The sequence below is a fragment of the Kitasatospora sp. NPDC085895 genome (assembly GCF_040702125.1).
Classification (GTDB): Bacteria; Actinomycetota; Actinomycetes; order Streptomycetales; family Streptomycetaceae; genus Kitasatospora; species Kitasatospora arboriphila.
The window spans coordinates 56,080-112,090 of record NZ_JBFBJY010000012.1 but is presented as its reverse complement, the minus strand read 5'-3'; the positions used below and the strand labels follow the sequence as shown (position 1 = coordinate 112,090).

Here is a 56,011-nt window from a genome sequence, read left to right as displayed (position 1 = left end):
CAGGAAGCCGATCGTCCACAGCATCGGGGTCTCGAAGCTGAGCGAGCCCTTCCACATGGTGCCGACCCAGTTGAAGAACTTCACCCCGGTAGGCACCGCGATCAGGAAGGTCATGAAGGAGAAGAACGGCAGCAGCACCTGGCCGGTGACGTACATGTGGTGCGCCCACACCGTCACGGACAGACCGGCGATCGCGATGGTGGCCGCGATCAGGCCGGAGTAGCCGAACATCGGCTTGCGGCTGAAGACCGGGACGATCTCCGACACGATGCCGAAGAACGGCAGCGCGATGATGTACACCTCGGGGTGGCCGAAGAACCAGAAGAGGTGCTGCCACAGCATGGCGCCGCCGTTGGCCGGGTCGAAGACGTGCGCCCCGAACTTGCGGTCCGCCTCCAGGGCGAACAGGGCGGCGGCCAGGACCGGGAAGGCCAGCAGGACCAGCACGGCGGTCAGCAGGACGTTCCAGACGAAGATCGACATCCGGAACATCGTCATGCCGGGGGCGCGCATGCAGATGATGGTGGTGATGAAGTTGACCGCACCGAGGATGGTGCCGAAGCCGGAGAAGGCCAGGCCCATGATCCACATGTCGGCGCCGACGCCCGGCGAACGGACGGCGTCGGACAGCGGCGAGTAGGCGAACCAGCCGAAGTCGGCCGCGCCCTGCGGGGTCAGGAAGCCCGCCACCGCGATGACGGAGCCGAACAGGTAGAGCCAGTAGGCGAACATGTTCAGACGCGGGAAGGCGACGTCGGGAGCGCCGATCTGCAGCGGCATGATCCAGTTCGCGAAGCCCGCGAAGAGCGGGGTGGCGAACATCAGCAGCATGATCGTGCCGTGCATGGTGAACGCCTGGTTGAACTGCTCGTTCGAGAGGATCTGGGTCCCCGGACGGGCGAGTTCGGCGCGCATGACCAGGGCGAGGACGCCACCGATCAGGAAGAAGGCGAACGAGGTCGCCAGGTACATCGTGCCGATCGTCTTGTGGTCGGTGGTGGTGAGCCACTTGATGATCGCGTTGCCCCGCTTGTTGACACGGGCGCTCTTGCCGGCCGTGACGCCCCCGGCGCCCCCGCCGGCCGCGGCGGGCTCGTTGAGGATGGTCACTTCTCTTCACTTCCCGTGGTCTTCTCACCGGCGGCGTGGCCGGCTCCGAGGATGCCCGCGGGCACCGCGCCGGACTGGCCCTTGGCCCGAAGCTCCTTCAGGTGCTGCTCGTACTGGTCGTGGGTGACGACCTTGACGTTGAACAGCATCCGGGAGTGGTCCTGGCCGCAGAGCTCGGCGCACTTGCCGGCAAAGGTGCCGAAGGAGGTCGGGGTCACCTGGAACTTGTTCACCACGCCCGGCACGACGTCCATCTTCATGAGGAAGTTGACGGGCCAGAAGTCGTGGATCACGTCGTTGGAGGTCAGGACGAACTCCACCGACTCGTTGATCGGCAGGTACAGGGTGGGCACCTCGGCCGGCGTGCCGACGTCGTACGCGGCGTTGGTGTTGGCCGGGTCCGGGATCTCGGTGTTCTCGTAGTTGAACGCCCAGTTCCACTGGAAGCCCACCACGTTCACCACGTGCTGCGGCTTCGCGCTGACCGCGGTCAGGCGCGTCTCGTCGCGGGCGACGAAGTAGAAGAGCACCGAGACGATGACGAGGGGGACCGCGGTGTACAGCGCCTCGATGGGCACGTTGTACCGGGTCTGAGCGGGGATCTCCACCTTGGTGCGGCTACGCCGGTGGAAGATCACGCTCCAGAGGATCAGACCCCACATCAGTGCGCCCACTGCCAGCGCCGCGATCCACGAGCCCTGCCACATGTGGAGGACCAGGGGGCCTTCCTCGGTGACGGGCGAGGGGAGGCCAAGCCTGGGGAGGTCGTTGGCCGAGCAGCCGGTGGCGGTCGCGATGACGAGGCCCAGTGCCAGCGCCTGAGGCAGCTTCCGCCGCATCGTGCGCCGCGGCGAGCGGTCGGAGCCGTTGGGACTCACGTAGCGCCTTCCCGAAGTCTCGCCCGCGATCGCGCCGCCTCCGGGAGTGCTGTTCGCCTCCCCGGCGACCCGGCCACGGGCACGGTTTGAATGCTTATGCGGGCCAAACGCTACTGCATCCTTATGCGGCACTCACGAGCAGCCCCCGCTAACGCGCCGCCCGCCTACCCGATCAGCCGCGGCAGGCGTTCCGGTGCAGGTCATGGCGGGCATTCGAGGGTCCCACACCCGATCGGGGGACTCGACTGCGACACACGGGTGACGGATCGTCGCACCGGACGAATGCGGCGAAATCGGGTGCCGACCCGGGCCGCGGGCCGGGCGGGGATAGCGTGGAAGGGTGTCGTACTTCGATGTGGCCTCCACCGCACCCCTGCACCCCGTCGCCCGGCAGGCGCTGAACGCGGCGATCGACGAGGGGTGGGCCGACCCGGCGCGGCTCTACCGCTCCGGGCGGCAGGCCCGCATGCTCCTGGACGCCGCCCGCGAGGGAGTCGCGGCGGACCTCGGCGCCCGGGCGGACGAGATCTCCTTCACCGCGAGCGGCACCCAGGCCGTCCAGCTCGGCATCCTCGGCGCACTGCGCGGCAACCGCCGCCGCGGCGCCCACCTGGTGCACTCCGCGGTCGAGCACTCCAGCGTGCTGCACACCGCCGAGCTGCACGAGGCCCAGGGCGGCGAGGTCGGCGTCGTCCCGGTCGACCGGCACGGCCGGGTGAAGGCCACCCAGTTCGCCGCCCGGCTGACCGACGCCACCGCGCTCGCCGTGCTGCAGAGCGCCAACCACGAGGTCGGCACCGTCCAGCCGGTGGAGGAGGTCGCCGACCTGTGCGGCAACGTCGGCATCCCGCTGCTGGTGGACGCCGCCCAGAGCGCGGGCCGGCTGCCCGTCCCGCACGGCTGGTCGCTGCTGACCGCCAGCGCCCACAAGTGGGGCGGGCCGGCCGGCGTCGGCGTGCTCGCCGTCCGCAAGGGCGTGCGCTACGCCTCGCCGCTGCCCTCCGACGAGCGCGAGCGCGGCCGGGTGCCCGGCTACGTCAACGTGCCGGCGATCGTCGCGGCCGCCGCCTCGCTGCGCGCCGTCCGCGCCGAGGCCGAGCAGGAGAACGCCCGGCTGCACGCGCTGGTGGAACGCATCCGCACCCGGGTGCCCGCACTGGTGCCGGAGGTCGAGGTGGTCGGCGACCCGGTGCGCCGACTCCCCCACGTCGTCACCTTCTCCTGCCTGTACGTGGACGGCGAGGTGCTGCTCGGCGAGCTGGACAAGGCCGGGTTCGCGGTCTCCTCGGGCTCCTCCTGCACCTCCTCCACGCTGACGCCGAGCCACGTGCTGGCGGCGATGGGGGTGCTGACCGAGGGCAACGTGCGGGTCTCGCTCCCGTACGGCACCGCGGAGGAGGACGTGGACCGCTTCCTCGCCGCGCTGCCCGAGCTGGTCGCGGCGGTCCGGGCCCCGCTCGGGCTCGACCTTCGGCTGCCCGCCGCGGAACCGGAACCGGAGCCGGTGGTGCGCGCGGCGGATCCGTCGGCCGATCCGTCGGCGGATCCGGAGCCCGCGGGAGAGGCGGAGGCGCTGGTGCTGGACGCCCTCGGCAAGCGCTGCCCGCTGCCGGTGATCGACCTCGCCCGGCGGATCGGCGAGGTGCCGCCGGGCGGCACCGTCGTGGTGCTCGCCGACGACGAGGCGGCCCGGCTGGACATCCCGGCCTGGTGCGACATGCGGGCCCAGGAGTACCTGGGCGAGGCCCCGGCCGCGCGGTACGGCGCCGACCGGGGCACGGCCTACCTGGTGCGCCGGACGGACTGACCGCCCGCCCGGCCGCGACCGGGCGGGGTCAGGCCAGCTTCGCGCGGACCTCGGCCGCCGCCTCGTCGCCGTACGCGGCGGCGAAGCGGTCGGTGAAGTGGGCGCGGCGCAGCTCGTACTCCTGGGTGCCGACGGTCTCGATCACCAGGGTGGCGAGCATGCAGCCGACCTGGGCGGCGCGCTCCAGGCCGAGGCCCCAGGAGACGCCCGCGAGGAAGCCGGCGCGGAAGCCGTCGCCGACGCCGGTCGGGTCGGCCTTGCGCTCCTCGGCGGGGCAGCCCACGGTGATCGCCGGCTCGCCCTTGCGCTCGATCCGGACGCCCTTGGGGCCGAGCGTGGTGACCCGGGTGCCGACGCGGTTCAGCAGCTCGTCGGCGGCCCAGCCGGTCTTGGACTCGATGAGCGCGGCCTCGTACTCGTTGGTGAAGAGGTACGCGGCGCCGTCGACGATCTCGCGGATGTCGTCGCCCTCCAGGCGGGCCAGCTGCTGGGAGGGGTCGGCGGCGAAGGCGTAGCCGCGGCTGCGGCACTCCTGGGTGTGGCGGACCATCGCCTGCGGGTCGTCGGCGCCGATCAGGACGAGGTCGAGGCCGCCGACGCGGTCGGCGATCGGCTTGAGCTCGATGTTGCGGGCCTCGGCCATCGCGCCGGTGTAGAAGGAGGCGATCTGGTTGTGGTCCAGGTCGGTGGTGCACATGAAGCGCGCGGTGTGGCGGGTCTCGGAGATGTGCACGGAGGCGGTGTCCACGCCGTTGCGCTCCAGCCAGCTCCGGTACTCGTCGAAGTCCGCGCCGGCCGCGCCGACCAGGACCGGGCGCAGGCCCAGGACGCCCATGCCGAACGCGATGTTGGGGCCGACGCCGCCGCGCCGGATGTCGAGGGTGTCGACCAGGAAGGAGAGCGAGACGGTGTGCAGCTGCTCCGCGACGAGCTGGTCGGCGAAGCGGCCGGGGAAGGTCGTCAGGTGGTCGGTGGCGATCGAGCCGGCGACGGCGATACGCACGGGAGTCTCCTCGGGAGGCCTGGTGGCGGCGGTGGCCTGGTGCGGCCGGAAGCAGTGGTGGACCCACCTACGGTACAGCCACCCCGGCCGGAAACCCGGACGACCCGAACCGGTACTACCCCGCAGTAGCCCTGGTGGGGCGCCCGGCGGCGGCCTAGGGTCGCAGCACGGGGGCCGGTCGGCCGGTCCCGGCCATGCGTGCCGTGGCGACGAGGCCGCGGCCCGGCGATCGGAGCGATGACAGCGATGATGCCCACCCAGCCCCCCGCAGCCCGCCCGGGTGCCCTCGGCGGCGAGGCCGACTTCGAGAGCCTCGACGCCCTGGTCAGCTCCTCGCGCCGGCTCGGCCGGTTCTGGCCGCCGCTCGCGGCCGGCCCGCAGCCCGCCGCCGCCCGCCCGGCGGGGGTGTCGGTGCCGTCCGGTGCGCAGCGGCTGGTGGCGGCGATGGCCGACTACGGGAGCTGACCGCTCCCCCGGGTCCCGCCCCGGCACGGGGTGGAACCGGATTCCTCCGGGGCACGTCAAACCGGCGCAGCACCGCTTCGGTGGCGGTTCGCTGGACCCTCGGGAGGAAGTCGCACCATGGACGCAAGGACCGCAGTCGTACCGTTCGGGGCCGCTCGTCGGCGGCGGGCCGCCGTGCTGGCGGCAGGGGTGGCGCTCGTCGTCGGCGGGGTGTCCGCCTGCGGGTCGCAGACGTCGACCGGAGCGGGCGGTGCGCCGTCGGCCGCGCCCACGGCGAGCGCCTCGGCCTCCGGTGCCCCGGCCTCGCCGAGCCCCTCCCCCAGCCCGTCCGGCGCGGGCAGTTCGGCCCCGCAGCCCGGGCAGCCCACCCAGCCCGGCATAGCCGTCGGCGAGCCGACGCCGACCGCGGCGGTCCTGCCAGCGATCTCCTACACCCTGGAGGGCGGGACGCACCTGACCGTCTACTTCTACGGCGGCGTCTGCGAGCAGTACGGGCTGAAGGCGGACGAGCAGGCGCCGGGCCTGGTGCGGGTCCGGGTCATGGTGGAGAAGCCGGCGCCGCGCGGCAAGGAGTGTCCGGCCCTGGCGAAGAAGGAGTCGGTCTCGGCGGAGTTGGCGCAGCCGCTCGGCGACCGCAAGGTGATCGACATGACCTCCGGCAGCGGGCTCACCATGACGGGTGACGTACCGGGCGGGCCGCGCTAGGTCTGTGGGCCACCGCGCGGACCAGGGGTGAGCCGGATCGGCCAGGAGCACCGATCCCGGACTGCGCAGTTCCCGCGCCCCTGAGGAGTCGTAGGCAGAACCGCCGGAGGGCGGCCCCGGGTGTCGGGGCCGCCCTCCGGCGGTTCGCCGCTGCTGTCGCTGCTGCGGGTGCGGCTGGGCCGCGGGGCTCAGCTGAAGGAGTCGCCGCAGGCGCAGGAGCCGGTGGCGTTCGGGTTGTCGATCGTGAAGCCCTGCTTCTCGATGGTGTCGACGAAGTCCACGGTGGCGCCGCCCAGGTACGGGGCGCTCATGCGGTCGGTGACGACCTTCACGCCGCCGAAGTCCTTGACGACGTCGCCGTCCAGCGAACGCTCGTCGAAGAACAGCTGGTAGCGCAGGCCGGAGCAGCCGCCCGGCTGCACGGCGACGCGCAGCGCGAGGTCGTCGCGGCCCTCCTGCTCGAGCAGGCCCTTGACCTTGGCCGCGGCGGCGTCGGTGAGGAGGATGCCACTCTCGACGGTGGTCTCGTCCTGGACGGTCATGCTTACTCCCGGTCTGTGACGACAGTGTGCCGCCAGTGCCAACCGGCGGCCGCCCGGATTCATTTCCGGTCGGTGGTGATTCCGGGAGACGTTTTCGCCGCCCGCACCTCTACGTCTCCCATGCTCGCACATCGGCGGTGCGTGCTCGGCGTCCGATCTCGGCAAACCGCCCTCGGCGGGTCCGGCGGCGGGCCAGGATGAGATGCGTGATCATTCGGCCGGTCAGGGACAGTGCCGCGGACGCCGTCGCCGTGCGGGAGGTGGCCGCGGCGGCCTTCGGACAGCCGGACACCGCGCGGCGGGACGGGACGGCGGTGCCGGACGCCCGCGCCGTCCGGCACGAGGCGCGGACCCGGCACCTGGTGCGGACCGACCCGCAGGGGTGCTGGGTCGCCGAGGACGGCGGACGGGCGGTGGGGGCCGCGCTGTCGCTGCGGCGCGAAGGGCTGTGGCTGCTCGCCCTGCTGGTGGTCGACCCGGCGCTGCAGGGCAAGGGCGTCGGACGGCTGCTGCTGCAGCGGGCGGCCGCGCACGGGCGGGGCTGCCTGCGGGGCATGCTGTGCGCCTCGCCGTCGCCGGCCGCGGCACGGCGGTACCGGCTGAGCGGGTTCACCCTGCACCCGGCGATGCAACTGCGGGGGCCGGTCGACCGGGCCGGACTGCAGGACCCGGGCGACATCCCGGTGCACCCCGGAGGACCGGGGCAACTGCACCTGCTGGACTCGGTGGACCGGCGGCTGCGGGGCGCCGCGCACGGGCCCGACCACGGCTTCATGCTGGCCCACTTCGAGGAACTGCTGGTGGCGGACTCGCTGGCGGGCAGCGGGTACTGCTACCGGGACGGCGGCGAGGTGAAGCTGCTGGCGGCGACGTCGAAGCGGATCGCGGTACGGCTGCTGCGGGAGGCGCTGGCGCGGGTCCCGGAGGGGACGGACGCGCTGGTGGAACACCTCACCGCCGACCAGGAGTGGGCGGTCGACGTCGGCCTGGAGGTGGGGCTCACGGTCGGCACCCGCGGCTACGTGGCCCTCCGCGGCATGCGCCCCCCGGTGCCGTACCTCCCCGACGGGGCCTTCCTGTAAGGAAGGCGCGCGACACAGGGGCGCGGGGAACTGCGCAGTCCGGGCGTGGGCGTCTGTACAGACCGGGATCGCCCAGATCCGTACAGTGGACCGCTTCCGAATTGCGCAGTTCCCCGCGCCCCTGTTGTGGCTTGCCCTGATGCACGCAGTTCTCCGTGTCCCTTGGGTCACTCCATGGTGGCGAGGATCTCCTTGACCATGTCGAGGGTGGTGCCGGGGTGGAGGAAGGCGAAGCGGGCGACGGTCTCGCCGTCCCAGCCGGTGGGGGTGACGAAGCCGATCTGGTCGGCGAGGAGCTGCTGGGACCAGCGGTAGTAGTCCTCGTGGGTCCAGCCGGTGCGGCGGAAGCAGACGGCGGAGAGCTGCGGGTCGTGCAGCAGTTCCAGGTGGTCGGTGTCGCGGATCAGCTGCGCGGTGTCCCGGGCCAGCGTCAGGCCGGTCTCGATGGCGTCGGTGTAGGCCTGGGTGCCGTGGACGGCGAGGGAGAACCAGAGCGGCAGGCCGCGGGCGCGGCGGGTGAGGTGGTACGCGTAGTCGGTGGGGTTCCACTCGTCGCCCTCGGTGTGCAGGACGTCGAGGTAGGAGGCGTCCTGGGTGTGGACGGCGCGGGCGAGCTGCGGGTTGCGGTAGAGCAGGGCGGCGCAGTCGAACGGCGCGAAGAGCCACTTGTGCGGGTCGACGACGAAGGAGTCGGCGTGCTCGATGCCGTTGTAGCGCTCGCGGACGGAGGGGGCGAACAGCCCGGCGCCGCCGTACGCGCCGTCGACGTGGAACCAGAGGCCGCGCTCGCGGGTGACCTCGGAGAGGCCGGCGAGGTCGTCGACGATGCCCTCGTTGGTGGTGCCGGCGGTGCCGACGACCGCGATGACGGTCTCCGGGTTCGGGTCGGCGGCGAGGGCGGCGCGCAGCGCCTCGCCGGTGAAGCGGCGGTCCACGGTCGGGACGACGAAGGCCTCGACGCCGATGATGTTGAAGGTGTTCTTGACCGAGGAGTGGACCTGGTCGGCGACGGCGATCCGCAGCCGGGCCTCCGGGCCGACGCCCAGCTTGCGGCGGGCGGTGTCGCGGGCGACGACGAGCGCGGAGAGGTTGCCGGCGGAGCCGCCGGAGACGAAGGTGCCGCCGGCGGAGGCGGGGAGTCCGGCGCGGTCCGCTATCAGGCGCAGCACCTGGTTCTCGGCGGCGATGGCGCCGGCGGCCTCCAGCCAGGAGATGCCCTGGAGGGAGGCGCAGGAGACGACCATGTCGAAGAGGAGGGCGGCCTTGGTGGGGGCGCAGGGGATGAAGGAGAGGTAGCGCGGGCTGTCGGCGGAGATGACGGCGCGGGAGAGCTCGTGGTCGTAGAGCTTGAGGACGTCGCCGGGGTCGTTGCCGTGCTCGTTGAGCAGACCGGCGAGGTGGGTGCGGAGGTGCTCGCCGTCGCCGGGGTGGTCGAGGGGGACGGGGTTGTACTGCAGCCGCTCGCGCATGTAGTCGAAGACGAGGTCGACCAGCTGGTTGTCGGGCTGGTGCATGCGGTCGGCGGCTGCGGACACGGTGGTCCCTCTCGTTCTGGCTGCGGGGTGCGGCGGGCCGGTACGGGTGGGGTTCCCGGGGCGTACCGGCCACGATCAGCGTAGGCAGCGGCGTTCGGTCGGCGCGCGTCGGAACGGGGCCGCGCAAGCAGGTTTCGTGCGTGTTCGACGGGGGCCGCGCAGCTTTCCTGCGTGGCGCGCCGGGGGGTGCCGGGCCCGGTGCGGGGCGGTCAGCCGATGAGGCGGGAGAGGACGACGGAGCTGCGGCTGCGCTGGACGCCGGGCTCCTTGCGGATGCGTTCGATGACGGCTTCGAGGTGCCGGGTGTCGGCGGCGCGGAGGTGGACGAGGGCGTCGGGGTCGCCGGTGACCGTCCAGGCGGCGGCGACCTCGGGGAACTGGCGGAGGCTGGCGAGGAGTTCCTCGGGGCTGGTGCGTTCGCGGCAGTAGATCTCGACGAAGGCCTCGGTCCGCCAGCCGAGCAGGGCGGGGTCGAGGACGACGGTGAAGCCGCGGACGACGCCGCGGGCGCGGAGCCGGTCGATGCGGCGGCGGACGGCGGTGGCGGAGAGGTTGGCGAGCAGGCCGATCTCGGCGTAGGAGGCGCGGCCGTCCTTGCTGAGGTGTTCGAGCAGGAGCCGGTCGGTGTCGTCGAGCGGCGCCCCGCCCGGGTCCGTGGGTCGGTGCGTGCTCATGGCTGCGGGCTCCACTGGTGGTGCGTGTGAGGGCGGTGTGGCCGTCGGGGTGGGACGGCGCACCGCCCCATTCTGGCGGACTCCTGCGGTCAGTCCACCAGCAGCACGATCTTGCCGCGGGTGCGGCCCTCGGCGTTGAGGGCCTGGGCGGAGGCGGCCTGGGAGAGCGGGAAGGTGGAGGCGACCGGGACGCGGAGCTTCCCGGCGTCGGCGAGGCGGCCGAGTTCGGCGAGGTCGGCGGCGTCGGGGCGGACCCAGACGTAGTGGCCGCCGCGGGCGGCGACGCCGTAGTCGGTGATCGAGGCGATGCAGGAGGGGTCGCGGACGAGCTGGGCGGAGACCTCGACGGCGTCGCCGCCGATCAGGTCGAGGGCGGCGTCGACGCCGTCGGGGGCGATCGCGCGGACGCGGTCGACCAGGCCCTCGCCGTACGCGACCGGTTCGGCGCCGAGTTCGCGCAGGTAGGCGTGGTTGCGTTCGCCGGCGGTGCCGATGACCCGGGCGCCGTGGGCGGTGGCGATCTGGACGGCGAGGCTGCCGACGCCGCCGGCCGCGGCGTGCACCAGGACGGTCTGGCCTGCGCGGATCCGCAGCGCCTTGACGAGGGCCTGGTGGGCGGTGAGGCCGGCGAGCGGGAGGCCGCCGGCCTGGGCCCAGTCGAGCGAGGCGGGTTTGCGGGCGAGGGTGCGGACGGGGGCGGCGACGAGCTGGGCGTAGGTGCCGTGCTCGGCGGAGTCCTTGCGGACGTAGCCGACGACCTCGTCGCCGGGGGCGAACTCGGTGACGCCGCCGCCGACGGCCTGGACGACGCCGGCCAGGTCCCAGCCCATGATCAGCGGGAAGTGGACGTCCATGATGCCGTCGAGGTGGCCCTCGCGGAGCTTCCAGTCGACCGGGTTGACGCCGGCGGCCTTCACCCGCACCAGGACGGAGTCGGGGCCGACCTTGGGGTCGGGCACGTCGGTGTACTCGACGACGTCGGGGCCGCCGTACTGCCTGATCACAATGGCCTTCATGCTCCAAGACAACGCGATCGCGGCCGGATATCGGTTCGGCCACGCCGGGAAGGCTCCGATCCGGAGAGCGGTTCTCGTCACATCGACAGAACGTCCATCGTCAGAGTGACGCTAACGGGTTATCATAGATAGCGTCAGATAGACGAGAAGGCCCCGCGGTACCACCGCAGCTCGGCAGGGGCCGGAAGATCGGCCGCACAGGAGGGCACCCGCCCGTGACCACCACCACCGAGACCTACGGCGTCGACCCCTCTCCGACGCCCCTGGCGCTGCTGCTGCTCGGCCGCGAGGCCGACCCCGCGAGCGAGCGCGGCGTCGAGTGCCCGGGCGACCTGCCCGCCGCCTCCGACCCGGACCTGGTCGCGCGGGCCCGCGCCGCCAAGGAGGCGCTCGGCGACCGGGTGTTCATCCTGGGCCACCACTACCAGCGCGACGAGGTCATCGAGTTCGCCGACGTGACGGGCGACTCCTTCAAGCTGGCCCGTGACGCGGCGGCCCGCCCGGAGGCCGAGTACATCGTCTTCTGCGGCGTGCACTTCATGGCCGAGTCGGCGGACATCCTCACCACCGACGCCCAGCAGGTCGTGCTGCCGGACCTCGCCGCGGGCTGCTCGATGGCCGACATGGCCACCGCCGAGCAGGTCGCCGAGTGCTGGGACGTGCTCACCGACGCCGGGATCGCCGACGTGACCGTGCCGGTCTCGTACATGAACTCCTCGGCCGACATCAAGGCCTTCACCGGCCGGCACGGCGGCACCATCTGCACCTCCTCCAACGCGAAGCGGGCGCTGGAGTGGGCCTTCGAGCAGGGCCAGAAGGTCCTGTTCCTGCCGGACCAGCACCTGGGGCGCAACACCGCCGTCCTGGAGATGGGCTTCTCGCCGGACGACTGCGTCCTCTACAACCCGCACAAGCCCAACGGCGGCCTGACCGCCGAGCAGCTGCGGAACGCGAAGATGATCCTCTGGCGCGGCCACTGCTCGGTGCACGGCCGCTTCAACCTGGACTCGGTGAACGAGGTCCGCGAGCGGATCCCCGGCGTCACCGTGCTGGTACACCCGGAGTGCAAGCACGAGGTCGTCACCGCGGCCGACATGGTGGGCTCGACCGAGTACATCATCAAGGCGCTGGACGCCGCCGAGCCCGGCTCCAAGTGGGCCATCGGCACCGAGCTGAACCTGGTGCGCCGGCTCGCCAAGGCCCACCCGGACAAGGAGGTCGTCTTCCTCGACCGCACGGTCTGCTTCTGCTCGACCATGAACCGGATCGACCTGCCGCACCTGGTGTGGGCGCTGGAGTCGCTGGTCGAGGGCCGGGTGCCGAACGTGATCACGGTCGACCCGGAGACCGAGAAGTACGCCAAGGCGGCGCTGGACCGGATGCTGGCCCTGCCGTAACGTTCCGCCGCGCCGCCGGCGGGCGGCGCGCAGCACGCCGAAGGGCGGGCACCCCGTGGGGTGCCCGCCCTCGCGGTGTCACGAGACCTACTCCGGCAGGCCGGGGATCAGGCCGTCGCCCTCGGTCCGCAGCATCTCGCGGACCTCGTCGATGGTCGCCTCCGCGTCCGGGAGGATCAGGTCGGACGGCTCCAGGGTCTCGTCCGGCAGCGGGCTGCCGAACTCCTTGACCGCACCCAGCAGCGCGTCCAGCGCGGCCTTGAACCGCCCGCCGTCGCCCGACTCCACTGCCTTGAGCAGTTCGTCGTCCAGCTCGTTGAGCCGGTTCAGGTGGCTCTCGCCGACCTGGAACTGCCCCTCACCCATGACCCTCATGATCATGCCGGCGCGTCTCCCTGTCCGGGTTCGTGGTGCTGTCCGGTTGCTACTTGTTGTAGTTGATCTTGGACGAGTCCTGCTGGCCCTGCTCGATGGCCTGCGGAGCGGCGGCGGGAGAGCCGCCGGTCAGCTCGGCCTTCATCCGTGCCAGCTCCAGCTCGACGTCGCTGCCGCCGGCCACCCGCTCCAGCTCGGCCTCGATGTCGTCCTTGCGGCCGAGGCCGCTGGCGTCGTCGAGCGCACCGGAGGCGAGCAGCTCGTCGATCGCGCCGGCCCGCGCCTGCATCTGCGCGGTCTTGTCCTCGGCCCGCTGGATCGCCAGGCCCACGTCGCCCATCTCCTCGGAGATGCCGGAGAAGGACTCGGCGATCCGGGTCTGCGCCTGGGCGGCCGTGTACGTCGCCTTGATGGTCTCCTTCTTGGTGCGGAAGGCGTCCACCTTGGCCTGCAGCCGCTGGGAGGCGAGCGTGAGCTTCTCCTCCTCGGCCTGCAGCTGCTGGTACTGGGTCTCCAGGTCGGTGATCTGGGACTGCAGGTTCGCCTTGCGGGTGAGCGCCTCGCGGGCGAGGTCCTCACGGCCCAGCGAGAGCGCCTTGCGGCCCTGGTCCTCGTACTTCGCGGACTGCTGCTGCAGCTGCGTCAGCTGCAGCTCCAGGCGCTTGCGCGAGGTGGCCACGTCGGCGACGCCGCGGCGCACCTTCTGCAGCAGCTCCAGCTGCTTCTGGTACGAGTAGTCGAGCGTCTCCCGCGGGTCCTCCGCACGGTCCAGTGCCTTGTTGGCCTTGGAGCGGAAGATCAGCCCCATACGCTTCATGATTCCGTCGCTCATGGGCCTCGGGTGCCCCCTTCTACGGGCCTGCGAATTCCGTCTCGTAACACGTCGAGTCTATGTGCAGCGAGCTGGTCGCCGCAGTGCACGAGCTGCAACAAGACTGCTACAGCCGCACACTGCCGGTCATCGTTCCTGGGGTGGAGCCGACCCTGAGACCATGATCCGCCCCGCGGAGGGCCCCCCGTACGGGACACGCCGCCCGATCGATATCCGTTCGTGCCGACGCTCACTGCGGAAAGCACCCGGCCAGCACGTACGCTGGGGGTGTGTTCCGACGCCGTGATGAAGCCTCCTCCGCCGCGACCGCGCTGGCCGAGCAGGACGAGAAGACCCCCCGCGACCCGCAGGCCAAGAAGGGCCGCCCGACGCCGAAGCGCAGCGAGGCCGAGGCCGGCCGGCGGACCCGGGTGACCGTGCCCAAGGACCGCAAGGAGGCCGCCCGGCAGTCCCGCGAGCGGATGCGCTCCGAGCGCGAGAAGCAGCGCACCGCCCTGCTGGAGGGCGACGAGCGCGCCCTGCCGGCGCGCGACAAGGGCCCGGTGCGGCGCTTCGCCCGCGACTTCGTCGACTCCCGCTGGTCGCTCGCCGAGTTCTTCCTGCCGTACGCCGTGGTGGTGCTGGTGCTCAGCATCGTCAAGGTGCCGGCCCTGCAGCTGCTCTCCACGCTGCTCTTCGTGGTCTTCTTCGTCCTGGTGATCCTGGACTTCGCCCGGCTCGGCCTCGGCCTGCGCAAGGCCCTGCGCGAGCGCTTCCCCAACGAGAACACCCGCGGCGCCGTCCCCTACGGCCTGATGCGCACCCTGCAGATGCGCCGCCTGCGGCTGCCCAAGCCGAAGGTGAAGCGGGGCGAGCGGCCCTGACCGCGGAGCCGGTCCCGCCGGCCTGGGCCCTGCCGGTGCAGCCGGACCAGCCCGGGTTGTACGCGCTGCCCGGGCAGGGCGCCGGCGGCCACGACCGGCTGCCGGCCGTCGGCGGAGGCGGCCGGCACGCGGCCGCCCCCTGGCCGCCCCGGCAGGGCGGCCTGCGCAGCACCGTCCGCGAGGAGCTGCTGACCCGGCAGCTCGCCGAGCAGCTCACCGGCCGGACGGGACTGCGGGTGCTGGACGTCGGCTGCGGACAGGGCACCCAGACCGTGCGGCTGGCCCGCGCCGGGCACGCCGTCACCGGCGTCGACCCCGACCCGGTCACCCTCGGCGCCGCGCAGGCCGCGGTCGCGGCCGAGCCCGCCGACGTGCAGGCGCGGGTGCGGCTCATCGGCGGGGACGGACACGCCTGCGGGCGGTGGTTCCCGCCGCGCTCCTTCGACGTCGTGCTGTGCCACGGCGCCCTGATGTACCTCGCCGACCCGGACCCGCTGCTCGCCGCGCTCGCCCGGGTGCTCGACACCGGCGGCGTGCTGTCGCTGCTCGTCCGCAACGCCGACGCACTGGCCATGCGCCCCGCGCTCGCCGGAGACTGGCGCACCGCCCTCGCCGCCTTCGACTCCTACCGCTGCACCGACCGGTACGGCGTCCCCGCCCGGGCGCACCGGCTCGCCGAGCTGACCACCACGCTCTCCGGCATCTCGGTGCCGCTGCGCCACTGGTACGGCGTCCGGGTCTTCACCGACGCCGCACCCGACGAGGCGGCACCGGTCGACGGCCGGCAGCTCGCCCAGCTCCTCGACGCCGAGGAGCGGGCCGGCCGGCAGGACCCGTACCGCCAGGTCGCCGGCCTGCTCCACCTCGTCGGCGCCAAGTAGACACGCGGGCGGGCGGTCCTCCTAGCCCTCGTGCAGGCTCATCGAGTAGATCTCGCGGTCGTCCTCCAGCAGGACCGCCCGGTCCACGCCGTCCGCCAGCAGCTGCTTGTAGGTCTCGCCGATCCACGACTCGGCGTCGCCCTGGCCCGGGAACTCCTCCTGGCCGCCCGGCTGGTCGACCCCGGTGCCGTCCTGCTGCTCGAACCGCCACGTCCACACCATGTGTCGGACTCCTCCCGCTCGGTGACCTCGACGTGCGCACACTAGCGTGCCCGCCCCGCCGCACCGCCATACCCCGTGCGGCAGGATGATCCGCATGGCACTCCCCCGCACCCTCGTCCTCGGCGGCGCCCGCTCCGGCAAGTCCACCCGCGCCGAGCTGATGCTCGCGCCGTACCCGGACGTGCTGTACGTGGCCACCTCGGGCACCCGGGACGGCGACCGGGAGTGGGCGGACCGGGTGCGCCTGCACCGCGAGCGCCGGCCCGCCTCCTGGCGCACCGCCGAGACCTGCGACCTGGAGGCGGTGCTCGCCGACCGGGAGGACACCGCCCCGGTCCTGATCGACTGCCTCGCGCTCTGGCTCACGGCCGTGATGGACGAGCACGGCGCCTGGTCCGACGACAGCTGGCACGGCGGCGGCGAGCAGGCGGTGCAGCGGCGCTGCGAGGCGCTCGCCGCGGCCTGGGCGGCGACCCGGCGGCCAGCGGTCGCGGTCAGCAACGAGGTGGGCATGGGCGTGGTGCCCGCGACGGCCGCCGGCCGGCGGTTCCGGGACACCCTGGGACGCCTCAACATGGCGGTCGCCGACGCCTCCGAGCAGGTGCTGCTCGTCGTGGCAGGACAGGTGCTGACCGTCAAAGCCGGTGCCGTGTAGCCTTCCGAGCGATGGACACGACCGTGGATCTCGACAGTTTCTCCTCCCTCGTCGAGCGGCCCGACGAGGCCGCCCGCAAGGCCGCCGAGGAGTACCGGCAGCAGCTCGGCCTGCCGCCGGGCGGCCTCGGCTCGCTGGAGGAGCTCGGCGCCTGGCTCGCCTCCGTCCAGGGCGCGGCCCCCGTGCGGCCGGTGGCCGCCGCGAAGGTGCTGCTGTTCGCCGGCGACCACGGCGTCGCCGCACTCGGCGTCTCCCGGCCCGGTCCCGGCCGGAGCACGGCGGCCCGGGTGCACGCCGTGCTGGAGGGCACCGCGCCGGTCGCCCTGCTGGCCCGCCGCTACGGCGCGGCCGTGCGGGTCGTCGACATGGCGGTCGACGCCGAGCCGCACGAGTTCCCCGCCGAGGTGTCGCAGTACCGGGTGCGGCGCGGCTCCGGCCGGATCGACGTCGAGGACGCGCTGACCGCCGAGGAGACCTCCCGGGCCTTCCGGGCCGGCATGGCGATCGCCGACGAGGAGGCCGACGCCGGCACCGACCTGGTGCTGCTCGGCGACATCGGCACCGGGTCCACCACGGTCGCCGCCGTCCTGGTCGGCGCGCTGTGCGGCACCGACGCGGCGGCCGTCACCGGGCGCGGCTCGGGCGTCGACGACCGGGTGTGGATGGTCAAGTGCGCCACCGTCAGGGACTCGCTGCGGCGGGCCCGGCCGGTGCTCGGCGACCAGCTCGCGCTGCTCGCCGCGACCGGCGGCGCCGACTTCGCCGCGATCACCGGTTTCCTGCTGCAGGCCGCCGTCCGCCGGCTGCCGGTGGTGCTCGACGGCGTGGTGTCCGCGGCCTGCGCCCTGGTCGCCCAGCGGGTCGCCTTCCGGGCGCCCGAGTGGTGGCGGGCCGGGCAGGACAGCGGCGAGCCCGCGCAGGCGAAGGCGTACGACCGGCTCACCCTGACCCCGGTGCAGCAGCTCGGCGTCAAGGCCGGTGAGGGCGTCGGCGCGCTGCTGGCGCTGCCGCTGCTGCAGGCCGCCTCCGACACCCTGGCGGAGCCCGGCGAGGTGCCGGCCGCCGCGAAGGCCGAGCCCCGGCCCCCGGCGAAGCTGCCCACCGCGGCGGAGCTGCTGGGCCTCGGCTGACGTGCCGGACGGGCTGCGCTTCGCCTTCGGCACGCTCTCGGTGCTGCCGGTCCGGGTCGACCGCTGGGACCGGCCGACGGCCGGGCGGGCGATGCTCGCCGCCCCGGTGGTCGGCGCGGTGCTCGGCCTGATCGCGGCCGGTGCCGGGGCCTTCGCCGCGTGGCGGGCGGGCGGGCTGCTCGGCGCGGTCGCCGCGGTCGGGGCGCTCGCCGCACTGACCCGGGGCCTGCACCTGGACGGCCTGGCCGACGTCGCCGACGGCCTCGGCAGCGGCAAGCCGGCCGAGGACGCACTGCGGATCATGAAGCAGTCGGACATCGGACCGTTCGGCGTGCTGACGCTGCTTCTGGTGATGCTCGGTCAGATCACCGCGCTGGCCGGGCAGTTCGACGCCTCTCCCGGCCGTGGCGCACTCGCGGTGCTCACCGCGGCCCTCGCCGGGCGCTGCGCGCTCGCCTGGGGCTGCCGCCGCGGCGTGCCGGCCGCCCGGCCCGGCGGACTGGGCGCCGCGGTCGCCGGCACCGTCCCGGGCCTCGGCGCGGCCGCGGTCTGTGCGGGCTGCGCGCTGCTGCTCGCCGCGGCCGGCGCCGGGTACGGCCGGCAGGCCTGGGTGTGGCCGGCGGCACTGGCGGTCGGGCTCGGCTGCGCGCAGCTGCTGCTGCGCCGCTGCGTGCGGCGCCTCGACGGGATCACCGGGGACGTGCTCGGCGCGACGGCGGAGACGGCGGCCACCGGGGCGCTGGTGGCGCTGGCGCTGATCGGCACGGTCTGAGCGGCCCGCACGGGTCCGGTCCGGGGGCGTTCGTGCGGCGTCCGGTTCGCGCGCTTCGTCACACCGTGTACGCCCGGTCCGCCGTGAGGGGGCGAGCCCTGGGGCCGCGTGGTCCCAGCATGCGGACTACCATGCGGGGTGCACCGTAGCCCTGCGCCCCGTTTCCCCGCGGAGTCAGCCGGGGTTATGCCGGTACGGCACACCCCGAGCCGTCGCCGGCCGTGGACCGCGAAAGAACAGGACGCATCGTCGTGACAACACTGTCTGTGAGCACCTCCTCCGCCGCAAGCCTGCGCGCGGACGCCCTGGTGGTCGGTGTGGCGAAGGGCCCCAAGGGCCTCGTGCTCGCCCCCGGCGCCGAGGCCGTGGCCGAGGCGTTCGAGGGCACGCTGGCCGAGGTCCTCTCCACCCTGGGCGCCACCGGCGCCGAGGGCGAGGCGGTCAAGGTTCCGGCGGCCGCCGGACTCAAGGCGCCGCTCGTGCTGGCGGTCGGCCTCGGTGACGCGTCCGAGGACGGCTACGCCGCGGAGGCGCTGCGCCGGGCCGCCGGTGTCGCCGCCCGCACGCTGGCCGGCACGAAGAAGGTCGCGCTGGCGCTGCCCGCCGGGTCCGCCGAGGAGATCGAGGCGATCGCGCTGGGCGGTCTGCTGGGCTCGTACACCTTCGGCACGTACAAGGGCGAGAACGGCAAGACCCCGGTCGGCGAGCTGGTCGTGCTCTCCACCCGCAAGGGCGGCAAGGACGCCAAGGCCGCGGTCGAGCGCGCCGTCGCGCTGGGCGAGGAGATGAACCGGGCCCGCGACCTGGTCAACACCGCACCGAACGACCTCAACCCGAAGTCCTTCGCCGCGATCGCCCAGGCGGCCGGCAAGGAGCACGGCCTGAAGGTCGAGGTGCTGGACGAGAAGGCGCTGCTCAAGGGCGGCTTCGGCGGCATCCTCGGTGTCGGTGTCGGCTCCGCCAACCCGCCCCGGCTGGTGAAGGTGGCCTACACCCACCCGAAGGCGCAGGCGTCGCTGGCGTTCGTCGGCAAGGGCATCACCTACGACTCGGGCGGCATCTCGCTGAAGCCGGCCGGCCACAACGAGACCATGAAGTGCGACATGTCCGGTGCCGCCGCGGTGTTCGCCGCCGTGGTCGCCGCCAAGCGCCTCGGCCTGCAGGTCAACGTGACCGCGTGGCTGGCGCTGGCCGAGAACATGCCGTCCGGCTCGGCGACCCGTCCGGGCGACGTGCTGCGGATGTACGGCGGCAAGACCGTCGAGGTGCTGAACACCGACGCCGAGGGCCGCCTGGTGCTGGCCGACGCGATCGTGCGGGCCGGCGAGGAGAACCCGGACGTCATCGTGGACGTCGCCACCCTGACCGGCGCGATGGTGCTGGCCCTGGGCACCCGCACCTTCGGCGTGATGTCCAACAGCGACGAGCTGCGCACCCGCCTGCACGAGACCGCGACCGCGGTCGGCGAGCCGTCCTGGCCGATGCCGCTCCCGGCCGACCTGCGCAAGGGCATGGTCGAGTCGACGATCGCCGACCTCGCCAACATGGGCGAGCGGATGGGCGGCGGCCTGGTGGCCGGCCTGTTCCTGAAGGAGTTCGTCGCCGAGGGCATCGACTGGGCGCACCTGGACATCGCCGGCCCGGCGTTCAACGAGGGCGGCCCGTTCGGCTACACCCCGAAGGGCGGCACCGCGAGCGCGGTGCGCACCCTGGTGCGGTACGCGCAGGACGTGGCGGCGGGCGTCTGACGCCCACCGATTTCCGTGGAGGGGTCCGGTGTCCGACGGGGCACCGGACCCTTCGGCGTTTTCCTATTACCAGCCGGTAATACATCGAGGGTGGCGGAGGCCACATTCCGAGACGGTGTTCGCCGCGGGCGAAACTGTCTTCCGCACTGCGGAACCCGGGCGGGAGCGGGCCGCCGCAGCCGCCCCTCTCCGGCCCGCCCGCACCACTGTGAGCTGCGGCGATACCCACCCGTACGGGGCATTCGAGCGACCTGGGGCGGCCGGGCGGCGGCCTCCGGGGCAGCCCCGGACACCAGTCGCCTCGAACAAGTGCAAAGATGTATTTCCGGCACGACTGGGCGCCTCACAAAGGCTTCCCACACCACCGGACCGCGACCGGCCCGGCGAACCGCACCCCTTTGCATGGAGGACGTGACGTGGCGAACGACGCCAGCACCGTTTTCGACGTTGTCATTCTCGGAGGCGGAAGCGGCGGTTACGCCGCGGCGCTCCGCGCCGCCCAGCTCGGGCTGAACGTCGCGCTGATCGAGAAGGGCGAGCTCGGCGGCACCTGCCTGCACCGCGGCTGCATCCCCACCAAGGCCCTGCTGCACGCGGCCGAGGTCGCCGACGAGACCCGCGAGGCGGCCGAGTTCGGCGTCCTGGCGACCTTCCAGGGCATCGACATCAAGGGTGTCCACAAGTACAAGGACGACGTGGTCTCGGGCCTCTACAAGGGCCTGCAAGGTCTGGTCGCCTCGCGCAAGGTCACCTACATCCAGGGCGAGGGCCGGCTGTCCTCGCAGACCTCGGTGGACGTCAACGGCCAGCGCGTCGAGGGCCGCCACATCGTCCTCGCCACCGGCTCGGTGCCCAAGTCGCTGCCCGGTCTGACCATCGACGGCAACCGGATCATCTCCTCGGACCACGCCCTCAAGCTCGACTACATCCCGAAGTCGGCCGTCATCCTCGGCGGCGGCGTCATCGGCGTCGAGTTCGCGTCCGTGTGGAAGTCCTTCGGCGTCGACGTCACCATCGTCGAGGCCCTGCCGCACCTCGTCCCGCTGGAGGACGAGAACTCCTCGAAGCTGCTGGAGCGCGCCTTCCGCAAGCGCGGCATCAAGTTCGAGCTGAAGGCCCGTTTCTCGGGCGTCGAGTACACCGAGAACGGTGTCCGCGTCTCGACCGAGAACGGCAAGCAGATCGACGCCGACGTGCTGCTGGTCGCCATCGGCCGCGGCCCGGTCTCGGCCGGCCTCGGCTACGAGGAGGCCGGGGTCGCCATGGACCGCGGCTACGTCCTGGTCGACGAGTACCTGCGGACCAACGTGCCGACGATCTCGGCGGTCGGCGACCTCGTCCCGACCCTGCAGCTCGCCCACGTCGGCTTCGCCGAGGGCATGCTCGTCGCCGAGCGCCTGGCGGGCCTGAAGGTCGTCCCGATCGACTACGACGGCATCCCGCGCGTGACCTACTCCAACCCGGAGGTCGCGTCCGTCGGCCTGTCCGAGGCCAAGGCCGCCGAGCAGTACGGCAAGGACAAGATCGTCACGCTCAAGTACAACCTGGCCGGCAACGGCAAGAGCAAGATCCTGAAGACCGCCGGCGAGATCAAGCTCGTCCAGGTCAAGGACGGCGCCGTGGTGGGTGTGCACATGGTCGGCGCCCGCATGGGCGAGCAGGTCGGCGAGGCCCAGCTGATCTACAACTGGGAGGCCCTGCCCGCCGAGGTCGCGCAGCTCATCCACGCGCACCCCAGCCAGTCCGAGGCCCTGGGCGAGGCGCACCTGGCGCTGGCCGGCAAGCCGCTGCACGCGCACGACTGATCCGCGGCACCCCTTAGTTGTCCATTCCTGTACGCAAGACTTGATAGGAGTCGCTGAAACCATGGCGGTCTCAGTAACACTGCCCGCACTGGGCGAGAGCGTGACCGAGGGCACCGTCACCCGCTGGCTGAAGGCCGAGGGTGAGCGCGTGGAGGCCGACGAGCCGCTGCTCGAGGTCTCCACCGACAAGGTCGACACCGAGATCCCGGCGCCCGCGTCCGGCATCCTCGCGTCGATCAAGGTCGGCGAGGACGAGACGGTCGAGGTCGGCGCCGAGCTGGCCGTCATCGACGACGGCTCGGGCGCCCCGGCGGCCGCCCCGGCCCCGGCCGCGGAGGCCGCCCCGGCCGCGGAGGCCGCCCCGGCCGCCGCCCCGGCGCCGGTCGCCGAGGCCCCCGCCGCCGCTCCGGCCGCGGCCCCGGTCGCGGACGCCGCTCCGGCCGCCGCCCCGGCGGGCGACGCCACCCCGGTGCTGCTGCCCGCGCTCGGCGAGTCCGTGACCGAGGGCACCGTCACCCGCTGGCTGAAGGCCGAGGGCGACACCGTCGAGGTCGACGAGCCGCTGCTCGAGGTCTCCACCGACAAGGTCGACACCGAGATCCCGTCGCCGGTCGCCGGCACCCTGGTGAAGATCCTCGTCGGCGAGGACGAGACCGCCGAGGTCGGCGCCCAGCTCGCGCTGATCGGTGCCGCCGGTGCCGTCGCCGCCGCCCCGGCTCCCGCCGCCGCCCCCGCCCCGGCCGCCCCGGCCGCTCCGGCCCCGGCTCCGGCCGCTCCGGCTCCGGCCCCCGTGGCCGAGGCCCCGGCCGCCGCTCCGGCTCCGGCCGCCCCGGCGCCCGCCCCCGCTCCGGTGGCTGCTCCGGTGGCTGCTCCCGCTCCGGCGCCCGCTCCGGTGGCTGCTCCGGCCCCGGTCGCCGCCGCCCCGGCCCCGGCCGCTCCGGCCGCGGACAACGGCGACGCCTACGTGACCCCGCTGGTGCGCAAGCTCGCCGCCGAGCACGGCGTGGCCCTGTCGGCCGTGTCCGGCAGCGGCGTCGGCGGCCGCATCCGCAAGCAGGACGTGCTGGCCGCCGCCGAGGCCGCGAAGGCCGCCCAGGCCGCGCCCGCCGCCGCTGCCCCGGCCGCCGCCCCGAAGGCCGCCGCCGCGCCGTCCGCGCTGCGCGGCCAGACCGTCAAGATGACCCGCATGCGCAAGGTCATCGGCGACAACATGATGAAGGCCCTGCACGAGCAGGCGCAGCTCACCAGCGTGGTCGAGGTGGACGTCACCAAGATCATGTCGCTGCGCGGCAAGGCCAAGGACTCCTTCCTCGCCCGCGAGGGCGTGAAGCTGTCCCCCATGCCGTTCTTCGTCAAGGCCGCCGCCCAGGCGCTGAAGGCCCACGCGGTCATCAACGCCCGGATCAACGAGGCCGAGGGCACCATCACCTACTTCGACACCGAGAACATCGGTATCGCGGTGGACTCGGAGAAGGGTCTGATGACCCCGGTCATCAAGGGTGCGGGCGACCTCAACATCGCCGGCATCTCCAAGAAGACCGCCGAGCTGGCCGACAAGGTGCGCGGCAACAAGATCACTCCGGACGAGCTGTCCGGCGCGACCTTCACCATCAGCAACACCGGCTCGCGCGGTGCGCTGTTCGACACCGTCATCGTGCCGCCGAACCAGGCCGCGATCCTGGGCATCGGCGCCACCGTGAAGCGCCCGGTCGTCATCGAGGCCGACGGCGGCACCGCCATCGGCATCCGCGACATGACCTACCTGTCGCTCTCCTACGACCACCGCCTGGTGGACGGCGCGGACGCCGCCCGCTACCTGGTGGCCGTGAAGGAGATCCTCGAGGCCGGCGAGTTCGAGGTCGAGCTCGGTCTGTAAGGACCGCGCCGCACCCCGCGGACGCACGCACGGCGGACCCCCGCCCCGGGACACCGGGGCGGGGGTCCGCCGTTCGCCCGCTCGCCTCCGGGCCCGCTCCGGCGCCGACGCCCGGGGCGGGGGTCGGTTCCTGCGCGCCCCCGACGGTCCGCTCCGCCCCTCACCGTCGCGCCTCGCATGCATTGGCCGGGGTGAGCGTGGATGCTGGAGCGGTGATGTACGAGACGGACTTCTGGCAGCTGATCGACGACACCCGCGAGGCCGCGGCGGGAGACCCGGACGACCAGGCCGACGCGCTGGTGGACCGGCTGGCGCAGCTCACCCCGGACGACGTCGTCGACTTCGCCCGGCTGTTCGAGGCTCGCTTCCAGCGCGCCTTCACGACCGAGCTGTGGGCCGCCGCGCACCTGATGCTGGGCGGCGCCTCCGCGGACGACTTCGACTTCTTCCGGTGCTGGCTGATCGGCCAGGGCCGCGAGGTGTACGAGCACGCGGTGCACGAGCCGGACGAACTGGCCGTGCTGGTGCCCGACTTCGACGAGGAGGAGGACGGCGAGGCCGAGGACCTCGGCTACGCCGCCGACGAGGCGCACGAGCAGCTGACCGGGCTGCCGCTGCCCGACCTGGGTCTGGCACCGCAGGACGACCCGGAGGGCGCGCCGTTCGACTTCGAGGACGACGGCATCATGGCCAAGCGCTTCCCCCGGCTGTGGGAGCGCTTCGGGCGGTGAGGCGGGCACGGCCCGCCCGGCGGGGCGGCGGACCGGCCGACGTGACGGACCCGGCCGGCACCGCGGTGCCGGCCGGGGGGCGGGTCAGGCTCCGCTGCCCGAGGTGGTGGAGCGGATGCCGCTGACGATCGCGTCGATGGTGCCGAACGGGGGCGCCTGCGGGTCGTCGTCCACGCCGCCGTGCATCAGCACGAAGCCGCTGCCGCGGGCGTCCGGCACGGCCACCATCAGCACGTAGCCGGCGGCGCCCTGCTTCGGTGTGACGTGCCAGCGCACCGCGTAACCGATGGCGCCCGCGACCACGATCGGCCCGGAGGCCATCTCCTCGTGGCCGGTGAGGTCGCCGAAGATCCGCGGGGCGTACTCGGCCATCTGGGCCTTCGCGACCGTGGCCGCGTCGGTCCCGGGCACCGACACCGTCTCGACCGAGAACTGGCCGCGGATGCACTGCGACTCCATGCCGCAGTCGTACGGGCCGGTGACCTCGTAGACGGCGCTCGCGCCGCTGCTGGCGTGCACCGTCCAGCCGGTGGGCCGCGGCACGCGCCAGCCGTGCACCACGTCGGTCATCGTGCTGCCGGCCAGCGGGGGCGTGCTGGTGCGCGGGCTGGGACTGGTGCGCGGCAGGCTCGGGCTGGTCCGCGGGGAGGCGGAGAAGCTCACCGGCGGCGGTGCCGTGACCACCGGCGGATCGTCGTCTCCGCCCGAGGCCACCAGCACCGCGGCGGCCACCACGGCGAGGGCCAGCACGCCGCCGGCGATGCCGATGATCAGGCCGTTGCGGTTCTTCGGTCCGGTCGCCGTCGACGGGTAGGCGTACGGCGGGCCGGGCTGCGGGTAGCCGTACTGCCCCGGCTGCTGCTGCTGCGGGTAGCCGTACCCGGGCTGCGGGACGGCCTGGCCGCTCCAGGCCTGGGTCGGGGCGTCGGCGATCTGCGCGGGCTGCGGGGCCGCGGCGGACTGGGCGGCCCGGACCTCGGCGGTCCAGGCGTTGCCGTCCCACCAGCGTTCCTGCGCGGTGCCGCCCGGCCCGGGCTCCGGGACCGGGTACCAGCCGGGAGGAATCGATGTGCTCACGGCCGTACGGTACCGGTCCCGGGGCACGGCCCGGCAGGGGAGGCAAGGTCACGACTTGGACCGGCCGGGTGCCGGCGGCCCCTGGCGGGACGTCAGTCGGCCAGCGGACGGCCCATCCAGACGTCGTCCACGTAGGCGCCGTCCAGCAGGAACTCCTCGCGCAGCACGCCCTCCACCGTGAAGCCGCAGCGCTCGTACAGGCGGCGGGCCGGGGTGTTGTGGCCGAGCACCCGCAGGGTGATCCGGCGGGCCCCGGCCGCGGCGGCGGCCGCGCAGGCGGCCTCGACCAGCGCCCGGCCGACGCCGTGGCCGCGGGCGCCGTGGTCGACGGCGAGGCCCTGGATCTGGCGGACGTGTCGGTTGCTGTCGAGCGGGGTCGGCACGGCCTGGCGCACGTACCCGACGACGCGGCCCCCGAGTTCGGCCACCAGGTAGCCGTCGGGGGTGTGCCGCTCGTCGAAGAAGGCGGTGCCCTCGGCGCGGCGCGGGGCCACCTCGCTGAGGACGGACCAGACGGCGCGGTCGAGGGCGGCGAGTTCGGCGTCGTCCTCGGCGCGGGCGGTACGGATCGTCAGGTCGTCGGACGGCATGACGGTCATGGTAGGGCGTGGTCGCCCGGGGCTGCGGGGACGGGTGGGGGCGATGTGGCCTTCCGGCTTGTCCGGCGCTGTGCATCCCCTGGGGGTGGGGTCTTGGGCGACGGGCACGGGGGACGGGAGTGGGGCGCGACGGCGTTCCGGTTCGTGCGGTTCGGCGCGCCCCGGGTGGTGGGCGTCCGGTGGGCGGAGGAGCTGGGAGGATGGGGGGCATGCGCATCGCGGTGACGGGTTCCACGGGTCTGATCGGTTCCGCTCTTGTCCGCTCGCTGCTCGCGGACGGGCACGAGGTGGTACGGCTGGTGCGGCAGCGCAGCCGGGTGGGGCGGCAGCCGGACGGGACGGTCGGGATCGGCTGGAACCCCCATCTGCTGCAGATCGACGCGGCCGGGCTGGAGGGCACCGACGCGGTGGTGCACCTGGCCGGCGCCGGGGTCGCGGACCGGCGGTGGACGCAGGCGTACCGGCAGGAGATCCGCGACAGCCGGGTGCTGGGCACGGAGACCGTGGCGGGTGCGCTGGCGAAGCTCAAGCGGCCGCCGAAGGTCCTGGTGAGCGCGTCCGCGGTCGGCTACTACGGCCAGACCGGCGACCGGGTCGTCGACGAGGACTCGCCCGCCGGGGACGACTTCCTGGCCCGGGTGTGCGTCGAGTGGGAGGCCGCAGCCCGGCCCGCGGAGGACGCCGGGATCCGGGTGGTGCACCCGCGCACCGGCCTGGTGCTGTCCGCGCGCGGCGGTGCGCTCGGCCGGATGCTGCCGCTGTTCCGGCTGGGGCTGGGCGGCCGGCTGGGGTCGGGTGGGCAGTACTGGAGCGTGCTGTCGCTGGCGGACGAGGTGGCCGCCATGCGGTTCCTGATCGACCGTGCGGAGATGTCCGGCCCGGTCGACCTCACCGGTCCGCGTCCGGTGACCAACGCGGAGCTGACGGAGGTCCTCGGGCGGGTGCTGGGGCGGCCGACGGTGCTGGCGGTGCCGGAGTTCGCGCTGAAGACGGTGCTCGGCGAGATGGCCGTCGAGGTGGTGGGCAGCCACCGGGTGCTGCCTGAGCGGCTGTTGGCGGCCGGCTTCCGGTTCCGGCACCCGGACGCGGAGTCGATGGTGCGGGCGGCCCTGCTGGACTGAAGGACCCGCGCGGGAACCGGGCGGGAGACGGGCAGGAGACGGGCAGGACTGAGAGGGTCCGGTTCCGGGTAAGCGCCGTCGTACGTGGGGCGGACCCGGTCCGCCCACCGGGCGCACAGGGGCGCACGGTTGCAGACGGAGGGCGCGCTGTCGCGCCCTCCGTGACCGTGTGCGCCCGGCGCCGCCGGATCGCCGCTGGTCCGGCGCACGCTCGGTGACCGGGCACCTCCGCAGTGCCACCACGACCCGGCGGCCGGACCCGATTCCACCGGCCGCGCCGGTCTGATCAGCACATTGACGGGGCATCACGTTTGACGGACCGTACCCGGCACCCCGCTGCCCGCCTCGGCCGGAGCTCCACGGGCCCGGCCGCCGCCGCGCGGGCCCGGAGGCCGCCGTCAGGGAGGGAGCACACCCGTGCCCGCATACGACTTCATCCGCCGTTCCCGCCAGCCGTCCGACCCGGACGTGGTCGTGATCGGTGCCGGCCTCGCGGGCCTGGCCGCCGCCCGCGCGCTGACCGGACAGGGCCTCAGCGTCCAGGTCCTGGAGGCCGCCCGGCGCGTCGGCGGCCGGATGGCCTCGGACGAGCTGGACGGATTCCGGCTCGACCACGGCATCCACCTGCTCAACACCGACCACCCGGAACCGGCCCGCCGGCTCGACCTCGACCGGCTGGACCTGCGCCCGCTGGCCCCGGGCGTCCTGGTGCACAGCACCGGCCGCCGCTACCGGGCGGGCGTCCCCCAGCAGGCCGCCGGACGCGGGGCGCTCGGCGGAGCACTGGGCAGCCCGCTCGAACGGGCCCGGCTGGCCGCCTCGCTGAACCGGCTCGCCGCCACGCCCGTCCCCCGGCTGCTCGCCCGGCCGGAGACCACCGCGGCCCGCGCGCTGGCCGACCGCGGCCTCGGCGGGCGGACCGTCGACGGCTTCCTACGGCCGTTGCTGGGCGCCCTGCTGGCCGACCGCTCGCTGACCACCAGCAGCCGGGTGGCCGACCTGGTGCTGCGCTCCTACGCCCGGGGCCGGCTCTGCCTGCCCGCCGGCGGGACGGCCTCGGTGCCCGCACAGCTGGCCGAGGGACTGCCGGCCGACACGGTGCGGACCGGGGTGGCGGTCACCGCGGTGTCCGCGGACGGCGTGGAGACCGCCCGGCACGGCCGGGTGGGCGCGCAGGCCGTGGTGCTGGCCTGCGACGCCCGCTCCGCGGCCGCGCTGCTGCCCGGGCTGCGGCTGCCGGACTTCCACCCGGTGACCACGTACTTCCACGCGGCGGACCGCTCGCCGCTGGGCGAGCCGGCGCTGCTGCTGGACGCCGACCGGTCCGGGGTGTCGCACACGCTGGTGCTCAGCGACGTGCACCCCTCGTACGCACCGGCCGGGCGGGCGCTGGTGGCGACCACGGTGCTGGGCCGGCGGGGCTACGACATCGGCCCGGCCGGTTTCGAGCCGGTGGTGCGCCGGCGGCTGGCCGAGCTGTACGGCACGTCCACCGCCGGGTGGGAGTTCCTGAGCGTCCGCCACGCCCCGGACGCGGTGCCGGCGATGCCCGCCCCGCACCACTTCCGGCGGTCGGTACGGGTGCTGGCCGGGCTGTACGTGTGCGGCGACCACCGGGACACCAGCAGCGTGCAGGGCGCCCTGGTGTCCGGGCGCCGGGCCGCGCAGGCGGTGCTGCGCGACCTCGGGCTGGAGACGGCGGTGCGGGCCTCCGACGTGGCGGCCTGACCGTGCCCGTCCGGCGGCCCGCCGTCGTGGCGGGCCGCCGGACGGCGCTCAGATCACCCCGGCCTGGCGGGCGGCCTCCTCGAAGGCCCGCACGGTCTGGGTGGCCCGGTAGGGGGCGAGGCGGCGGTGGAAGTCCCGCAGGTACTCCACCGTGCGGGCGGAGCGCATCTCGCCGGCGGCGCGCAGCGACTCGCCCGCCATCGTGCAGGACTCCTCGACCTCGCCCATGCCGAGCCGCGCGGTGGCCAGCACCAGGCGGCAGAGGATCCGGCTGCGGGCGTAGGCGGGGGCGCGCAGCCGCAGCGACTTCTCGGCGTGCTGGGCGGCGGGCCGCCACTGCTGCAGGTCCCGGTAGCAGTGCGCGAACTCGTCGGCCAGCTGGGCCTCGTCGAAGTAGCGCGACCAGGACGGCGCCTCGTCGCCCGGCCGGGCGGTGGCCAGCGCCCGTTCGCAGCGGACCATGGCCGCGGTGCAGGCGCGGACGTCGCCGAGCAGCGCGTGGCCGCGGGCCTCGGCGGCGTGCATCAGCGCCTGGACGACCGGGGCCGCCGTGGTGCCGACGCCCTGCTGGGCCACCCGGGCGAGCTGGATCGCCTCCCGGCCGTGGCCGAGGTGGACGGCCTGCTGGCTCATGGTGGTGAGCACGAAGCCGCCGAGCACGCGGTCCCCCGCGGCCTGGGAGAGCCGCAGCGACTGGACGAAGTACCGCTGGGCGAGGCCGTGCGCGGCGATGTCGAAGGACGTCCAGCCGGCCAGCCTGGTGAGGTCGGCGACGGCGCCGAACAGCGCCCGGCCGATCTGCTCTCCGTAGCGGCCGCGCAGCATCGGCTCGGCCTCGCTCTCCAGGTAGCGGACCAGGGCCTGCCGGGCGTGGCCGCCGCCGTAGGCGTGGTCGAGCGCCCGGAAGAGGTCGCCGACCGCGCGGATGGCGGCGATGTCGCCGCGGCCGACCCGGACGGCCGGGCGGGAGTCCCGACCGGGGGCGTTCTGCTCGGCGCCCTCGGTGCCGGGGAGCGGCCGGCGGGCCTGCTGCGGAACCCGTCCGGGGACGGGGCGCGCCGGGCCGCGGACGGCTCCGGCGGCGGCGGGCCGGGTGCCGGCCAGCTCATCCGGGGGCAGCGTGGTGGCGTCCCGGGCGACCCGTTCGTCGGTGCGGCCGATCAGCCAGTCGCGGCTGGGGACGACCAGGCCGGCCGGGGTGAAGGCGATCTTGCGAAGCTCGGCGTACGGGCCGTTGTCCTTGCGCCACATGGAGGCGACGATGTCGACGGCCTCCTGCGGGGTCTCGGCGAACTCCAGCCCGGCGTAGACCGGGGCGCACGCGTCGAGGCCGACGTCCTGGGCGGTGAGGCGGCGGCCGAGCCGCCGGGTGAAGACCTCGGCGATCAGTGCCGGGGTCGCGCCGCGGGGCTGCTGGCCGCGCAGCCAGCGGGTCACCGAGGTCTTGTCGTAGCGCAGGTCGAGGCCGTGCTCCAGGCCGAGCTGGTCGACCCGGCGGGCCAGGCCGGCGTGCGAGAAGCCGGACTCCTCGATGAGCGCGGCGAGTTGCGGGTTCTGGGTGCGGTGGTTCCCGGTGGCTGTCTCCACCGGGCGGTCGTCGTCTTCGTCGGACACCTGCGGAGGGGCCCCGGCCTGCACTTCGTGCGGGTCGAGCGCATCGAGCGGTCCGAACGCCGGGCTGTCGGTCACAGGCCGTTGGGGCATGTCAGTCAACACCTCTCGAGCGCCGCTCCGGTCCCCCCGGTTTTCGGGCGACGCCCCCTGTCGGGAATCGGCGTGACAGTAGCGAGCATTCGGGCGCTATGGGTCGATTCGGGCGTGCAATCCTCCGAACGGGTGATGCAAGGGCGCCCGTTACGGGGAAGCGGGCGCATACGGGGTTTGGCTTGCACCACCGGTGCGCCCTGGGCCCGGCCATGGAGTCCCACCACACCCGCCGGGGCCGGCCTGTGTCGTCCGGACACATGGGAGCGGAGGCGGAGGATTCCTACCGTTCTCGGCCATGGACACCACTTCAGCCACCGCCCCGCCGGCGGCCCTGCGGGGCCGGACGGCGCTGGTCACCGGAGCCGCCTCCGGGATCGGCCGGGCCTGCGCCGAGGCCTTCGCCGCGGCCGGCGCACGGGTGTACGTCGTCGACGTCGCCGCCGCCCCGGCCGAGGAGCTCGCCGGGGGGATCGGCGGGGTCGCCGTCGTCGCCGACCTCTCCGACCCGCAGGCGGTGGAGGCCCTGCCGGACGACGCCGACATCGTCGTCAACAACGCCGGCCTGCAGCACGTCGCCCCGCTGCACGAGTTCCCGACCGAGCGGTTCGCGCTGATCCAGCGGGTCATGGTGGAGGCGCCGTTCCGGATCATCCGCCGCACCCTGCCGCACATGTACGGGAACGGGTGGGGACGGATCGTCAACATCTCCTCGGTGCACGGGCTGCGCGCCAGCGCCTTCAAGTCGGCGTACGTGACCGCCAAGCACGGGCTGGAGGGGCTCAGCAAGACCGCCGCCCTGGAGGGCGCCCCCCACGGCGTCACCAGCAACTGCATCAACCCGGGCTACGTGCGCACCGCCCTGGTGGAGCGGCAGGTCGCCGCCCAGGCCCTGGCGCACGGCATCCGCGAGGACGAGGTGGTGGAGCAGATCATGCTCGACCGCACCGCCGTCAAGCGGCTGATCGAACCCGACGAGGTCGCGCAGCTCGCGCTCTGGCTCTGTTCCCCGTCCGCCTCCTACATCACCGGCGCCAGCCTGCCCGTGGACGGCGGCTGGACGGCCCACTGACCCGGCCCCTCCCGGCCTCCGTCCCGCGGGCCCCCGCCCGTACCCTCCCGCACAGCCCCTCCCCCGAGAACAGGTGACCCCATGGCCCACTCTCCCGACGTCGCGAGACCAGGCTCCCCGCTCTGGAAGGTGGTCGGCGCCAGCCTCATCGGCACCACCGTCGAGTGGTACGACTACTTCCTCTACGGCACCGCCGCCGCCCTCGTCTTCGGCAAGGTGTTCTTCCCCGACAGCGACCCGCTGACCGGCACCCTGCTCTCCTTCCTCACCTACGCCATCGGCTTCGCCGCCCGCCCGCTGGGCGCCCTGGTGTTCGGGCACTTCGGCGACCGGATCGGCCGCAAGCGGCTGCTGGTGCTGAGCCTGCTGCTGATGGGCGGCGCGACCACGCTGATCGGCTGCCTGCCGACGTACCGCCAGATCGGCGTCGCCGCGCCGCTGCTGCTCACCGCGCTGCGGCTGGTGCAGGGCTTCGCACTGGGCGGCGAGTGGGGTGGCGCGGTGCTGCTGGTCTCCGAGCACGGCGACCGGGCCCGGCGCGGCTTCTGGGCGTCCTGGCCGCAGGGCGGTGCCCCGGCCGGCAACCTGCTGGCGGCCGGCGTGCTGTCGCTGATGACGGCGACCCTCTCGGACGAGGCCTTCCTCTCCTGGGGCTGGCGGGTGCCGTTCCTGCTCTCCGCGGTGCTGGTCGCGGTCGGCCTGTGGATCCGGCTCGCGGTGGACGAGTCACCGCTGTTCCAGCAGGCGCTGGAGGCGGCGAAGGCCCGGACGTCCGTGGAGCAGCCGCCGCTGGTCGCCGTGCTGCGCAACCACTGGCGGGACGTGCTGGTCGCCATGGGCGCCCGGATGGCCGAGAACATCTCGTACTACGTGATGACCACCTTCGTGCTGGCGTACGCGGTCGGGCACGTCCACCTGCCGAAGCAGACCGCGCTGAACGCGGTGCTGATCGCCTCCGCGGTCCAGTTCGCGCTGATCCCGCTGTTCGGCGCGCTCTCCGACAAGGTCGGCCGCAAGCCGGTGTACCTGGCCGGCGCGGTCGGCGTGGGCGTCTGGGCGTTCGTCTTCTTCGGCATGGTCGACACGGAGTCCTTCGGCGCGCTGGTCGCGGCGATCACGATCGGCCTGGTCTTCCACAGCGCGATGTACGCCCCGCAGGCGGCGTTCTTCTCCGAGCTGTTCGCCACCCGGATGCGGTACTCCGGCGCCTCCATCGGCGCCCAGTTCTCCTCGGTGGCGGCCGGCGCCCCGGCCCCGCTGATCGCCACCGCGCTGCTGAAGGACCACGGCAGCTCGACCCCGATCGCGGTGTACGTGGCGATCGCGGCCGCGATCACCGTCCTCGCGGTGCTCTGCTCCCGGGAGACCCGCGGCGAGGACCTCGCCGACACCGAGCCGGCCCGCGAGGGCGTGCCGGTCGGCTGACCCGCCGGCACGGCCCGGGGCGACTCCCCCGCCCCGGGCCGGGCCGCTCCCGGACCGCACGGATGAATGGCACGATGGCCCGCACCATGAACGAGCCCCCCGAGAGCGCCGCCCCCGCCCTGCGCCGGCTGATCGACCTGCTCGCCTCCGGCGCGGCCACCGAGGACTTCGCCGAGGTGCTCTCCGAGGCGCGCCGGCAGGGCGCGTCCGCCGCCGTGCTCGCCGAGATCGACGCCGCCGCCTGGCAGGCCCTGCGGGTGCACCGGACGCTGCGCCAGCACCGGCGCCGCGAGGCGGAACTGACCGCGCTCTTCGACACCGCCGGCGACCTCGCGGCCTCCCGCGACCTGGACGCCGTGCTGCAGGCCATCGTCCGCCGGGCCCGGATGCTGCTCGGCACCCACACCGCGTACCTCACCCTCCCCGACGAGGAGGCCGGGGACACCTACATGCGGGTCACCGACGGCTCGGTCTCCCAGCTCTTCCAGACCCTGCGGCTCAGCCTCGGCGACGGCCTCGGCGGGCTGGTCGCGCAGACCGCCCGACCCTACGCCACCCCCGACTACCGCACCGACGAGCGGTTCCACCACACCGGCACCATCGACGCCGGCGTGCTGGACGAGGGCCTGGTCGCGATCATCGGCGTGCCGCTGCTGCTCGGCGGCCGGGTGATCGGCGTGCTGTTCGCCGCCGACCGCTCCCCGCGGGCCTTCTCCCCCGACGAGGTGGCGCTGCTCTGCACCCTCGCCGCGCACGCCGCCGTCGCCCTGGACACCGCGAAGGCGCTCGCCGACACCCGGGCCGCGCTCACCGACCTCGCCGCCGCCAACCACGTCATCCAGGCGCACGCCGCCGCCGTCCAGCGCGCCGAACAGGCCCACGACCGGCTCACCGACCTGGTGCTGCGCGGCGCCGAGGCCGCCGACGTCGCCGCCGAGGTCGCCACCCTGCTCGGCGGCGAGGTCGCCGTCCACGACGGCGACGGGCACCCGCTCACCGGCCGCCCCGGCCCGGACGGCGCCGCGGGCCCGTCCCGGCACCTCGCCGACGCCTTCGCCGCCTCCCGCAGCGAGGGCCGCGCGGTGCGCCGCGGCGAGGACTGGGTCTGCGCCGCCCTGGCCGGCCACGACCTGCTCGGCGGCCTCGTGCTGTGCGGCCGCGCCGACCTCGACGACGCCGACCGGCGGATCTTCGAACGGGCGAGCGTGGTCACCGCGCTGCTCCTGCTGCTGCGGCGCTCCGTCGCCGAGACGGAGAACCGCGTCCGCGGCGAGCTCCTCGCCGACCTGCTCACCGCACCCGACCGCGACCCCGCCGGCCTCACCGCCCGCGGCCGCCGGCTCGGCGTCGACCTCGGCCGCCGCCACCTCGTGCTCGTCGCCGAGGCCGACCCCGCCGACCGCTCCCGGCTCGCCGGGGCCGCCGCCCGCCACCTCTTCGGCACCCGCGGCATCAGCGCCGAGCACGGCGAGGCCGTCGTGCTGCTGCTGCCCGACGACGGCACCGCGCCCGACCGGGCCGCCGCCGACGCCGCCGAACGCCTCGCCCGGCTCGCCGGCTGCCCGGTCACCGTCGGCGCGGGCGGGCCCGCCGCGGGGCCGGCCGCGCTCGCGGCGGCGCACGGGGAGGGGGTGCGGTGCGTGCGGGCCCTGCGGGTGCTCGGGCGCGAGGGCTGCGGGGCCTCCGCCGCGGGGCTCGGCTTCCTCGGCGTCCTGCTCGGCGACGGGCACGACGTCGCGGGGTTCGTCGGGGCCGCGCTCGGCCCGCTCGTCTCCTACGACGCCCGGCGCGGGACGGAGCTGGTCCGCACCCTGCGGGCCTACTTCGACTGCGGCGGCAGCCTCACCCGGGCCAAGGACGAACTGCACGTCCACGTGAACACCGTCGTCCAGCGGCTGGACCGGATCGAGGTGCTGCTCGGGCGGGACTGGAACTCCCCCGAGCGCGCCCTGGAACTGCAGCTCGCCCTGCGCCTCCAGCTCCTCGCCGGGGCCTGACGGCGGCGGCGTCCTCGGGGGCCGACCGGCTCTTCCGGGGGCAGGCGTACAGTGACCGGGTTGGTCTCGAACGCCTGGCAAGGAGCAGCGGTGAGCGAGGACGTACGGTTCGTGACGATGGGGATCGGCGAGGGTGCCGTCCCGTACCCGGAGGCCTGGGAGGAACAGCAGCGGCTGCACGCGCTGCGCGTCGCGGACGAGATCCCGGACACCGTGCTGCTGCTGGAGCACCCGCCGGTGTTCACCGCGGGCAAGCGCACCAACCCGGAGGACTACCCGCTGGACGGCACCCCGGTGGTGCAGGTGAACCGGGGCGGCGAGATCACCTGGCACGGGCCGGGGCAGCTGGTGGGCTATCCGATCGTGAAGCTGCCGGACCCGGTCGACGTGGTGGCGTACGTGCGCCGGCTGGAGGAGGCGCTGATCCGCGCCTGCGCCGAGGTCGGGGTGGCGACCTCGCGGGTGGAGGGCCGCAGCGGGGTGTGGGTGCTCGGCGAGGACATCCCGGACGCGGTGGTGGATCCGTCGCAGGTGGTGGAGATCGGCAAGCTGACGCTGCGGATGGGGCTGCCGCTGGGGATCGACCCGCGGCTGGCCGGTCCGGAGTACGCGCCGTCGAACGCGGGGCAGCGGGGCGACGACCGGAAGCTGGCGGCGATCGGCGTCCGGGTGGCGCGCGGGGTGACGATGCACGGGTTCGCTCTGAACTGCGACCCGGACATGACCTGGTTCGACCGGATCGTGCCGTGCGGGATCCGGGACGCCGGGGTGGGGTCGCTCTCCGGTGAGCTGGCCCGGCCGTTCGGCGTGGCGGACGCGCTGCCGGTGGTGCAGAGGCACCTGGCGGAGGTCTTCGCGGAGCTGCCCGAGCCCGCGGTCGCCCGCTGAGGCGGGAATCTACCGATCAGTAGCCATGTTGCCCTGCGATTGAGGGGCAACAGGCCCGGTACAGGCGATGAAAGCACAGGCGTACCCTGGGGGTACCCCGTCTAGTTCTAGGAGTTGCACGTGTCCGCTGTCGCGCCCGACGGCAGGAAGCTTCTCCGCCTGGAGGTCCGCAACAGCGAGACCCCCATCGAGCGGAAGCCCGAGTGGATCAAGACCCGGGCGAAGATGGGCCCGGAGTACAACGCCCTGCATTCGCTGGTGAAGAAGGAGGGGCTGCACACGGTCTGCCAGGAGGCCGGCTGCCCCAACATCTTCGAGTGCTGGGAGGACCGCGAGGCCACCTTCCTCATCGGTGGTGACCAGTGCACCCGCCGCTGCGACTTCTGCCAGATCGACACCGGCAAGCCCGCCGAGTTCGACCGGGACGAGCCGCGCCGGGTCGCCGAGTCCATCGTCACCATGGACCTGAACTACGCCACCATCACCGGTGTCGCCCGTGACGACCTGGAGGACGGCGGCGCCTGGCTGTACGCCGAGACCGTCCGCCAGGTGCACGCGATGACCGCCGGCCGCGAGGCCGGCCGTACCGGTGTGGAGCTGCTGATCCCGGACTTCAACGCCGTCCCGGAGCAGCTCGCCGAGGTCTTCTCCTCCCGTCCCGAGGTGCTGGCGCACAACGTGGAGACGGTCCCGCGGATCTTCAAGCGGATCCGCCCGGCCTTCCGCTACGAGCGCTCGCTGGACGTCATCACGCAGGCCCGCGCGGCCGGCCTGGTCACCAAGTCCAACCTGATCCTCGGCATGGGCGAGACCCGCGAGGAGGTCAGCCAGGCGCTGGCCGACCTGGTCGGGGCGGGCTGCGAGCTGATCACCATCACCCAGTACCTGCGGCCCTCGCTGCGTCACCACCCGGTGGAGCGCTGGGTGAAGCCGCAGGAGTTCGTGGAGCTGCAGGAGGAGGCCGAGGAGCTCGGCTTCGCCGGTGTGATGTCGGGTCCGCTGGTGCGGTCCTCGTACCGCGCGGGCCGGCTGTACCGGCAGGCGCTGGAGCACCGCGAGCGCGCGGCGGTCTGACGCCGGCACCCGGGTCCGGCCCGGAGGGGCCCGCGGGGCCGTACGAGGGTCGTACCGGAAGCTTCGGGGGCGGCGGGCAGGAGCCTGCCGCCCTCCGGCGTACCTGCGGCGCGGCCGTCTTGCGGTCGTGCGGCTTTCATGCGACTTTGACCGGCAGGTCACCGATCGGTAACACCTGCGGGCGACCCTGACGGTGTCAGTCGTCCGCCGGTCCTGAGGGGAGCTGTTGAGCATGGGGGCAGTGAGCGGAGTGCAGCGCGGCCTGTTGCCGGCGCGGATGCCGTCGGTGGGCGGCGCCCTGCGCTACGCCGAGAGCGTGCTGCTGGCCGGCGGCCAGCGGCAGGCCCGCCGCAACGCCTGGGCCGCGGTCTGCGAGAACCGCCGGCACGCCGCCGAACGGGAGCTGGACGCGGGCGCGGCACCGGGCCTGCGCCGCCGTTCCTGAGACGCCGTTCCCGGGACGCCGTTCCCGGGACGCCGCTCGCGGGCGCCGTTCCCGAGACGTCACCGGGGCCCTCGTGCCGGGCCCTTCCCCGCTCCCCGCACGGGTGCCCGCGGGTCCGTACGGGCGGGGTCGGCACCGGTCGGGCACCGCCCTTGGATAACCCGCCCCCCCGGCACGTACCATGAGCCCTATGGCGAGGGAAACATCCGAGAACCCCGGGCGGCTGCAGCAGATCCGCACGGCGTACACCATGACCAAGAAGGTCGACACCAAGATCGGCCTGATCATCGCCGCAGTCGGCCTCATCACCTTCGGCGTGTTCCTCGCCATCGGTTTCGCGATCGGGCACCCCGTCTACCTGGGCATCCTCGGCTTCGTCGTGGGCTTCCTGGCGGTGGCCGTGGTCTTCGGACGCCGGGCCGAGCGGGCCGCCTTCGGGCAGATGGAGGGCCAGCCGGGCGCGGTCGCTGCGGTGCTGAACAACATCCGGCGCGGCTGGAACGCCAACCCGACCCCGGTGGCGGTGACCCGCAGCCAGGACGCGGTCTACCGCGCGGTCGGCCGCCCCGGCATCGCGCTGATCGGCGAGGGCAACCCGAACCGGGTCCGTCCGCTGCTGGCCGCCGAGAAGAAGAAGATGGCCAAGGTCGTCGGCGACGTCCCGGTGCACGACATCATGGTCGGCAACGGCGAGGGCGAGATCCCGCTGAAGAAGCTGCAGATCCACCTGATGCGGCTGCCGCGCGCGATCACCCCGGCCCAGGTCACCGAGACCAACGACCGGCTGCGCGCACTGGGCGACCTGCTCTCCCGCGCGCCCATCCCCAAGGGCCCGATGCCCAAGGGCGCCCGGATGCCCAAGGGCGGCCAGGTCCGCTGAGCCCCCACCCCACCGACACCACGGCCCCGCCGCGAATCCTCGCGGCGGGGCCGTTCGACGTTCCGGGTCCGGCGGGCCGGCGCCCGGGCCGGGCACGGGGTGCCGGGTGTCAGATGCGGACCTCGACGGTGCCGACGGCCTTGTCGTGGAGGCCACGGGTGTCGCGGTCCCAGATCGCGGCGGGCACGATCAGGCAGAGCAGCAGGGTGCGCAGCAGCACCTGCGGGATCGAGGCGCGGGCGCCGTCCAGCCGGACGACGCGCAGGCCGAAGAGCCGCTTGCCGATGGTGGTGCCGCTGGTGGCGAGCAGGACGACGGTGACCACGTAGAAGAGCGGGGTCGTCCACAGGTTGGCGCCGGCCTGGTCGCCGCGGGAGAGCAGGCCGTAGGCGACGAGGCTGCAGAGCCAGCCGTCGACGAACAGGGCGCCGAGGCGCCGGCCGGGGCCGGCGACGGAGCCGGGGCCGTCCTTCGGCAGGCCGAGGCGCTCGCCGCGGTGGCCGAAGTCGGCGCCCATCTTCTCGGCGGCGGCCTTCGGCCCGTCCAGCCACGATCCCAACGCATCTCTGGTGTCCACGAAATCCACAGTATCCGGGCTTCACGTGCGATCTTCCGGGGCCTCCCCGACACGCACGGCACCGGCGGGCGGCCCGGACCGGCCGATGCCCGGTTTGGGCGCTTTGCACATCCCGTATGACTTTGCCCACACTCGGGGTGCTGCTGGTTAACATGCAGAGGACGGGGAAATCACCAACCGGAAACGGCCGGCTCCTACGGTGGGTCGGACGCAGCTGAGGAGGATGGATGTTCACCAACGCCGACGAGGTCAGGCAGTACATCACGGACAACGACATCAAGTTCGTCGATGTCCGGTTCTGCGACCTGCCGGGCGTCATGCAGCACTTCTCAGTGCCTGCCTCGACCTTCGACCCGTCCGAGATCCTGATGTTCGACGGTTCCTCGATCCGGGGCTTCCAGGCCATCCACGAGTCCGACATGGCACTCGTCCCCGACCTGGCGACGGCCCGGCTGGACCCGTTCCGATCCGAGAAGCACCTCAACATCAACTTCTTCATCCAGGACCCGATCACGGGCGAGGCCTACAGCCGCGACCCGCGCAACGTCGCCAAGAAGGCCGAGGCCTACCTCGCCTCCTCCGGCATCGCCGACACCGCGTACTTCGGCCCGGAGGCCGAGTTCTACGTGTTCGACGAGGTCCGCTACGAGACCAGTGCGAACGCCTCGTACTACCACATCGACTCGATCGCCGGCGCCTGGAACACCGGCCGGATCGAGGAGGGCGGCAACCGCGGCTACAAGGTGAAGTACAAGGGCGGCTACTTCCCCGTGCCGCCGGTGGACCACTTCGCCGACCTGCGCGCCGAGATGTCGCTGGAGCTCGCCGCCGCCGGCCTGCAGGTCGAGCGGCAGCACCACGAGGTGGGCACCGCCGGCCAGGCGGAGATCAACTACAAGTTCAACACCCTGCTGCACGCCGCCGACGACCTGATGCTGTTCAAGTACATCATCAAGAACGTGGCGTGGCGGAACGGCAAGACCGCCACCTTCATGCCCAAGCCGATCTTCGGCGACAACGGCTCCGGCATGCACGTCCACCAGTCGCTGTGGACCGAGGGCTCGCCGCTCTTCTACGACGAGCAGGGCTACGCCGGCCTCTCCGACACCGCGCGCTACTACATCGGCGGCCTGCTGCGCCACGCGCCCTCGCTGCTGGCCTTCACCAACCCCTCGGTGAACTCCTACCACCGCCTGGTGCCGGGCTTCGAGGCGCCGGTCAACCTGGTGTACTCGCAGCGCAACCGCTCCGCGGCGATCCGCATCCCGATCACCGGGTCGAACGCCAAGGCCAAGCGCATCGAGTTCCGCGCGCCCGACCCGGCGTCCAACCCGTACCTGGCCTTCTCCGCCATGCTGATGGCCGGGCTGGACGGCATCAAGAACAAGATCGAGCCGCTGGAGCCGGTCGACAAGGACCTCTACGAGCTGGCCCCCGACGAGCACTCCGCGGTGCCGCAGGTGCCCGCCTCGCTCGGCGCCGTCCTCGACGCGCTGGAGGCCGACCACGAGTACCTGCTCGCGGGCGGGGTGTTCACCCCCGACCTGATCGAGACCTGGATCGACTTCAAGCGCACCAACGAGATCGCCCCGATCGCGCTGCGGCCGCACCCGCACGAGTTCGAGCTCTACTTCGACCTGTAGGCCCTACGGCGCGCCGTCGGCCCCCGTCCCCGCCCCGGGGACGGGGGCCGCGGTGCGCCCGGCGGCGTCCAGGGCCTCGCGCAGGCGTCCGCCGTGGGCGGCCAGCAGGCGGGCGGCGTCGGCGGGGGCGAGACCGGTGAGCAGGGTGAGGACCGCGGGCTTCACCTCGCCGCCGGCGGCGTCCAGGGCGCGGTCGGCGGCCTCGGGGGCGGCCCCGGTGGCGAGGGCGACGATCCGGCGGCAGCGGGCCCTGAGCTTCTCGTTGGTGGCCCGCAGGTCGACCATCAGGTTCCCGTAGGTGCGGCCGAGCCGGACCATGGTGATCGTCGACACCATGTTGAGCACCAGCTTCTGCGCGGTGCCGGCCTTCAGCCGGGTCGAGCCGGTGAGCACCTCCGGGCCGACCACCACCTCGATCGGGTGCTCGGCCTCCGCGCCCAGCTCGGAACCGGCGGTGCAGGCCAGGCCGACCGTCAGCGCGCCGCGGGCCCGGGCGTGCGCGACGGCGGCCACCGCGTACGGCGTCCGCCCGGAGGCGGAGACCCCGATCACCGCGTCGTCCGCGGTCAGGCCGATCCCGTCCAGGTCCGCGACGGCCAGCCCGCGGTCGTCCTCGGCCCCCTCCACGGCGTTCAGCACCGCCTCCGGGCCGCCCGCGATCAGGCCGACCACCAGCTCCGGGTCGGTGCCGAAGGTGGGCGGGCACTCGGCGGCGTCCAGCACCCCGATCCGCCCGGCGGTGCCCGCCCCCGCGTAGACCAGCCGCCCGCCGCGGGCGAGCCGCGCGGCGATCGCGTCCACCGCCGCGGCGATCTCCGGCAGTCGGCGGCCGACCGCCTCGGGCACCGTGCGGTCCTCGCCGTTCATCAGCGCGGCGATCTCCAGCGTGGGCAGCCGGTCGAGGCCCGCCAGCTCGGGGCGGTGCGCCTCGGTCGCCAGGGTGTCCAGCCGGGCGCGGAGGTCCTCCGTCACGGCGCACCGCCTTCCGTGGTCATGGGGGTCGCGATGGGCGCGGACGATGTCGGGGCGGGCGCGGCCAGGCCCGGGAGGGTCTCCTGCTCGCCCTCGACGACCCGCACCGGATCCTGCGGGCCCCGGCACTCGCGGCCGAGGCGCAGCATCCGGGAGAGCGGGTCGTGCAGCAGGCGGCCGCAGCGCCGGCACCGGACGCGCTCCGGTAGCCGCGGCGGGACGGGAGGGATCAGGGCGGGCTGGGACATGGGCCGATTCTCGCGGTAATCCGGTCGCGGCGGCACCGCCCGGCCCGGAAGAATCCCCGCATGTCCGCCGCGCGCCGCACCACCCCGACCGTGTACATATCCGTCGACGTCGAGGCCGACGGCCCGATCCCCGGCCCGTACTCGATGCTCTCCTTCGGCGCCGCCGTCGCCGGGCACCACGACGCGGACGGCTTCCGGCGGGCCGGCCGGCAGGCGGCCGGCTTCTACCGCGAACTGCGGCCGGTCTCCGAGCGCTTCGACCCGCAGGCGCTGGCCGTCTCCGGGCTGGACCGCGCGGCGCTGCTGACCGGGGGCACCCCGCCGGAGGCGGCGATGGCGGCGTTCTGCTCCTGGGTGGAGCGGGTCTGCGCCGGGCCGGACGGGCGGCGGTACCGGCCGGTCATGGTGGGCTACCCGGCGCCGTACGACTGGCTGTTCCTGTACTGGTACCTGATGGAGTTCGCCGGGCGCAGCCCGTTCGGGCACTCGGGCTGCCTGGACGTGAAGACGCTGTACGCGGCCCGGGCCGGGGTGCCGTTCGCCGGGATCGGCAAGCGGTCGATGCCGGCCTCGCTGCTGCCTGACCTGCCGCACACCCACCACGCGCTGGACGACGCCCGCGAGCAGGCGGAGCTGTTCGCCAACCTGATGGAGTGGGGCGGGTCGGAGCACTGAGTCAGGCCACCCGGACGGGCAGGGTGCGGTACCCGCGCAGCACGAGGCGGTCGCGCCGCTCGGCGGGCCCGGCCGGGGCGAGAGCGGGGAACCGGGCGAACAGCGCGGGCAGCGCGATCCGGGCCTCCAGCCGGGCGAGTTGGGCGCCGAGGCAGTGGTGCGGGCCGCCGCCGAAGCTCAGCGGGTGGCTGTCCCTACGGGTGGGGTCGAAGCGGGCCGGCTCCTCGTACCGGGCCGGATCCCGGTTGGCCGCGCCGAGCAGCACGAAGACGCCGGTGCCGAGCGGGGCGGGGACGCCGCCGACGTCCAGGCCCTCGGCGAGGGCGATCCGGGAGGTCAGCTGGACGGGCGAGTCGTGGCGCAGCACCTCCTCGGTGAGGCCTGCCGGGGTGACGGCGCCGGACCGCAGCCCGGCGGCGGCCTCCGGGTGGTCGAAGAGCAGGGCGACGGCGTTGCCGAGCAGGTTGGTCGTCGTCTCGAAGCCGGCGACCAGCAGCAGCACCAGGTTGGCGAGCAGCTCGTGGCCGGAGAGCAGCTCGGGCTGCGCCGCGCCGACCTGCACGAGGGCGCTGACCAGGTCGTCCTGCGGGTGGGCGCGGCGGGCGGCGGCCAGCCGGGTGAAGTAGTCGGACAGCTCCTCGGCGGCCGTGTCGGCGGCGGCGAGTTCGTCGTCGTCGATCAGCAGCTCCAGCGCGGCGGTGAGGTCGGAGGCGAGGCCGCGGAAGCGGTGCCGGTCGGCCTCGGGCACGCCGAGCAGCTCGCAGACGACGCCGACCGGCAGCCGGAACGCGAAGGCGTCCATGAAGTCGACCGGGCCGCCGTCGGCGCCCTGCGCGGCCGTCGTGTCGAGCAGCCGGTGGACGGCGGCGGTGACGGCGGGCTCCAGTGCGGCGACCCGGCGGGCGGTGAAGACGGAGGAGATCAGCGAGCGCATCCGGCCGTGGTCCGGCGGGTTGCGCTCCAGGATCGAGCGGCTCAGCAGCACCTTCGCCGGGTGGTCGGCGAAGCCCGGCTCCCACGCCTCGCGCTGCACCGGGTCGGGGACCCCGAAGGCGGGGTTGCGCAGCACCTGGTCGCAGGCGTGGTGGCCGACGGCCATCAGCACCCCGGGACCGCAGGGTGCGACCGGCCCGAGGCCGTGCGCCAGCTCGTACAGCGGGTACGGATCCGCCCGCCCGTCGGGGCCCACCAACTGCTCGATGATCGCTGCGCCGTCCATCCCGCGGCCTCCCTCTCGCGTCCTGCGGGTACAACCCTCCGGTGCGGGGCGGGAGTTCCCGGACGACCCCGGAACCACCCGCCGGCGTGAGGGGTGGCCCGCGCGGCGCCGGGGGTGCGGAGGCCGGCGCGGACACACGACGCCCGAGGGGTCCGGGGCGCCCTCGCTAGGCTGGCGGCATGGAGATCTGGATCAACCCGCGGTGCAGCAAGTGCCGCAGCGCCGTCGCGGACCTGGACGCGGCGGGCGTCGAGTACACCGTGCGGCGCTACCTGGAGGAGCCGCCGACCCCGGCGGAGCTGGCGGACGTGCTGTCCCGGCTCAACCTGGAGCCGTGGGACATCACCCGGCTGGACGAGGCCGCGGCCGCGGAGCTGGGCATGCGGCAGTGGCCGCGCGAGGAGGCGGACCGGGGGCGCTGGATCGCGGCGCTGGCCGAGCAGCCGATCCTGATCCAGCGTCCGATCATCACGGCGGACGACGGGCACGCGGTGGTGGCCCGGACGCCCGAGGCCGTCCGCTCGGTGCTGCCCGAGTAGCGGTTCCCCGGGCGACGGCTCCCCGGGCGACGGCTCCCCGGGCAGCGGCGGCCGCCCGCGCGGCGGCTGCCGGGCCGCCGGTCAGGTCCGCTCGAAGACCCGGACGCCCTCGCCCCGCCGCCAGGCGTGGATCACCAGCCGGTCGCCGGCGACGGTGGTGAGCACCACCTCCTCCGGTTCGAGCCGGAAGGCGTGGAAGGCGCCGGGCGGCGCCTCGGGGAGGTCGCCCTCGTAGGCGGCGAGCTCGGCCGGGTCGGTGATCTCGACGGCGGTGCCGGAGACCTTGGCGTCGCCGTCGGCCATCGACCCGTCGCCGGGGTTGCTGTGCAGCGCGAAGCGGCCGTCCCGGCGCAGGTCGAGGGCCTTCACCGCACCGTGCATGGAGCCGACGGTCAGGTCGGCGCCGATGAACCGGACCTCGGTGCCGCTGACCCGGGGCGCGCCGCCGCGCCGCAGGGTGGCCAGCACGTGGTGCTTGTTCGCCTCGAACCGGGCCCGCACCAGCGGGGCGAGATCCGGCGCTTCGTACTCGAAGTCCTGCCAGGTCGTCATGGTCCCCAGTCTGGCAGTGCCCGCTGCCAGACTGGCTCCATGACGCAGACGTACACCGCCTTCCTCCGTGCGATCAACGTGGGCGGGCACACGGTGACCATGCAGCGCCTCCGCGAGCTCTTCGAGGAGCTGGGCCTGGCGCGGGTGCGGTCGTACATCCAGAGCGGGAACGTGTTCTTCGAGACGGAGGAGGCCGACCGGGCGGCGCTCACCGCGCGGATCGAGGAGCACCTGGAGCGGGCGCTGGGCTACCCGGTGCCGACGGTGCTGTGCACGCTCGACGAGCTGGAGGCGATCGTCGCGGCCGACCCGTTCGCCGGGATCGAGGTGACGCCGGAGCTGCGGCTGTGCGTGCTGTTCCTGTCCGAGCCGCTGCCGGCGGAGCTCGCCCCGCCCGCCGCCTCCCCCAAGGGCGACTGGGAGCTGGTGGGCGCGACGGCGAACGCGGCCTTCGTGGTGCTGCACCTGCGGAACGGCCGGCTGGGCGGCAACCCGGCCACGCTGTTCGGCAGGGCCTACGCCGGGACGGCGACCTCGCGCTTCTTCCACACCACCGTCAAGATCCTGGCGGCGGCGAAGAAGTGAGCCGGGGCGCGGGGAACCTCGCGGTTCCCCGCGCCCGTCACGGGCACCGGCGGGCCGTCGGGGCACGTCTCAGGGGAGGGCGGGGACGGCCGGGGCGGGCAGCCGGACGCCCGCGGTGCCGAGGCCGGTCGGGCCCGACGGCACCCGGACCGGCGGCACCCGGACCGGCGCCGTGGGCAGCGCCGGGCGGTGGTGCCGGGCCAGGTCCTCCTCGGTGTAGCGGTGGCACTCCCGGTGCCAGGTGAGTACGGCGGCCATCCAGTCCTGCAGCTCGGCGACGTAGCCGTCGAGTACCGCGCGGGCGGCCGCGTCCAGCTTGAAGTCCTCGTGGAGCTGGGGCAGTTCCCGGTCGGCGACGTGCTGGAACTGGCTCAGCCTCGACGTCATCAGGTCGAGCACGATGCCGAGCGCGGTCGGGTGGTCGCAGTCGAAGAAGTTCTCGGTGACCAGCACCATGTTGTGCAGCTCCCCCTCGTACTCGACCTCCTTGCGGTACGAGAAGACGTCGTTGACGAGCATCGCGTAGTCGGCCGCGGAGTTCTCCAGGGCCAGCATCGAGGCGTGCCGCTGCACCTCGTCGGGGACGCTGCGGCCGTGGCCGAGCCGGGCGAGGCTCATGGTGAGGTCGGAGCCGAAGGTGAGGCGGCGCATCTCCAGGTAGTCCACCGGGTCGGGGATGCGGTTCTGCGCCTGGTTGAGCATCTCCCAGAGCCAGGAGTCGAGCATCCGCTCGACCGCGGCGCGGAAGCGACGGCGGGAGCCGTCGTCCATCGGCTCCGCGGTGCGGGTCCACAGGTCGGCGAGGCCGCGCTCCAGGCCGTCGAGCGGGTCGGCGGCGGGGCCGTCCAGCGGCATGAGGGCGAGCAGCCGCTCGTTGCGCCGCCTGGCTCCGGCGAGGTCCCGGGCGGCGCCGTGCACGGCCGGGTAGAGGTCGTCCGCGTAGGTGCCCCAGGCGAGCCAGTCGGCGGCCAGGTCGAGCTGGTCGGGGGCGGCGTCCGGGGCGATGCCGGCGGCGCAGAGCGCGAAGTCGAAGTCGACCAGCTTCTCCTCCGTCCAGACGCCGGGGACGGGGTCGATCAGCCGCACCTGCCGGGCCCAGTCGACCAGCCGCTGCCGGGCGCCGTCCAGGTGCGGGTTGAGCCTGGTCGGGAAGGGCATCTCGAACTCGGGCGGCGGCGCGGGGGCGACCGGGCGGAACGGGGTGTGGCCGAAGCCGCGGGCGCGGGCCGGGTCGGTCAGGCCGCGCAGCGCCTTGAGCAGGTCGGCGGCCCCGGTGCCGACGCCGGTCGGGCCGGGCAGGTCGGGGACGCGCCCGGCCGCGGCGCCGCCGCCGTTCATGTAGCGGCTGGAGCGCAGGTGCCACTCGTGGCCGCCGGACTGCCAGTCCTGGAGGCCCTTGACGTACTTCATGACGCCGGCGGCCTCGCCCGCGTCGAGTCCGTGCTCGGCGAAGAGCAGCGGGAGTTCGGCGAAGACGGTGTTCTCGAACTGGTGCAGCCGGGAGGTGAGCAGGTCGTTGACCCGCTCGGCCGCCTCCTGGGTGGAGCAGCCGAGGAAGGTCTCCAGCACCAGGACGCCGTTGGAGAGTTCGCCCTCGTCCTCGACCTCGCGCTGGTAGGAGAAGAGGTCGTTGCGCAGGTGGACGCCGTCGGAGAAGGCGTCGCGCAGCACCCGCATCGGCCGGGAGGCGGCGATCGCGGCGGGGACCTCGGCGCCGACGGCGTGTTCGACCAGGCCGGCCGACCAGGGGGCGCCGCCGACCTTGCGGCGCATCTCGATGTACTCGACCGGGTTGGAGATCCGGCCGGCGTTGATGTTGGAGAGCTCCCACATGGACTCCTGGAGCAGGTGCTCGGTGGACTCCCGGAAGCGCTCGCGCCAGTCGGTGGACATGCCGGGCACGGTGCGCAGCCACAGGTCGGCGAGACCGGCCTCGACCGGGTTGGTGGGCTCGGGCGTGCCCTCGGCGAGGTCCATCGGCATGAAGGCGGGCAGCCGGTCGAGGTAGGCCTTGCCGCCCTTGCGGTCCTGGGTGCGCTTGAACAGCTCGAGGAAGTGGTCGTCGAAGAAGAAGACCCAGACGTACCAGTCGGTGACGAGGGCGAGTTCCTCGGCAGAGCAGTCGGGGTGGGTGTAGGCGCACAGCAGTGCGTAGTCGTGCGCGTCGAGGTCGCGCTCCTCCCAGACGCCCGAGCCTTCCAGCATCCCCATGCCGCGGGCCCACTGCTTGGTGTGGGCCCGGGCGTGGTCGAGGTGGGGGTTGAGCGTCGCCGGGTGCGGGACGTAGAAGTCCGGGAGCTCGAAGGGTTGTGGCACTGCCGGGTCGCCTTTCCTGGGCCGTCCGGCGGTCCGGACGGGTGCGTCCGGGCCGGCGGTCATGATCGCGGCGGAGTCTGCCCGAGCGGCGGCGGCGACACACCGCCGGCGGAGCGGGCACGGAGGCACGGACGCCCGGTGCGCGCCGGGCGTGAACCACTGCCCGCCCGGCGCGCACCGGACCGTGCACGCTCCTTCGGCCGCCGGCGGGCCGGGGCGGCGCCGGTCAGTGCGGGAAAACCCGAGGTGGGCGCTGTGCGGGCAGCTCGTCGCGGAACTCCTCGACGACCGAACTGATCTGCCGCATCAGAACGGTCCGTTCGATCCGGTCGAGGTAGAGGTGCCGGGCGACGAGCGCCTCCACCGTGACGCCGAACCAGAGCGTCATCAACGGGTTGACGAACAGTTCACCGCCCTTCGTCCGCTCGGTGAAGCGGACGTCGCCGAACTCGCCCCGCAGCGCGGCCGCGACCGAGCCGTGCACGATGCTGGGGTGCTCCGGGCAGGAGGCCCGGGCGTGCTCGACGGCGTCCAGGTAGAGCGCGCCCTCGCGGCTCTCCCGCGGCAGCGAGAACGCGCCCAGGTAGCCGCCCGCGCGGTCGAGCGCGGCGAGGTTCTCCAGCACCAGCGCGTGGTTGACCCCGTGGTACGCGTCGATGCCGAAGCCGAGGCAGGCGACCAGCCGGGTCGGGAGGTGGGCGAGGCCGGCGACGGCGGCCAGGCTGGCCATGTCCTCCTCGGGCGTGCCGAGCCCGGCCTCGTCGCCGCGCATCAGGATGTCCGTCCCGCCGTCCACCAGCAGCACCGCGTCGACGCCGAGGTGGTCGGTCAGCGCCCGGTAGGCCGCGCGCAGCGGTCGGACGCCGACCGGGGCGAACGCCCAGACGGTGTCCGGCACGCCGTGCAGCCGCAGCCAGCGGGCCAGGGTGCGCTCGGGGAAGTACCGCTCGGCGCTGCGGGTGTCGGGGCGGATCGCGGCGACGTCCGGCGCGAGCCAGACGTCGGTGTCCAGGCCGTACAGGTGGCTGAAGGAGAGGTTGGCCAGGTGGACCTCCTTGCCGGCGGCGCGCAGGGCGAGGGCGATCGGGAGTCCGGCGTAGACGTCGAAGCCGCCGCCGGCCCCGGCGACCAGGATCCGGTCGGCGGCCCTGAGGCGGGTGAGCAGGGGCGGCTCGAAGAGTGCGGGAGCGGTCATCCGGCGGACCTTACCGGTGCGTTCCCGGCCGGGGGTGCGGGTTTTCCCCGCCCCTCCCCCGGACGCCCCGGGGTGCTTCCGCCGGAGTGGAGGAGAGATACCCCCAGGGGTACCCTGGAGCGGGAAGGGGCAGCGATGTTCTTCATCGACACCGTGGAACTCACCGGCCTCGGCAACCGCAGCTACCTGGCGGGCGGCGCGAGGACCGGCGTGGTCGTCGATCCGCCGCGCGACGTCGACCGGCTGATCGCCGCGGCCGCCCGGCACGGGGTGCGGATCGCGCTGGTGGTCGAGACGCACGTGCACAACGACTACGTCAGCGGCGGTCTGGAGCTCGCCCGCCTCACCGGTGCCCGCTACCTGGTGCCCTCCGGCGCCCGGGCCTCCTTCGACCGGGTGCCGGTCGAGGACGGCGACGTGCACCCGGTGGACGCCGGACTCGCCCTGCGGGCCGTCGCGACCCCGGGGCACACCCCGCACCACACCGCCTACGTGCTGGAGGAGGACGGCCGCCCGGTCGCCGCCTTCACCGGCGGATCGCTGCTGATCGGCACCGTCGGCCGCCCCGACCTGGTGGAGCCACGGCTCACCGAGCAGCTGGCCCGCGCCCAGCACGCCTCCGCGCACCGGCTGGCCGACGCCCTCCCCGACACCACCGCGGTGCTGCCCACCCACGGCTTCGGCAGCTTCTGCGCCGCCGGGCACGCGGCCGGCGCCCCCGCCGGAACGACCGTCGGCGCCGAGCGCACCTCCAACGACGCCCTGGTCAAGGACGTCGACACCTTCGTCACCGACCTGCTGGCCGGCCTGGAGGACGTCCCCGCCTACTACGCCCACATGGGTCCGGCCAACGCCGCCGGCCCGGCGCCGGTCGACCTCACCCCGCCCCGGCGGGCGGACGCCGCCGAGCTCGCCGCCCGGCTGGCCGCCGGTGAGTGGGTGGTCGACCTGCGCAGCCGGGTCGCCTTCGCCGAGGGCCACCTGGCCGGCTCGTTCAACATCGAGGGCACCGGCAGCCTCGCCACCTACCTGGCGTGGCTGATCCCCTGGGGCAGGCCGGTCACCCTGCTCGCCGCGACCGCCGAGGAGATCGCCGCCGCCCAGCGCGAGCTGGTCCGGGTCGGGATCGACCGGCCCGCCGCCGCGGCCACCGGCGGCCCCGCCGACTGGACGGCCGCCGGCGAGCGGCCGCGCTCCTTCCGCCGGGCCGACTTCGCGGACCTCGCGGCGGCCCTCGCCGCGCCGCCGGCGAACGGCGGCCGGCCCGTCGTGCTGGACGTCCGCCGGGCCTCCGAGCGGGCCGGCGGCGCGGTTGCCGGGTCGCTGCACATCCCCGTGCACCTGCTGCCCGGCCGGATCGGCGAGGTGCCGCCCGGGCCGGTCTGGGTGCACTGCGCCGGCGGAATGCGGGCGGCCATCGCGGCCTCGCTGCTGGACGCCGCCGGGCGCGAGGTGGTGGCCGTCGACGACTCCTTCGACCGTGCCGCCCCGGCCGGGCTCACCGCCGCCCCGCGGCGGAGTACCGGCGACGCGACGGCCTGACGGGCGGGGTCAGGGCAGCAGCACGGCCTCGATCCCGGCGACGACCACGGCGAGCCCGCGCTCGAAGCGCCGCTCGAAGTCCTCGAACAGGCCGGTACCGGAGGCGGCGGCGAGCGGGTGCTCGGCCCCCATGGCGCGGGCCCGCTCCTCGGGGTCGTAGCCGGGGGCGCGTTCGCCCGGCAGCGGATGGACGGCCTGTTCCTCGATGACGAAGCCCACGGTGAAGGAGTAGGCGGTGAAGTAGGCCTCCACCGCGTCGTCGACGGTGAAGCCGCCGCGGACGAAGGCGCGCAGTTGCTCCTCCAGGCGGCCGGCGTGGCCGGTGTCGGTGAGGCGGGTGCCGCTGAAGACCTTGGCGCCGTCGCGGTGGCCGAGCAGGGCGCGGCGCAGGGTGCGGCAGGTGAGCAGCAGCCAGTCGCGCCAGTCGGCGTCGGGGCCGGGCGGTTCGGCGGCGGCGGTCATCCGGCGCAGCATCTCGGTGGCCATCTCGTCGAGCAGGGCCTGCTTGTTGGCGAAGTGCCAGTACAGGGCGGGTGCCTTGACGTCGAGTTCGGTGGCGATCCGGCGCAGGGTGAGGCCCTCCAGGCCGGTCTCGTCGAGCAGGCGCAGCGCGGTGTCGACCACGCGTGCGCGTTCCAGTTTGGCCGCCACGTCCTCCACCTCCGCCGCCGGGCCCGTCCGGCCCGCACTGTGCCGCATCCGCACCCCCTTGACAATTTAACACCGTTAAGTGGATCCTCGGTGCATCGCCACTTAACAGTGTTAAGGAGATCGGCATGCACACCGACGTCCTGATCGTCGGCGCCGGCCCGACCGGCCTCGTCCTCGCCTGCGACCTGGCCCGCCGGGGCGTCCGGTTCCGGCTGCTGGAGCAGGCTCCCGGCCTCTTCCCCGGCTCGCGCGGCAAGGGCCTGCAGCCCCGCACCCAGGAGGTCTTCGACGACCTCGGGGTGATCGGCGCCGTCCGCGCCTGCGGCTCGCCCTACCCGCCGATGCGGTCCTGGCAGGGCGCCGAGCCCGGCCCCGAGTGGGACCTGATGGAGCGCCGGCCCGCCGAGGACGGCGTGCCCTACCCGGAGGCGTGGATGCTCCCCCAGTGGCGCACCCAGGAGATCCTCCACGCGCGGCTGCTGGAGCTCGGCGGCTCGGTCGAGTTCGGCACCGGCGTGCTCGCCGTGCGGCAGGACGCGGACGGCGTCGAGGTGGACACCACCGCCGGCACCGCCACCGCCACCTACCTGGTGGCCGCGGACGGCGGCCGCAGCACGGTGCGCCGCGCCGTCGGCATCCCGATGGCCGGCGAGACGGTCGACCCCAAGGCGGCCCTGATCGCCGACGTCCGGATCGAGGGGCTCTCCCGCGACCACTGGCACGTCTGGCAGCACGCCCCCGGCGGGGCCGCGCTGCTCTGCCCGCTGCCCGGCGGCACCGCCCGGGACTTCCAGCTGTTCGCGCAGTACGACGAGGGCGAGCCGGACACCTCCGCCGAGGGCGTGCGGCGGACGGTCGCCGAGCGCACCCCGCTGCCGGCCTCGGCGGTCCTGGAGGTGCGCTGGGCCTCCGGCTTCCGGCCGCGCGCGGCGCTCGCCGACCGCTTCCGCAGCGGCCGGGTGTTCCTGGCCGGGGACGCGGCGCACGTGCACTCCCCGGCCGGCGGACAGGGGCTGAACACCAGCATCCAGGACGCCTACAACCTGGGCTGGAAGCTCGGCCGGGTGCTGCGCGACGGCGCCCCCGCAGACCTGCTGGACAGCTACGAGCCGGAGCGGCTGCCGGTGGCGGCCGACGTGCTGGAGATGAGCACCTCGCTGCACCGGGCCGGCACGATCGGCCCCTCCGCCAAGCGCGGCCGACACACCGAGCAGCTCGGCGTCGGCTACCGCGGCGGCCCGCTCAGCGAGGAGCGCCGCAGCGGTCTCGGCGAGGACGACCTGCAGGCCGGCGACCGGGCCCCGGACGCGGCGTGCACCGCCGCCGACGGCACCGGGCAGCGGCTGTTCGACGTGCTGCGCGGCCCGCACGCGACGCTGGTCGTCGCGGGCACGGCGCTGCCCGTCCCCGCCGGGCTGCCCGCGGACGTCCGCACGGCGCGGGTCCCCGAGGGGTGGGGTGAGGGCTACCTGCTCGTCCGGCCGGACGGCTACATCGGGCTGGCGACCGCGGACGCGGCCGACCTGGGCCCGTACCTGGCGGCGCTGGGCGCCGCCTGACCGGGCGTCAGCAGCCCCGGCCCCAGAGCTGCTCGGAGCAGCGGGCGTAGGTGGCCCGCCAGTGCGGCCAGTGCCGGGCGGTGGCGTCGTCGCAGTCCGCGAGCAGCCGGTCGATCCGGGCCTCGTCGACGCCGTCCAGCAGCCAGACCAGGGCGTCCGAGGAGGCCGGGCCGTCGGCCGCGCGCAGCAGGTCGAGGAGCTCGGGCAGGGTGCCGATCCGCGAGCCGGCGGGGAAGATCCCGGCCATCCGCGGCAACAGCTGGCGCTCCTCGATCCGCAGGTGGGTCTCCAGCCGGGCGGCGAGCTCCTCGACCGCGTAGGCGACCGGCCAGGCGCTGGCCGGGTCCCGGGTGGCGATCCGGACCAGGGTGGTGACCCGGGTGAAGGAGTGGTCGAGGTTGTGGTGGTCGGCCTCCAGCCAGTTGAGCAGCAGGCGCAGCTCCGGCGCGAAGCGGCGCAGCAGCGGCCAGAGCCGGGTGTCCTGCTGCTCGTGGTGGCAGGTGAGCATGGCGGTCATGAAGTCCCAGTGCCGCTGCAGTGCCTGGGCGGCGGCCTCGTCACCGGGCTGCAACAGGCGCAGGGCGTTGGGCAGCCGGGCGAGGTCGCGGCGCAGCGCCGCGTGCACCAGGCGCAGGCCGGCGAACGGGATGGGCTCGACGTCCGGCATCCGACGCTCCGCGTGCGGCTGGGCGGGGACCTGTGGCGAGTCGACGGGGAGCAGGTGACAGGACATGGCGCTCTCTTCGCGGCTGACTGGGGCTGGAACGGCTCCGGCACCGCGAGTGGTGCTCGGCCTGGGGCTCCAGCGTGCGGAAAGCCCATCAGAGTCGAATCAATGACCGATTGACGCGCAGGTCAGCGGGGTGATCGGGACGTTCGAACGATCCGGTCGATCGCCGCGGGCCCGGGCGCCGGGGTGCCCGGCGCCCGGGCGGGCGCACTGCGGCTGGAACGGCGCGGGCCGGCGGGCTGCACCCGCCGCCGGAATGGAGTATCCCGCTCCGCGGCGGCCGGCGGGGGCGGACTCGCCGAATTCGTGCACTCCGCCGTCGCGCCCGCCGGCCCCCGACGGTGCGTCAGTCCGCCTCCGGCCCGGCCAGGTTCTTGCTCAGCCACTGCAGGGTGTCGGGGATCATCTTCTTGAAGTCGGAGGTGAGGTGCTTGCCGCCGGGCTGCTCGTAGTACTCGACGGTCAGCGGCGGGGCCGCCTTCTTGACCCAGGCCTTGACCAGCCCGGTCTCGTACGCGTTGGAGCCGCCGGCGGTGGCGAGCATCCGCACGTCCGCCTTGCCCAGGGCGACCAGCTGGCCGGGGCTGTTGGCCAGGCGCTCCTGCTCGTGGCCGTGCCAGAGCGGCGAGTCGGGGTTGAAGTAGCCGTCGATCGGGACGGCCGCCTTGAACGTCTCCGGGTGCTGCAGGGCGAGCTTGGCGCTGCAGAACGCGCCGGTGGAAGCGCCCATCAGGCCCCAGCCGTCGCGGCCCTTCACGGTGCGGAAGTTCGCGCGGACGAAGTCCGGGATGTCCTCGGCCATCCAGGTGCCGATCTTCGGCTGGCCCGGGATGTCGGAGCACTCCAGCGCCTTGGACTCGCTGGAGTTCAGGTTCTGCACCGGCATGATCAGGATGAACGGGTGGGCCTTGCCCGCCTTGGAGAGCTCGGCGTCGATCTTCTGGATCGGCAGCTGGTTGTCCGTCCAGGTGTTGTAGCCGGCGCTCTGCCCGCCCGCGTACAGGGTGAGCACCGGGAACCCGTGCTTGGCGTACGCGGGGTCGTTGTACTGCGGCGGCAGCCAGACCCAGACCTTGCCGCTGACCCCGGACTTCGGGCCGTTCAGCGTGGTCATCATGATCGGCCCGGCCTCGGTGTCGCGGACCTTCTTCAGGTCGGCGGCCGGCCCGGTCGGCATCAGCACCTTCGAGGGCTTCGGCGGCGTGGGGCTCGCGGACGCGCTGGACGCGGCCGGCTTCGCCCCGTCCTGCGAGTTCGACGGCCCGCCGGAGCTCCCGCAGCCGGTCAGCGCGGCGGCCAGGGCGGCCGCGGCGGTGCCCGCGAGGAGGGTACGGGTACGGACGGCCCGGCGGCGGGCACGGGAGGGCTGCGGCTGCACGTTCGATCTCTCCGACGGTGGGACGCCCGGGGACGGCCGGACGGCCGCTGCCCCGGGCGGGGCCTGTCCGGGGCGCGGCGCAGCGGCCCCGAACACCCCGGAACGGCACGGTTGCCCGAAGGGCGAACGTCCGTGCCGTTCGTGATCCTATGACGCCGGCCCGCGCGGACCCGGTTGCGACAGGGCGGGCAACCGGCCGACCGGCGGGGATCCGCCCCCGCCGGTCGGCGGGGTACGGGAGGTTGCACCAGCCGCGTACCGCCCGGACGACCGGCGTGTTGGCGGCTTCGACGAGTGACACCGGGCGGTCCTCGGCGCGATCATCGACGGACGCCGGGAGTGCCGCGCGGCCCGGCCCGCCGGACGCCCCGGGCCACCGCCGGACTTCCGCCGAAACCGCCGCCGAACCGAGGGAGCACCCGCCGTGCCGCAGCAGATCGCCGTCGTGACCGGGGCGGGCAGCGGGATCGGCCGGGCGGTGGCCCTCGAACTGGCCGCCGCCGGCTGGGTGCCGGTGCTCGCCGGCCGCCGGGCCGGGCCGCTGCGCGAGTCGGCCGCACTGGCCGGCGGCGGCGCGGTCGCCGTGCCCGCCGACGTCACCGACCCCGCCTCGGTGGACGCACTGTTCGCCGAGGCCGCCGAGCGCTTCGGCCGGATCGACCTGCTGTTCAACAACGCCGGCACCTTCGGCGCACCCACCCCGGTCGAGGACCTCGCGGTGGCGGACTGGCGGGCGGTGGTGGACCTCAACCTGACCGGCGCCTTCCTCTGCGCGCAGGCCGCCTTCCGGCAGATGAAGGCGCAGCACCCGCAGGGCGGCCGGATCATCAACAACGGCTCGATCTCCGCCCACGTGCCGCGGCCGCACTCGATCGCCTACACCGCGACCAAGCACGCCGTCACCGGCCTCACCAAGTCGCTGTCGCTGGACGGTCGGCCGTACCGGATCGCCTGCGGCCAGATCGACATCGGCAACGCCGCCACCGACATGACCGCGGCGATGGCCGCCGGGGTGCGGCAGGCGGACGGGCGGATCGCCCCCGAGCCGGTCATGGACGCGGCCGACGTCGCCCGCACCGTCCGGCACATGGCGGAGCTGCCGCTGGAGGCGAACGTGCAGTTCGCCACCGTGATGGCCACCGCGATGCCGTACATCGGGCGCGGCTAGCGGCCCGGCCCTTCGGGGGCTTCCGGGGCGGCGGGGGCCATGCCGACGGAGACATGACATGAGAGCGCTCTCATCCAGCCATGGCAAGGCATTGCAAGGTCCCCTCCCCCACCCACGAGAGGCACCCATGCGGCTCGGACCACGCGTTCGGCACCTGTTCACCGCGGCCGGACTCCTCGGCCTGCTGGCCACCGGCCCGGCGGGCACGATGAACGCCGAGGCGAGCGTGTCCCCGGCCCCCTCCGGCTGGACCCAGGTGTTCGCCGACGACTTCAACGGGCCGGCCGGCTCCGGCGTCAACACCGCCGACTGGCGCTACACCACCGGCACGGCCTACCCCGGCGGCCC

Annotated in this window: 53 protein-coding genes and 1 pseudogene (2 of these 54 running past the window's edge); 31 read left to right on the top strand and 23 right to left on the bottom strand. The window is 74.1% G+C overall.

Features of this window, described 5'->3' with window-relative positions:
• Positions 1–1,017, bottom strand: partial view of a cytochrome c oxidase subunit I gene (ctaD, locus tag AB0442_RS10730; RefSeq protein ID WP_363546637.1) — the 5' portion only. Its footprint begins 666 nt before the window's first position; the window shows 1,017 of its 1,683 coding nt (coding positions 1–1,017); its start codon is at positions 1,015–1,017; the stop codon falls past the left edge of the window.
• Between the two features lie 89 nt (positions 1,018–1,106).
• Positions 1,107–1,988 carry a cytochrome c oxidase subunit II gene (locus tag AB0442_RS10725; protein ID WP_344626703.1) on the bottom strand — a complete coding sequence of 294 codons (882 nt, stop codon included), beginning with the start codon at positions 1,986–1,988 and terminating at the stop codon, positions 1,107–1,109.
• 340 nt (positions 1,989–2,328) lie between these two features.
• Between AB0442_RS10725 and AB0442_RS10720 the strand changes: the two genes are divergently transcribed.
• On the top strand, positions 2,329–3,795 hold the full coding sequence (locus tag AB0442_RS10720; protein ID WP_366162084.1) for an aminotransferase class V-fold PLP-dependent enzyme: 1,467 nt from the start codon (positions 2,329–2,331) through the stop codon (positions 3,793–3,795).
• 28 nt (positions 3,796–3,823) lie between these two features.
• On the opposite strand, the gene AB0442_RS10715 is transcribed toward AB0442_RS10720, so the two are convergent.
• Positions 3,824–4,798 (bottom strand): carbohydrate kinase family protein, encoded by a 975-nt coding sequence (locus tag AB0442_RS10715; RefSeq protein WP_363546590.1) that lies wholly within the window; start codon positions 4,796–4,798, stop codon positions 3,824–3,826.
• Between the two features lie 237 nt (positions 4,799–5,035).
• Here AB0442_RS10715 and AB0442_RS10710 point away from each other — a divergent pair, with 237 nt between their 5' ends.
• Positions 5,036–5,263 (top strand): hypothetical protein, encoded by a 228-nt coding sequence (locus tag AB0442_RS10710; RefSeq protein ID WP_366162083.1) that lies wholly within the window; start codon positions 5,036–5,038, stop codon positions 5,261–5,263.
• Between the two features lie 117 nt (positions 5,264–5,380).
• On the top strand, positions 5,381–5,968 hold the full coding sequence (locus AB0442_RS10705) for a hypothetical protein (RefSeq protein WP_366162082.1): 588 nt from the start codon (positions 5,381–5,383) through the stop codon (positions 5,966–5,968).
• A 188-nt stretch (positions 5,969–6,156) separates the two neighbouring features.
• On the opposite strand, the gene AB0442_RS10700 is transcribed toward AB0442_RS10705, so the two are convergent.
• Entirely contained in the window at positions 6,157–6,510 is a 354-nt protein-coding gene (locus AB0442_RS10700) for an iron-sulfur cluster assembly accessory protein (protein WP_095876996.1), read from the bottom strand.
• Between the two features lie 206 nt (positions 6,511–6,716).
• Between AB0442_RS10700 and AB0442_RS10695 the strand changes: the two genes are divergently transcribed.
• Positions 6,717–7,592 (top strand): GNAT family N-acetyltransferase, encoded by an 876-nt coding sequence (locus AB0442_RS10695; protein WP_366162081.1) that lies wholly within the window; start codon positions 6,717–6,719, stop codon positions 7,590–7,592.
• Between the two features lie 167 nt (positions 7,593–7,759).
• Here AB0442_RS10695 and AB0442_RS10690 read toward each other — a convergent pair whose 3' ends face one another.
• The 3 genes from AB0442_RS10690 to AB0442_RS10680 form a co-directional block, all read right to left on the bottom strand.
• Positions 7,760–9,127, bottom strand: a complete 1,368-nt coding sequence (locus tag AB0442_RS10690) for a pyridoxal-dependent decarboxylase (protein ID WP_366162079.1) — start codon at positions 9,125–9,127, stop codon at positions 7,760–7,762.
• A gap of 209 nt (positions 9,128–9,336) precedes the next feature.
• Complete coding sequence (locus AB0442_RS10685; protein ID WP_344626696.1) at positions 9,337–9,801, bottom strand: Lrp/AsnC family transcriptional regulator; 465 nt, start codon at positions 9,799–9,801, stop codon at positions 9,337–9,339.
• A gap of 89 nt (positions 9,802–9,890) precedes the next feature.
• Positions 9,891–10,817: an NADP-dependent oxidoreductase gene (locus AB0442_RS10680; protein WP_359983258.1), complete on the bottom strand. Its 927-nt coding sequence runs from the start codon at positions 10,815–10,817 to the stop codon at positions 9,891–9,893.
• A 215-nt stretch (positions 10,818–11,032) separates the two neighbouring features.
• Between AB0442_RS10680 and nadA the strand changes: the two genes are divergently transcribed.
• The gene (gene nadA / locus AB0442_RS10675) at positions 11,033–12,214 is read left to right on the top strand and encodes a quinolinate synthase NadA (protein WP_366162078.1); all 1,182 of its coding nucleotides are present in this window, start codon (positions 11,033–11,035) and stop codon (positions 12,212–12,214) included.
• 87 nt (positions 12,215–12,301) lie between these two features.
• Here the strand turns inward: nadA and AB0442_RS10670 are convergent, their stop codons facing one another.
• Together AB0442_RS10670 and AB0442_RS10665 are read right to left on the bottom strand one after the other, a co-directional pair.
• Positions 12,302–12,595 carry a hypothetical protein gene (locus AB0442_RS10670; protein WP_363546608.1) on the bottom strand — a complete coding sequence of 98 codons (294 nt, stop codon included), beginning with the start codon at positions 12,593–12,595 and terminating at the stop codon, positions 12,302–12,304.
• Between the two features lie 43 nt (positions 12,596–12,638).
• Positions 12,639–13,421, bottom strand: coding sequence for a PspA/IM30 family protein (locus AB0442_RS10665; protein WP_344626691.1), 783 nt, complete (start codon positions 13,419–13,421; stop codon positions 12,639–12,641).
• Between the two features lie 269 nt (positions 13,422–13,690).
• On the opposite strand from AB0442_RS10665, the gene AB0442_RS10660 reads away from it, so the two are divergent.
• The gene (locus tag AB0442_RS10660) at positions 13,691–14,284 is read left to right on the top strand and encodes a DUF3043 domain-containing protein (RefSeq protein ID WP_366162076.1); all 594 of its coding nucleotides are present in this window, start codon (positions 13,691–13,693) and stop codon (positions 14,282–14,284) included.
• Positions 14,285–14,319: 35 nt separating this feature from the next.
• Positions 14,320–15,165, top strand: a complete 846-nt coding sequence (locus AB0442_RS10655) for a methyltransferase domain-containing protein (protein ID WP_363546612.1) — start codon at positions 14,320–14,322, stop codon at positions 15,163–15,165.
• A 21-nt stretch (positions 15,166–15,186) separates the two neighbouring features.
• Here AB0442_RS10655 and AB0442_RS10650 read toward each other — a convergent pair whose 3' ends face one another.
• Entirely contained in the window at positions 15,187–15,387 is a 201-nt protein-coding gene (locus AB0442_RS10650) for a hypothetical protein (RefSeq protein WP_030269070.1), read from the bottom strand.
• A gap of 106 nt (positions 15,388–15,493) precedes the next feature.
• On the opposite strand from AB0442_RS10650, the pseudogene cobU reads away from it, so the two are divergent.
• The 7 genes and pseudogenes from cobU to AB0442_RS10615 all read left to right on the top strand — a co-directional run.
• A pseudogene (gene cobU, locus AB0442_RS10645) lies at positions 15,494–16,042 on the top strand (bifunctional adenosylcobinamide kinase/adenosylcobinamide-phosphate guanylyltransferase); the annotation flags it as partial.
• Between the two features lie 11 nt (positions 16,043–16,053).
• Entirely contained in the window at positions 16,054–17,172 is a 1,119-nt protein-coding gene (locus tag AB0442_RS10640; protein ID WP_344626688.1) for a nicotinate-nucleotide--dimethylbenzimidazole phosphoribosyltransferase, read from the top strand.
• Position 17,173: 1 nt separating this feature from the next.
• Entirely contained in the window at positions 17,174–17,944 is a 771-nt protein-coding gene (locus AB0442_RS10635; RefSeq protein WP_366162073.1) for an adenosylcobinamide-GDP ribazoletransferase, read from the top strand.
• 251 nt (positions 17,945–18,195) lie between these two features.
• Positions 18,196–19,692: a leucyl aminopeptidase gene (locus tag AB0442_RS10630; RefSeq protein ID WP_366162071.1), complete on the top strand. Its 1,497-nt coding sequence runs from the start codon at positions 18,196–18,198 to the stop codon at positions 19,690–19,692.
• Positions 19,693–20,108: 416 nt separating this feature from the next.
• Positions 20,109–21,497 carry a dihydrolipoyl dehydrogenase gene (gene lpdA / locus AB0442_RS10625; RefSeq protein WP_263105729.1) on the top strand — a complete coding sequence of 463 codons (1,389 nt, stop codon included), beginning with the start codon at positions 20,109–20,111 and terminating at the stop codon, positions 21,495–21,497.
• A 61-nt stretch (positions 21,498–21,558) separates the two neighbouring features.
• A complete protein-coding gene (gene sucB / locus AB0442_RS10620) occupies positions 21,559–23,373 on the top strand; it encodes a 2-oxoglutarate dehydrogenase, E2 component, dihydrolipoamide succinyltransferase (protein ID WP_366162069.1) in 1,815 nt (604 codons plus the stop codon).
• A 215-nt stretch (positions 23,374–23,588) separates the two neighbouring features.
• On the top strand, positions 23,589–24,104 hold the full coding sequence (locus tag AB0442_RS10615) for a DUF4240 domain-containing protein (RefSeq protein WP_344628550.1): 516 nt from the start codon (positions 23,589–23,591) through the stop codon (positions 24,102–24,104).
• 84 nt (positions 24,105–24,188) lie between these two features.
• Here AB0442_RS10615 and AB0442_RS10610 read toward each other — a convergent pair whose 3' ends face one another.
• Both AB0442_RS10610 and AB0442_RS10605 read right to left on the bottom strand, forming a co-directional pair.
• On the bottom strand, positions 24,189–25,181 hold the full coding sequence (locus AB0442_RS10610; RefSeq protein WP_366162067.1) for a DUF2510 domain-containing protein: 993 nt from the start codon (positions 25,179–25,181) through the stop codon (positions 24,189–24,191).
• A 92-nt stretch (positions 25,182–25,273) separates the two neighbouring features.
• Positions 25,274–25,780: a GNAT family N-acetyltransferase gene (locus tag AB0442_RS10605; RefSeq protein ID WP_366162065.1), complete on the bottom strand. Its 507-nt coding sequence runs from the start codon at positions 25,778–25,780 to the stop codon at positions 25,274–25,276.
• 200 nt (positions 25,781–25,980) lie between these two features.
• Here AB0442_RS10605 and AB0442_RS10600 point away from each other — a divergent pair, with 200 nt between their 5' ends.
• Positions 25,981–26,901 (top strand): TIGR01777 family oxidoreductase, encoded by a 921-nt coding sequence (locus tag AB0442_RS10600; protein ID WP_366162064.1) that lies wholly within the window; start codon positions 25,981–25,983, stop codon positions 26,899–26,901.
• A gap of 417 nt (positions 26,902–27,318) precedes the next feature.
• Positions 27,319–28,629, top strand: a complete 1,311-nt coding sequence (locus AB0442_RS10595) for an FAD-dependent oxidoreductase (protein WP_366162062.1) — start codon at positions 27,319–27,321, stop codon at positions 28,627–28,629.
• Positions 28,630–28,677: 48 nt separating this feature from the next.
• Here AB0442_RS10595 and AB0442_RS10590 read toward each other — a convergent pair whose 3' ends face one another.
• Positions 28,678–30,333 (bottom strand): regulator, encoded by a 1,656-nt coding sequence (locus tag AB0442_RS10590; RefSeq protein ID WP_366162060.1) that lies wholly within the window; start codon positions 30,331–30,333, stop codon positions 28,678–28,680.
• A 298-nt stretch (positions 30,334–30,631) separates the two neighbouring features.
• Here AB0442_RS10590 and AB0442_RS10585 point away from each other — a divergent pair, with 298 nt between their 5' ends.
• The 7 genes from AB0442_RS10585 to AB0442_RS10555 all read left to right on the top strand — a co-directional run bounded on the left by AB0442_RS10585 (position 30,632) and on the right by AB0442_RS10555 (position 38,114).
• The gene (locus tag AB0442_RS10585; protein WP_366162059.1) at positions 30,632–31,405 is read left to right on the top strand and encodes a 3-hydroxybutyrate dehydrogenase; all 774 of its coding nucleotides are present in this window, start codon (positions 30,632–30,634) and stop codon (positions 31,403–31,405) included.
• A gap of 81 nt (positions 31,406–31,486) precedes the next feature.
• The gene (locus AB0442_RS10580) at positions 31,487–32,830 is read left to right on the top strand and encodes an MFS transporter (protein WP_366162058.1); all 1,344 of its coding nucleotides are present in this window, start codon (positions 31,487–31,489) and stop codon (positions 32,828–32,830) included.
• Positions 32,831–32,916: 86 nt separating this feature from the next.
• Complete coding sequence (locus AB0442_RS10575) at positions 32,917–34,827, top strand: helix-turn-helix domain-containing protein (protein ID WP_366162056.1); 1,911 nt, start codon at positions 32,917–32,919, stop codon at positions 34,825–34,827.
• A gap of 117 nt (positions 34,828–34,944) precedes the next feature.
• A complete protein-coding gene (gene lipB / locus AB0442_RS10570) occupies positions 34,945–35,715 on the top strand; it encodes a lipoyl(octanoyl) transferase LipB (RefSeq protein ID WP_363546745.1) in 771 nt (256 codons plus the stop codon).
• Between the two features lie 120 nt (positions 35,716–35,835).
• Complete coding sequence (gene lipA, locus AB0442_RS10565) at positions 35,836–36,789, top strand: lipoyl synthase (protein WP_344626648.1); 954 nt, start codon at positions 35,836–35,838, stop codon at positions 36,787–36,789.
• Between the two features lie 241 nt (positions 36,790–37,030).
• The gene (locus AB0442_RS10560; RefSeq protein ID WP_363546750.1) at positions 37,031–37,234 is read left to right on the top strand and encodes a hypothetical protein; all 204 of its coding nucleotides are present in this window, start codon (positions 37,031–37,033) and stop codon (positions 37,232–37,234) included.
• Positions 37,235–37,424: 190 nt separating this feature from the next.
• Entirely contained in the window at positions 37,425–38,114 is a 690-nt protein-coding gene (locus AB0442_RS10555; protein WP_344626646.1) for a DUF4191 domain-containing protein, read from the top strand.
• Positions 38,115–38,223: 109 nt separating this feature from the next.
• Here the strand turns inward: AB0442_RS10555 and AB0442_RS10550 are convergent, their stop codons facing one another.
• Entirely contained in the window at positions 38,224–38,691 is a 468-nt protein-coding gene (locus AB0442_RS10550) for an RDD family protein (protein ID WP_344626645.1), read from the bottom strand.
• A 227-nt stretch (positions 38,692–38,918) separates the two neighbouring features.
• On the opposite strand from AB0442_RS10550, the gene glnA reads away from it, so the two are divergent.
• Positions 38,919–40,334, top strand: a complete 1,416-nt coding sequence (gene glnA, locus AB0442_RS10545; protein WP_366162055.1) for a type I glutamate--ammonia ligase — start codon at positions 38,919–38,921, stop codon at positions 40,332–40,334.
• A 3-nt stretch (positions 40,335–40,337) separates the two neighbouring features.
• Here glnA and murQ read toward each other — a convergent pair whose 3' ends face one another.
• On the bottom strand, positions 40,338–41,306 hold the full coding sequence (gene murQ / locus AB0442_RS10540; RefSeq protein WP_366162054.1) for an N-acetylmuramic acid 6-phosphate etherase: 969 nt from the start codon (positions 41,304–41,306) through the stop codon (positions 40,338–40,340).
• Positions 41,303–41,554 (bottom strand): DUF6011 domain-containing protein, encoded by a 252-nt coding sequence (locus AB0442_RS10535; RefSeq protein WP_366162053.1) that lies wholly within the window; start codon positions 41,552–41,554, stop codon positions 41,303–41,305. The genes murQ and AB0442_RS10535 overlap by 4 nt, the downstream gene beginning before the upstream one ends.
• Positions 41,555–41,614: 60 nt before the next feature.
• Between AB0442_RS10535 and AB0442_RS10530 the strand changes: the two genes are divergently transcribed.
• On the top strand, positions 41,615–42,229 hold the full coding sequence (locus AB0442_RS10530; protein WP_366162052.1) for an exonuclease: 615 nt from the start codon (positions 41,615–41,617) through the stop codon (positions 42,227–42,229).
• 1 nt (position 42,230) lies between these two features.
• On the opposite strand, the gene AB0442_RS10525 is transcribed toward AB0442_RS10530, so the two are convergent.
• Positions 42,231–43,448, bottom strand: a complete 1,218-nt coding sequence (locus AB0442_RS10525; protein WP_366162050.1) for a cytochrome P450 — start codon at positions 43,446–43,448, stop codon at positions 42,231–42,233.
• 179 nt (positions 43,449–43,627) lie between these two features.
• On the opposite strand from AB0442_RS10525, the gene AB0442_RS10520 reads away from it, so the two are divergent.
• Positions 43,628–43,987, top strand: coding sequence for an ArsC/Spx/MgsR family protein (locus AB0442_RS10520; protein ID WP_366162049.1), 360 nt, complete (start codon positions 43,628–43,630; stop codon positions 43,985–43,987).
• 81 nt (positions 43,988–44,068) lie between these two features.
• Here the strand turns inward: AB0442_RS10520 and AB0442_RS10515 are convergent, their stop codons facing one another.
• Positions 44,069–44,539 carry a pyridoxamine 5'-phosphate oxidase family protein gene (locus AB0442_RS10515; RefSeq protein ID WP_344626638.1) on the bottom strand — a complete coding sequence of 157 codons (471 nt, stop codon included), beginning with the start codon at positions 44,537–44,539 and terminating at the stop codon, positions 44,069–44,071.
• Between the two features lie 39 nt (positions 44,540–44,578).
• Here AB0442_RS10515 and AB0442_RS10510 point away from each other — a divergent pair, with 39 nt between their 5' ends.
• Positions 44,579–45,124: a DUF1697 domain-containing protein gene (locus tag AB0442_RS10510; protein ID WP_366162048.1), complete on the top strand. Its 546-nt coding sequence runs from the start codon at positions 44,579–44,581 to the stop codon at positions 45,122–45,124.
• Between the two features lie 69 nt (positions 45,125–45,193).
• Here AB0442_RS10510 and AB0442_RS10505 read toward each other — a convergent pair whose 3' ends face one another.
• A complete protein-coding gene (locus AB0442_RS10505) occupies positions 45,194–47,440 on the bottom strand; it encodes a terpene synthase family protein (protein ID WP_366162047.1) in 2,247 nt (748 codons plus the stop codon).
• A 226-nt stretch (positions 47,441–47,666) separates the two neighbouring features.
• Positions 47,667–48,635, bottom strand: coding sequence for a DUF1152 domain-containing protein (locus tag AB0442_RS10500; protein ID WP_366162045.1), 969 nt, complete (start codon positions 48,633–48,635; stop codon positions 47,667–47,669).
• A gap of 135 nt (positions 48,636–48,770) precedes the next feature.
• On the opposite strand from AB0442_RS10500, the gene AB0442_RS10495 reads away from it, so the two are divergent.
• The gene (locus AB0442_RS10495) at positions 48,771–50,177 is read left to right on the top strand and encodes an MBL fold metallo-hydrolase (RefSeq protein WP_366162044.1); all 1,407 of its coding nucleotides are present in this window, start codon (positions 48,771–48,773) and stop codon (positions 50,175–50,177) included.
• A 9-nt stretch (positions 50,178–50,186) separates the two neighbouring features.
• Here AB0442_RS10495 and AB0442_RS10490 read toward each other — a convergent pair whose 3' ends face one another.
• Positions 50,187–50,876 carry a TetR/AcrR family transcriptional regulator C-terminal domain-containing protein gene (locus AB0442_RS10490; protein ID WP_363546682.1) on the bottom strand — a complete coding sequence of 230 codons (690 nt, stop codon included), beginning with the start codon at positions 50,874–50,876 and terminating at the stop codon, positions 50,187–50,189.
• A 77-nt stretch (positions 50,877–50,953) separates the two neighbouring features.
• Here AB0442_RS10490 and AB0442_RS10485 point away from each other — a divergent pair, with 77 nt between their 5' ends.
• Entirely contained in the window at positions 50,954–52,387 is a 1,434-nt protein-coding gene (locus tag AB0442_RS10485; protein WP_366162042.1) for an FAD-dependent monooxygenase, read from the top strand.
• 7 nt (positions 52,388–52,394) lie between these two features.
• Here the strand turns inward: AB0442_RS10485 and AB0442_RS10480 are convergent, their stop codons facing one another.
• Together AB0442_RS10480 and AB0442_RS10475 are read right to left on the bottom strand one after the other, a co-directional pair.
• Positions 52,395–53,120, bottom strand: coding sequence for a hemerythrin domain-containing protein (locus AB0442_RS10480; RefSeq protein ID WP_366162040.1), 726 nt, complete (start codon positions 53,118–53,120; stop codon positions 52,395–52,397).
• 343 nt (positions 53,121–53,463) lie between these two features.
• On the bottom strand, positions 53,464–54,495 hold the full coding sequence (locus tag AB0442_RS10475; protein WP_366162038.1) for an alpha/beta hydrolase-fold protein: 1,032 nt from the start codon (positions 54,493–54,495) through the stop codon (positions 53,464–53,466).
• A gap of 424 nt (positions 54,496–54,919) precedes the next feature.
• On the opposite strand from AB0442_RS10475, the gene AB0442_RS10470 reads away from it, so the two are divergent.
• Positions 54,920–55,663 (top strand): SDR family oxidoreductase, encoded by a 744-nt coding sequence (locus AB0442_RS10470; RefSeq protein WP_366162037.1) that lies wholly within the window; start codon positions 54,920–54,922, stop codon positions 55,661–55,663.
• Positions 55,664–55,790: 127 nt separating this feature from the next.
• Positions 55,791–56,011, top strand: partial view of a carbohydrate-binding protein gene (locus tag AB0442_RS10465; RefSeq protein ID WP_366162035.1) — the start only. The gene runs 1,165 nt beyond the window's last position; the window shows 221 of its 1,386 coding nt (coding positions 1–221); its start codon is at positions 55,791–55,793; its stop codon lies beyond the right edge, outside the window.

Coding starts and splice junctions, on each gene's coding strand:
- AB0442_RS10495 (WP_366162044.1), top strand. CDS start 48,771: ATGTTCTTCATCGACACCGTGGAACTCACCGGCCTCGGCAACCGCAGC.
- AB0442_RS10680 (WP_359983258.1), bottom strand. CDS start 10,817: ATGAAGGCCATTGTGATCAGGCAGTACGGCGGCCCCGACGTCGTCGAG.
- AB0442_RS10510 (WP_366162048.1), top strand. CDS start 44,579: ATGACGCAGACGTACACCGCCTTCCTCCGTGCGATCAACGTGGGCGGG.
- AB0442_RS10705 (WP_366162082.1), top strand. CDS start 5,381: ATGGACGCAAGGACCGCAGTCGTACCGTTCGGGGCCGCTCGTCGGCGG.
- AB0442_RS10515 (WP_344626638.1), bottom strand. CDS start 44,539: ATGACGACCTGGCAGGACTTCGAGTACGAAGCGCCGGATCTCGCCCCG.
- lipB (WP_363546745.1), top strand. CDS start 34,945: ATGGGGATCGGCGAGGGTGCCGTCCCGTACCCGGAGGCCTGGGAGGAA.
- sucB (WP_366162069.1), top strand. CDS start 21,559: ATGGCGGTCTCAGTAACACTGCCCGCACTGGGCGAGAGCGTGACCGAG.
- AB0442_RS10685 (WP_344626696.1), bottom strand. CDS start 9,801: ATGAGCACGCACCGACCCACGGACCCGGGCGGGGCGCCGCTCGACGAC.
- AB0442_RS10500 (WP_366162045.1), bottom strand. CDS start 48,635: ATGACCGCTCCCGCACTCTTCGAGCCGCCCCTGCTCACCCGCCTCAGG.
- AB0442_RS10590 (WP_366162060.1), bottom strand. CDS start 30,333: ATGCCCCAACGGCCTGTGACCGACAGCCCGGCGTTCGGACCGCTCGAT.
- AB0442_RS10700 (WP_095876996.1), bottom strand. CDS start 6,510: ATGACCGTCCAGGACGAGACCACCGTCGAGAGTGGCATCCTCCTCACC.
- AB0442_RS10640 (WP_344626688.1), top strand. CDS start 16,054: ATGGACACGACCGTGGATCTCGACAGTTTCTCCTCCCTCGTCGAGCGG.
- AB0442_RS10710 (WP_366162083.1), top strand. CDS start 5,036: ATGACAGCGATGATGCCCACCCAGCCCCCCGCAGCCCGCCCGGGTGCC.
- AB0442_RS10555 (WP_344626646.1), top strand. CDS start 37,425: ATGGCGAGGGAAACATCCGAGAACCCCGGGCGGCTGCAGCAGATCCGC.
- AB0442_RS10580 (WP_366162058.1), top strand. CDS start 31,487: ATGGCCCACTCTCCCGACGTCGCGAGACCAGGCTCCCCGCTCTGGAAG.
- AB0442_RS10520 (WP_366162049.1), top strand. CDS start 43,628: ATGGAGATCTGGATCAACCCGCGGTGCAGCAAGTGCCGCAGCGCCGTC.
- AB0442_RS10665 (WP_344626691.1), bottom strand. CDS start 13,421: ATGAGCGACGGAATCATGAAGCGTATGGGGCTGATCTTCCGCTCCAAG.
- glnA (WP_366162055.1), top strand. CDS start 38,919: ATGTTCACCAACGCCGACGAGGTCAGGCAGTACATCACGGACAACGAC.
- AB0442_RS10585 (WP_366162059.1), top strand. CDS start 30,632: ATGGACACCACTTCAGCCACCGCCCCGCCGGCGGCCCTGCGGGGCCGG.
- AB0442_RS10650 (WP_030269070.1), bottom strand. CDS start 15,387: ATGGTGTGGACGTGGCGGTTCGAGCAGCAGGACGGCACCGGGGTCGAC.
- AB0442_RS10525 (WP_366162050.1), bottom strand. CDS start 43,448: ATGGACGGCGCAGCGATCATCGAGCAGTTGGTGGGCCCCGACGGGCGG.
- AB0442_RS10535 (WP_366162053.1), bottom strand. CDS start 41,554: ATGTCCCAGCCCGCCCTGATCCCTCCCGTCCCGCCGCGGCTACCGGAG.
- AB0442_RS10485 (WP_366162042.1), top strand. CDS start 50,954: ATGCACACCGACGTCCTGATCGTCGGCGCCGGCCCGACCGGCCTCGTC.
- AB0442_RS10530 (WP_366162052.1), top strand. CDS start 41,615: ATGTCCGCCGCGCGCCGCACCACCCCGACCGTGTACATATCCGTCGAC.
- AB0442_RS10575 (WP_366162056.1), top strand. CDS start 32,917: ATGAACGAGCCCCCCGAGAGCGCCGCCCCCGCCCTGCGCCGGCTGATC.
- AB0442_RS10480 (WP_366162040.1), bottom strand. CDS start 53,120: ATGTCCTGTCACCTGCTCCCCGTCGACTCGCCACAGGTCCCCGCCCAG.
- AB0442_RS10615 (WP_344628550.1), top strand. CDS start 23,589: ATGTACGAGACGGACTTCTGGCAGCTGATCGACGACACCCGCGAGGCC.
- AB0442_RS10605 (WP_366162065.1), bottom strand. CDS start 25,780: ATGACCGTCATGCCGTCCGACGACCTGACGATCCGTACCGCCCGCGCC.
- AB0442_RS10600 (WP_366162064.1), top strand. CDS start 25,981: ATGGGGGGCATGCGCATCGCGGTGACGGGTTCCACGGGTCTGATCGGT.
- AB0442_RS10670 (WP_363546608.1), bottom strand. CDS start 12,595: ATGATCATGAGGGTCATGGGTGAGGGGCAGTTCCAGGTCGGCGAGAGC.
- AB0442_RS10490 (WP_363546682.1), bottom strand. CDS start 50,876: ATGCGGCACAGTGCGGGCCGGACGGGCCCGGCGGCGGAGGTGGAGGAC.